This window comes from Sphaerisporangium dianthi, from assembly GCF_042654065.1.
GTDB classification, from domain to species: domain Bacteria; phylum Actinomycetota; class Actinomycetes; order Streptosporangiales; family Streptosporangiaceae; genus Sphaerisporangium; species Sphaerisporangium dianthi.
The window spans coordinates 1-41,164 of the sequence record NZ_JBHSFP010000047.1 but is presented as its reverse complement, the minus strand read 5'-3'; the positions used below and the strand labels follow the sequence as shown (position 1 = coordinate 41,164).

The 41,164-nt window shown below is 71.9% G+C and carries 36 protein-coding genes; 10 read left to right on the top strand and 26 right to left on the bottom strand.

What is annotated here, in order from left to right:
- Nucleotides 1-898 (top strand): hypothetical protein (locus tag ACFO60_RS37540; RefSeq protein ID WP_380851094.1); only part of this gene is annotated, 898 nt, incomplete at its 5' end.
- A 43-nt stretch (nt 899-941) separates the two neighbouring features.
- Nucleotides 942-2,450, top strand: a complete 1,509-nt coding sequence (locus ACFO60_RS37535; protein WP_380851091.1) for a protein kinase domain-containing protein — start codon at nt 942-944, stop codon at nt 2,448-2,450.
- Nucleotides 2,451-2,507: 57 nt separating this feature from the next.
- On the opposite strand, the gene ACFO60_RS37530 is transcribed toward ACFO60_RS37535, so the two are convergent.
- The 4 genes from ACFO60_RS37530 to ACFO60_RS37515 form a co-directional block, all read right to left on the bottom strand.
- Nucleotides 2,508-3,437, bottom strand: coding sequence for an RluA family pseudouridine synthase (locus ACFO60_RS37530; protein WP_380851088.1), 930 nt, complete (start codon nt 3,435-3,437; stop codon nt 2,508-2,510).
- The gene (lspA, locus tag ACFO60_RS37525) at nt 3,430-4,080 is read right to left on the bottom strand and encodes a signal peptidase II (protein ID WP_380851085.1); all 651 of its coding nucleotides are present in this window, start codon (nt 4,078-4,080) and stop codon (nt 3,430-3,432) included. The genes ACFO60_RS37530 and lspA overlap by 8 nt, the downstream gene beginning before the upstream one ends.
- Nucleotides 4,053-4,463, bottom strand: a complete 411-nt coding sequence (locus tag ACFO60_RS37520; protein ID WP_380851082.1) for a TraR/DksA family transcriptional regulator — start codon at nt 4,461-4,463, stop codon at nt 4,053-4,055. Before ACFO60_RS37520 ends, lspA begins: the two co-directional genes overlap by 28 nt.
- 85 nt (nt 4,464-4,548) lie before the next feature.
- Nucleotides 4,549-4,818 carry a DUF167 domain-containing protein gene (locus tag ACFO60_RS37515; protein ID WP_380851079.1) on the bottom strand — a complete coding sequence of 90 codons (270 nt, stop codon included), beginning with the start codon at nt 4,816-4,818 and terminating at the stop codon, nt 4,549-4,551.
- A 351-nt stretch (nt 4,819-5,169) separates the two neighbouring features.
- Between ACFO60_RS37515 and ileS the strand changes: the two genes are divergently transcribed.
- From ileS to ACFO60_RS37500, 3 genes are all read left to right on the top strand, one after another.
- A complete protein-coding gene (gene ileS, locus ACFO60_RS37510; RefSeq protein WP_380851076.1) occupies nt 5,170-8,328 on the top strand; it encodes an isoleucine--tRNA ligase in 3,159 nt (1,052 codons plus the stop codon).
- A gap of 387 nt (nt 8,329-8,715) precedes the next feature.
- Nucleotides 8,716-9,762 carry an ice-binding family protein gene (locus tag ACFO60_RS37505; protein WP_380851073.1) on the top strand — a complete coding sequence of 349 codons (1,047 nt, stop codon included), beginning with the start codon at nt 8,716-8,718 and terminating at the stop codon, nt 9,760-9,762.
- Nucleotides 9,763-10,882: 1,120 nt separating this feature from the next.
- Entirely contained in the window at nt 10,883-11,077 is a 195-nt protein-coding gene (locus ACFO60_RS37500) for a hypothetical protein (RefSeq protein ID WP_380851070.1), read from the top strand.
- Between the two features lie 42 nt (nt 11,078-11,119).
- On the opposite strand, the gene ACFO60_RS37495 is transcribed toward ACFO60_RS37500, so the two are convergent.
- Nucleotides 11,120-11,248, bottom strand: a complete 129-nt coding sequence (locus tag ACFO60_RS37495; RefSeq protein WP_380851067.1) for a hypothetical protein — start codon at nt 11,246-11,248, stop codon at nt 11,120-11,122.
- A gap of 1,101 nt (nt 11,249-12,349) precedes the next feature.
- Between ACFO60_RS37495 and ACFO60_RS37490 the strand changes: the two genes are divergently transcribed.
- A complete protein-coding gene (locus ACFO60_RS37490) occupies nt 12,350-12,499 on the top strand; it encodes a hypothetical protein (RefSeq protein ID WP_380851064.1) in 150 nt (49 codons plus the stop codon).
- A 503-nt stretch (nt 12,500-13,002) separates the two neighbouring features.
- Nucleotides 13,003-13,542 (top strand): hypothetical protein, encoded by a 540-nt coding sequence (locus ACFO60_RS37485; RefSeq protein ID WP_380851061.1) that lies wholly within the window; start codon nt 13,003-13,005, stop codon nt 13,540-13,542.
- Between the two features lie 109 nt (nt 13,543-13,651).
- Here ACFO60_RS37485 and ACFO60_RS37480 read toward each other — a convergent pair whose 3' ends face one another.
- Entirely contained in the window at nt 13,652-14,632 is a 981-nt protein-coding gene (locus ACFO60_RS37480) for a threonine ammonia-lyase (protein ID WP_380851058.1), read from the bottom strand.
- 479 nt (nt 14,633-15,111) lie between these two features.
- Between ACFO60_RS37480 and ACFO60_RS37475 the strand changes: the two genes are divergently transcribed.
- The gene (locus tag ACFO60_RS37475) at nt 15,112-16,200 is read left to right on the top strand and encodes an ice-binding family protein (RefSeq protein ID WP_380851056.1); all 1,089 of its coding nucleotides are present in this window, start codon (nt 15,112-15,114) and stop codon (nt 16,198-16,200) included.
- A gap of 57 nt (nt 16,201-16,257) precedes the next feature.
- Here the strand turns inward: ACFO60_RS37475 and ACFO60_RS37470 are convergent, their stop codons facing one another.
- From ACFO60_RS37470 to ACFO60_RS37460, 3 genes are all read right to left on the bottom strand, one after another.
- Nucleotides 16,258-16,425 (bottom strand): hypothetical protein, encoded by a 168-nt coding sequence (locus ACFO60_RS37470; protein WP_380851054.1) that lies wholly within the window; start codon nt 16,423-16,425, stop codon nt 16,258-16,260.
- A gap of 163 nt (nt 16,426-16,588) precedes the next feature.
- Nucleotides 16,589-17,065, bottom strand: a complete 477-nt coding sequence (locus tag ACFO60_RS37465) for an Imm26 family immunity protein (RefSeq protein WP_380851051.1) — start codon at nt 17,063-17,065, stop codon at nt 16,589-16,591.
- A gap of 48 nt (nt 17,066-17,113) precedes the next feature.
- Entirely contained in the window at nt 17,114-17,557 is a 444-nt protein-coding gene (locus tag ACFO60_RS37460) for a hypothetical protein (RefSeq protein WP_380851048.1), read from the bottom strand.
- On the opposite strand from ACFO60_RS37460, the gene ACFO60_RS37455 reads away from it, so the two are divergent.
- Nucleotides 17,526-18,491 (top strand): PhzF family phenazine biosynthesis protein, encoded by a 966-nt coding sequence (locus tag ACFO60_RS37455; protein ID WP_380851045.1) that lies wholly within the window; start codon nt 17,526-17,528, stop codon nt 18,489-18,491. The two genes, ACFO60_RS37460 and ACFO60_RS37455, sit on opposite strands and share 32 nt — an antisense overlap.
- 58 nt (nt 18,492-18,549) lie before the next feature.
- On the opposite strand, the gene ACFO60_RS37450 is transcribed toward ACFO60_RS37455, so the two are convergent.
- Nucleotides 18,550-20,070, bottom strand: a complete 1,521-nt coding sequence (locus ACFO60_RS37450; RefSeq protein ID WP_380851042.1) for an alpha/beta fold hydrolase — start codon at nt 20,068-20,070, stop codon at nt 18,550-18,552.
- Nucleotides 20,071-20,385: 315 nt separating this feature from the next.
- On the opposite strand from ACFO60_RS37450, the gene ACFO60_RS37445 reads away from it, so the two are divergent.
- On the top strand, nt 20,386-21,180 hold the full coding sequence (locus ACFO60_RS37445; RefSeq protein WP_380851039.1) for an SAM-dependent methyltransferase: 795 nt from the start codon (nt 20,386-20,388) through the stop codon (nt 21,178-21,180).
- 279 nt (nt 21,181-21,459) lie between these two features.
- Here ACFO60_RS37445 and ACFO60_RS37440 read toward each other — a convergent pair whose 3' ends face one another.
- The 16 genes from ACFO60_RS37440 to ftsL all read right to left on the bottom strand — a co-directional run.
- Nucleotides 21,460-23,631: a hypothetical protein gene (locus ACFO60_RS37440; RefSeq protein WP_380851036.1), complete on the bottom strand. Its 2,172-nt coding sequence runs from the start codon at nt 23,629-23,631 to the stop codon at nt 21,460-21,462.
- 44 nt (nt 23,632-23,675) lie between these two features.
- Nucleotides 23,676-24,545: a DivIVA domain-containing protein gene (locus tag ACFO60_RS37435; RefSeq protein ID WP_380851033.1), complete on the bottom strand. Its 870-nt coding sequence runs from the start codon at nt 24,543-24,545 to the stop codon at nt 23,676-23,678.
- Nucleotides 24,546-24,593: 48 nt separating this feature from the next.
- The gene (locus tag ACFO60_RS37430) at nt 24,594-24,884 is read right to left on the bottom strand and encodes a YggT family protein (protein ID WP_380851030.1); all 291 of its coding nucleotides are present in this window, start codon (nt 24,882-24,884) and stop codon (nt 24,594-24,596) included.
- Between the two features lie 85 nt (nt 24,885-24,969).
- On the bottom strand, nt 24,970-25,479 hold the full coding sequence (locus ACFO60_RS37425; protein ID WP_380851027.1) for a cell division protein SepF: 510 nt from the start codon (nt 25,477-25,479) through the stop codon (nt 24,970-24,972).
- A 103-nt stretch (nt 25,480-25,582) separates the two neighbouring features.
- Nucleotides 25,583-26,293 (bottom strand): YggS family pyridoxal phosphate-dependent enzyme, encoded by a 711-nt coding sequence (locus tag ACFO60_RS37420; protein WP_380851025.1) that lies wholly within the window; start codon nt 26,291-26,293, stop codon nt 25,583-25,585.
- 177 nt (nt 26,294-26,470) lie between these two features.
- Nucleotides 26,471-27,922 carry a cell division protein FtsZ gene (ftsZ, locus tag ACFO60_RS37415; protein WP_380851022.1) on the bottom strand — a complete coding sequence of 484 codons (1,452 nt, stop codon included), beginning with the start codon at nt 27,920-27,922 and terminating at the stop codon, nt 26,471-26,473.
- A 155-nt stretch (nt 27,923-28,077) separates the two neighbouring features.
- Nucleotides 28,078-28,827 carry a cell division protein FtsQ/DivIB gene (locus ACFO60_RS37410; protein WP_380851019.1) on the bottom strand — a complete coding sequence of 250 codons (750 nt, stop codon included), beginning with the start codon at nt 28,825-28,827 and terminating at the stop codon, nt 28,078-28,080.
- Nucleotides 28,824-30,233 carry a UDP-N-acetylmuramate--L-alanine ligase gene (murC, locus tag ACFO60_RS37405; protein WP_380851016.1) on the bottom strand — a complete coding sequence of 470 codons (1,410 nt, stop codon included), beginning with the start codon at nt 30,231-30,233 and terminating at the stop codon, nt 28,824-28,826. Before murC ends, ACFO60_RS37410 begins: the two co-directional genes overlap by 4 nt.
- A complete protein-coding gene (murG, locus tag ACFO60_RS37400; RefSeq protein ID WP_380851013.1) occupies nt 30,230-31,321 on the bottom strand; it encodes an undecaprenyldiphospho-muramoylpentapeptide beta-N-acetylglucosaminyltransferase in 1,092 nt (363 codons plus the stop codon). The genes murC and murG overlap by 4 nt, the downstream gene beginning before the upstream one ends.
- Nucleotides 31,318-32,688 (bottom strand): putative lipid II flippase FtsW, encoded by a 1,371-nt coding sequence (ftsW, locus tag ACFO60_RS37395; RefSeq protein ID WP_380851010.1) that lies wholly within the window; start codon nt 32,686-32,688, stop codon nt 31,318-31,320. Before ftsW ends, murG begins: the two co-directional genes overlap by 4 nt.
- Nucleotides 32,685-34,082: a UDP-N-acetylmuramoyl-L-alanine--D-glutamate ligase gene (murD, locus tag ACFO60_RS37390; RefSeq protein WP_380851007.1), complete on the bottom strand. Its 1,398-nt coding sequence runs from the start codon at nt 34,080-34,082 to the stop codon at nt 32,685-32,687. Before murD ends, ftsW begins: the two co-directional genes overlap by 4 nt.
- 85 nt (nt 34,083-34,167) lie before the next feature.
- The gene (gene mraY, locus ACFO60_RS37385) at nt 34,168-35,226 is read right to left on the bottom strand and encodes a phospho-N-acetylmuramoyl-pentapeptide-transferase (RefSeq protein WP_380851004.1); all 1,059 of its coding nucleotides are present in this window, start codon (nt 35,224-35,226) and stop codon (nt 34,168-34,170) included.
- Nucleotides 35,223-36,596 carry a UDP-N-acetylmuramoyl-tripeptide--D-alanyl-D-alanine ligase gene (locus tag ACFO60_RS37380; protein ID WP_380851001.1) on the bottom strand — a complete coding sequence of 458 codons (1,374 nt, stop codon included), beginning with the start codon at nt 36,594-36,596 and terminating at the stop codon, nt 35,223-35,225. Before ACFO60_RS37380 ends, mraY begins: the two co-directional genes overlap by 4 nt.
- A 108-nt stretch (nt 36,597-36,704) precedes the next feature.
- Nucleotides 36,705-38,222, bottom strand: a complete 1,518-nt coding sequence (locus tag ACFO60_RS37375; protein ID WP_380850998.1) for a UDP-N-acetylmuramoyl-L-alanyl-D-glutamate--2,6-diaminopimelate ligase — start codon at nt 38,220-38,222, stop codon at nt 36,705-36,707.
- Between the two features lie 41 nt (nt 38,223-38,263).
- The gene (locus tag ACFO60_RS37370; RefSeq protein WP_465269899.1) at nt 38,264-39,946 is read right to left on the bottom strand and encodes a peptidoglycan D,D-transpeptidase FtsI family protein; all 1,683 of its coding nucleotides are present in this window, start codon (nt 39,944-39,946) and stop codon (nt 38,264-38,266) included.
- A 764-nt stretch (nt 39,947-40,710) separates the two neighbouring features.
- The coding region (gene ftsL, locus ACFO60_RS37365) for a cell division protein FtsL (RefSeq protein WP_465269898.1) at nt 40,711-41,164 on the bottom strand (454 nt) is incomplete at its 5' end.

Below are 41,164 nucleotides of genomic sequence, written 5' to 3'. Positions count from 1 at the left end.
GCTGCGCAAGGACCCCTGGGCGCGCATGCCGGCCGCCGAGGCGGCCGAGGCGCTGCGCCGCGTCGCCGCCGGAGAGCCGGCGCGCGCCGGACGCGGCAAGGCAGTGCGGCGCGCCGAGGCCGCGCGCCGCGCCGCGCCGCAGGTCCGGCCGCCGTCCCCCGGGGTCACCGTGCCCGGCACCACGCGGACGCCCTGGTCGACGCTCGACCGGCAGCCGGCCATGGTGGGCGGCGGGTCCCGCCGGGGGCGGTCCAGGGCTGCCCTGCTCGCGGGCGTGCCGCTGCTGGCCGTCGTGGTCGGCCTCGGCGGCTGGTACGGCTACCGGCAGGTCGCCGGCTCGTCGGCCGCGTCGCCGGCGCCCACCGGCGCCTCCTCGGCGGCGGCGCCGACCGCCTCGCCGGTGGCGCCGTCGTCCTCGCCGGCACGCCCGAGCCCTTCGGGCACGTCATCCTCCGTGCCGGAGGGCTGGCGCACCCACGCCGACAAGCTGGGCTTCACCATCGCACTCCCCCGGCGCTGGGCGGCGTTCGGCCGCGGCGCCACCCGGGTGCACTTCCGCCTGCCCGGCGGCCGCGGCTTCCTGATGGTCGACACGACCCGGTGGACGGCCCGCGACCCGCTGACCGCGCTGCGGGAGGTGGAGGCGCAGGCCGTGGCCGAGCGGAGGCTGCCCGATTACCGGCTGCTCTCGCTGCGCGCGCTGACCTACCGCGGCCGGCCCGCCGCCGACTGGGAGTTCACCTGGCGGACCGGTTCCGGCCGGGCGCACGTGATCGACCGGGCCTTCGCCACGGCGGACGGGCGGCAGTTCGCGATCTACTGGCACACCACGGACAAGTACTGGAAGACGGATTATCCCCTTTTCGAGGCATTCGCGAAGAATTTTCGGCCATCCTGACTGCGAACGCATGTGACCGTAAATTCAGGGTAGCCAGCCTGACATGCCGGATTCCTCCCAGGTCACAGAACGAGTCGTGGCAGGCCGATACCGTCTGCTGGAACCAATCGGCCGAGGTGGAATGGGCACCGTCTGGCGTGCTCATGATGGGATTCTCGGCCGCGAGGTCGCCGTCAAAGAGCTGATCGCGCCACCGGAGCTCACCGGTCCCGAACGCGAGATCTTCGCGACGCGGACGTTCCGGGAGGCGCGTGCCGCCGGACGCGTCAGCCATCCCGGCGTCGCCGCCGTCTACGACGTGTTCGAGGAGAACGGGCACCCCTGGATCGTGCTGCAGCTGGTGCGCTCCGACACGCTGGGCGCCGTCGTCCGCGACGAGGGCCCGCTGCACCCGGTGCGCGTGGCCGAGATCGGGGTGGAGGTGCTCGCCGCGCTGCGCGCCGCCCACCGGGCAGGAGTGCTGCACCGGGACGTCAAGCCGGACAACGTCCTGCTGGCCAAGGGCGGCGGCCGGGCGGTGCTCACCGACTTCGGCATCGCGACCCTGGAGGACGACTCCCCCGTCACCCGCACCGGAACGCTCATCGGCACCCCGGCGTTCATCGCCCCGGAACGGGCCGCGGGCGGGCAGGCCACCCGCGCCTCCGACCTGTGGTCCCTCGGCGTCACGCTGTATGTCGCGGTAGAGGGCCGATCACCGTTCCAGCGCGGCAACCCGCTGGCCACGCTCGGCGCGGTCATGCACGACCCGCCCGCCGCGATGCGGCTGGCCGGGCCGCTCGCGCCGGTGCTGGCGGGCCTGCTGCAGAAGGACCCCGCCGAGCGGCTCACCGCCGCCGAGGCCGAGCGCTACCTGCGCATGGTCGCCGCGGGCATGCAGCCCGATCCGACGATGCCGGCCGTGCCCATGGCGCCCCCGGTGCCGGCGCAGGCGGCCATGCCGTCCCAGGAGCGACTGGCGCCCCCGCCGGTCACCGCCCCGGGAGCGGTGCCCCCGCAGGCCCGGCCGGGCGGCGGGCGCGGCATCGCCCTGGCCGGGCTCACCTCGCTGATCCTCTCGGTCGGGCTGGTGGCCGGCGGTCTCGCCTGGGTGACCGCGAGGTCGGCGGGTTCCTCCACTCCGGCGACCTCCCCGACGGTGCGGGTCACGGTGTCGGTCACACCGACCGCCGAGCCCGTCACCCGGCGCTCAAGCCAGCAGGGATACGCGCCGGAACGCAGCACGCAGCCCACCGTCCACGCCCCCGCCCCCACCTCGGCGCCCCGGCCCACCGGGAGCCGGCCTACACCGGACGGGAGCAAGGCCGGCAAGCCGTCCTCCAAGCCCTCCAAGTCCGCCGACCCCTCCCCGACCAAGCCGCCCAAGCCGACCAAGACCAAATCCGACAAGGGCGAGGACGACCCCGTGCCGCCGGGCAGCAGCAAGGGCGACGGCGGCCCCAAGGACGGCGGTCCCAAGGACGGCGGCGGCCGGAACGACGACGTCACCAACGAACAGGGTGAGGCCGGCGGCCACACGCGCGTCGTCGGCGGCCCGCTGCCGGGCCCCTGACGCGGCGACGCAGGGCCGGATCATCCGGTCCGTACTCGGGCCGCAGGAGCAGGGCCGTCAGGACTCGGCGCGGACGGCGTCCAGGGAGCGGGCCAGCTCTTCGGGGTAGTCGCTGGTGAAGGTCACCCGCTCGCCGCCCGTCGGATGGTCGAACGACAGCGAGACGGCGTGCAACCACTGGCGGGTGACGCCCAGGCGGGCCGCCAGCTTGGGATCGGCGCCGTAGGCGAGATCGCCCACACAGGGGTGCCGCGTGGCCGACATGTGCACCCTGATCTGGTGGGTACGGCCGGTCTCCAGCTTGATGTCCAGCAGCGACGCCGCCCGGAACGCCTCGATCGTGTCGTAATGGGTGATCGACGGCTTGCCGCCCGCCACGACGGCGAACCGGCCGTCACCGGCCGGGTGCCGGTCGATGGGGGCGTCGATGGTGCCGCGCAGCGGGTCGGGGTGGCCCTGGACGAGCGCGTGGTAGTGCTTCTCGACCGTGCGCTCTTTGAAGGCGCGCTTGAGCCGGGAGTAGGCGACCTCGCTCTTGGCCACCACCATGACGCCGGTGGTGTTGGCGTCCAGGCGGTGCACGATGCCCTGACGTTCGGCGGCGCCGCTGGTGGCCACCCGATGCCCGGCGCCGAGCAGGCCGCCCAGCACCGTCTGGCCCGTCCAGCCCACCGTGGGGTGCGCCGCGACGCCGATCGGCTTGTTCACCACGACGATGTCGTCGTCCTCGTAGATGACGCCCATGCCGGGGACCGGCTCGGCGACCGGCACCGGCAGGCCCGGCGGCGGCGGGATCACGACGTCCAGCCACGCGCCGGCGTGGACGCGGTCGGACTTGGCCGCGGCCGCGCCGTCCACCTGGACGTCGCCGGCGGCGATCAACTCGGCCGCGCGCGTGCGTGAGAACCCGAACAGCCGGGCCAGCGCGGCGTCCAGGCGCTCGCCCTCGAGGCCGTCGGGGACGGGCAGACTGCGCTGCTCACCCATTGTCCCGGCCCTCCTCGCCCTGCGGCGCGCCGGCGTCCGGCCGGGCGTCCTGCTCTTCGCCGGCGCGCGACCCGTCGATCTGGTAGCCCCGCCAGGCCAGGAACACCGCGAGGATGCCGCCGCACACGATCGCCGAGTCGGCCACGTTGAACACCGGGAAGCGGGTGACCGGGAAGACCTCGATCCAGTCGACGACGTGTCCCTGGAACGGCGCCGGATAGCGGAAGACGCGGTCGGTGAGGTTGCCGAGCGCGCCGCCGAGCAGCAGGCCCAGCGTGATCGCCCACGGGACGCTGCGCAGCTGCCGCGCCGTGCGCAGGATGGCGACGACCACCCCGGCCGCGATGACCGTGAAGATGATCGTCATGCCGGTGCCGATGCTGAACGCGGCGCCGGAGTTGCGGATCACGCGTAACTGCAGCACCTCGCCGATCACGCGGACGGGCTCGCGGCCCTCCAGCACGTCGACCACGATGGTCTTGGTGGCGAGGTCGAGAGCGTAGACCAGCACCGCGAGGACCGCGAGGGCGCCGATGCGCCTCGGGCGCGGCGCCTCGCCGTGCCCCGTGGCGGGGCCCGGCGGTTCCGGCGAGGGGGGCACGTCCGGCGAGGTGTTCAGCGGCGCTCCTCCCGCTGCTTGCACGACACGCACAGCGTCGCTCTCGGGAACGCCTGCAGCCGCTCCTTGCCGATCGGCTTGTGGCACGATTCGCACTCTCCGTATGTTCCTGCGTCGATGCGGACGATCGCCCGCTCGTTCTGCGCGACCAGATCTCGCGCATTCAGGGTAAGGGCGATCTCGCGTTCACGCTCATAGGTCTTGGCCCCCGCGTCCGCCTGGTCGTCGCCGGCGCTGTCGCTGATGTCGCCGGAGGCGATCTGCGACTCGGCGCGCGCGACCTCGGCGTTCAGCTCGTCGATCTCCCCGATCAGGCGTCCGCGGACCTCGGAGAGTTCCTCCGAGGTCCAGCCGGCAGCGCCACTCGTCTCCGTGGCGGTCTTGTCCGCCCGCGTCATACCGGCCATAGCGGCCTCCTCGCCGTTCCACCTGTTGAGCAGTGCGGGAAGCATAGGTCGGCCATATCGGAAGAACAAACGACGCGCCGACCGTTTACGCCATCCGTAACGCCACGGCCCTTTCGGTCAATTCCTGATCGTTGCCGGTTATCTCCACGACCTTGTCCCTGCTTGTCGCGCCGCTTACGAGCCGTATGTCCGAGCGCCGCACACCGAAGGCGACGGCCACCGCGCGCAGGGCCGCCTCGGTGGCCCTGCCGTCCACCGCGGGGGCGTTCACCTTCACCACGATCGCCTCGTCGCCGTACACGCCGCCGACGGCCTCACGGGCGGCGCCCGGACGGACCCTGATCACCAGCCTCATAATCCTGTCGGATCCTCTCCCCGTCGTGGGATATCGTGTCAGTTTGCAAGGCGTTGATGGGGACGAGTACCTCCGACCCCCTCGCACGAGCGACCCGGGGACGGTGCGAGCCCGGGGCGAGGCCCGGAGAGAAGATCACCCCGGAGCCGCCGGAGGAACGGCAGCGCCCCGATCGACGGTCGCGTGGCCCAGTAGAACCGGCAGCGATGAACAAGAGTGGGCCTCTTTTTCAGGAGATCCTTCCTTTCCGGAGATCTTCGAAGTCGAGGTCAAGGAGGGTGGTACCGCGGGGCCGTGGGCCTCGTCCCTCCACGCCATGAATGAACGCTCGCGTGGAGGTCTGGCCCTACGATGTCCGCACCCTACTTCCGCTCGCTTCCCGCGCAGGTCGACCTGCCCGCCCTCGAGGCCGAGGTGCTCGACCGCTGGCGCGACGGCAAGGTCTTCGAGCGATCACTCGAACAGAGCTCCGGCGGCCCGTCCTGGGTGTTCTACGAAGGCCCGCCCACCGCCAACGGCATGCCCGGCGTCCACCACGTCGAGGCCCGCGTCTTCAAGGACGTCTTCCCCCGCTACAAGTCCATGCGCGGGTTCCACGTGCCGCGCAGGGCCGGCTGGGACTGCCACGGCCTGCCGGTGGAGGTCGCGGTCGAGAAGGAGCTCGGCCTGTCCGGCAAGCCGGAGATCGAGGCGTACGGCATCGCCGAGTTCAACGAGCGCTGCCGCGAGTCGGTGCGGCGCCACGTCGACGCCTTCGAAGAGATGACCGAGCGCATGGGCTACTGGGTCGACATGTCCCAGGCCTATCTCACGATGAACCCGGCCTACGTCGAGTCCGTCTGGTGGTCGCTGAAGGTCATCTGGGAGAAGGACCTGCTGTTCCGCGACTACCGCATCACCCCGTACTGCCCGCGCTGCGGCACCGGCCTGTCCGACCACGAACTCGGCCAGCCCGGCGGGTACGAGAACGTCTCCAGCCCGTCGGTGTACGTCCGCATGCCGGTCACCGCCGGGCGGTTCGTGGGCTCCGACCTGCTCATCTGGACCACCACGCCGTGGACGCTCGTGTCCAACACCGCCGTCGCCGTCCACCCCGAGGTGACCTACGTGGTCGCCTCCAAGGAGGGCGAGCGGCCGGTGATCGTGGCCGAACCGCTGCTCGAGAGCGCCCTCGGCGAGGACTGGACGGCCGGCGAGCGGTTCGCGGGCACCGAACTGGAGCACGTCCCCTACTCGCGCCCGTTCGACCTGGTCGACATCCCCGCCGCCCACTTCGTCGTGCTGGGCGACTACGTCACCGTCGAGGACGGCACCGGCCTGGTCCACCAGGCGCCGGCGTTCGGCGCCGACGACATGACGGTCTGCAAGCGGTACGGCCTGCCCGTCGTCAACCCGATCGGCCCGGACGGGCGGTTCCTGCCCGACGTGCCGCAGGTGGGCGGGAAGTTCTTCAAGGACGCCGACGAGGGCCTGACCGAGGACCTCCGGGCGCGCGGCCTGCTGTTCAGGGGCAGCCACTTCGAGCACGCCTACCCGCACTGCTGGCGCTGCCACACCCCGCTGCTCTACTACGCGCTCCCCTCCTGGTACATCCGCACGACCCGCATCAAGGACCGCCTGCTCGCCGAGAACGACCGCACCAACTGGTACCCCCCGACGATCAAGGAGGGCCGCTACGGCGAGTGGCTGCGCAACAACGTCGACTGGGCGCTGTCCCGGTCGCGTTACTGGGGCACGCCGCTGCCCCTGTGGGTGTGCACGGCCGACGACTCCCATGTGACCTGCGTCGGCTCGCTGAAGGAACTCGGCGACCTCGCCGGACGCGACCTGTCGGCGCTGGACCCGCACCGGCCGTTCGTCGACGACATCGCCTTCCCGTGCCCGGTCTGCGGCGACGAGGCCCGGCGCGTCCCCGACGTCATCGACGCCTGGTACGACTCCGGCTCCATGCCGTTCGCCCAGTGGGGGGCCCCGTACGTCAACAAGGAGGCCTTCGAGGCGTCCTACCCCGGCCAGTTCATCTGCGAGGCGCTGGACCAGACGCGCGGCTGGTTCTACTCGATGATGGCCGTCGGCACCCTGGTGTTCGACAAGTCCTCCTACGAGAACGTGCTGTGCCTGGGCCTGATCCTCGCCGAGGACGGCCGCAAGATGAGCAAGCACCTCGGCAACGTGCTGCAGCCGATCCCGCTGATGGAGCAGCACGGCGCCGACGCCCTGCGCTGGTTCATGGCGACCTCCGGCTCCCCGTGGGCGCCGCGCCGGGTGGGCCACGCCGCGCTGGAGGAGATCGTCCGCAAGGTCCTGCTGACCTACTGGAACACGACCTCCTTCTTCACGCTGTACGCGGGCGCCGAGGGCTGGTCGCCGTCCCGGCTCGGCGAGGCCCCCGCGCACGCCGAGCGGCCGCTGATCGACCGCTGGGCGCTGGCCGAGCTCAACCGCACGGTGGCCGAGGTCACCGAGGCGATGGAGTCGTTCGACACCACCCGCGCGGGGCGGCGGCTCACCGAGTTCCTCGACGACCTGTCCAACTGGTACGTCCGCAGGTCGCGCCGCCGCTTCTGGTCGGGCGAGGCGTCGGCGTTCGCGACGCTGTACGAGTGCCTGGAGACCGTCACCCGGCTGATGGCGCCGCTCGTCCCATTCCTCACCGACTACGTGTGGGACGTGCTGCGCGCCCCGGACGCGCCGGCGTCGGTGCACCTGACCACCTGGCCCGAGGTGCGCGAAGATCTGCTGGACGCCGGGCTGTCGGAGCAGATGGCTCTGGTGCGCCGGCTGGTCGAGCTCGGCAGGTCGGCGCGCGCGGGAAGCGGCGTCAAGACCCGCCAGCCGCTCGGGCGCGCGCTCGTCGGCAGCCCGCGGTGGTCGTCGCTGCCCGGCTCGCTGCGCGAGCTGATCGCCGACGAGCTGAACGTGCAGGCGCTGGAGGACCTGTCGGCGTTCTCGGCCGACCTGGTGTCCTTCACCGTCAAGCCGAACTTCCGCTCGCTCGGCAAGCGGTTCGGCAGCGGCACCAAGGACGTCGCCGCCGCCGTCACCGCCGCCGACCCCGCCGAACTGGCCGCCCGCGTCCGCGCGGGGCAGACCGCGACGGTCGTGGTCGACGGCGCCGAGGTGTCGCTGACCGCCGATGACCTGGTCATCACCGAGCAGCCGCGGGCCGGCTGGGCGGTGGAGACCGGCGCCGCCGGCACGGGCACCGGCGAGACCGTGGCCCTGGATCTCACGGTCACGCCCGAGCTGATGCGCGCCGGCCTGGTCCGCGAGGTGATCCGCCTGGTGCAGGACGCCCGCAAGTCCAGCGGCCTGTCCATCACCGACCGCATCGACCTGTGGTGGACCGCCTCCGGCGACCTCGCCGAGGCCCTGCGCGCCGGCGGCGCCAAGGTCGCCGAGGAAGTGCTCGCGACGTCCATGTCCGAAGGCTCGCCCGCGGCCGGCCTCCCGGCCCACCACGAAGCCGATCTCGGCCTGACCTTCCACCTCACCCGCGCCGCCGGCTGACCTTTCAGCCCCTGCGCGGGGTGGCCGGACGTGGTGCGTGAAGGCTCTGGGACACCCCAGGGCCTTCACGCGTTCCAGGCGCGCCCTTCGGGCGTCCGGCCGGATCTGCCATATTCGACATATCAGCACGAAAAGCGAATATCAGCTTGGCGCTCGATGGCGGCGGGCCGGAAAGCCCCACCTGGAAGCTCTCCCAGGTGGGCCTTTCAGACACCTCTTTATTCGGAAATAGCATGGCGCCCCTATTTCCCGCATGTCGGATGACGGGGACCTGCGGCACCGGTTGTTAAGGTGCGAAGACATGGCGCGTCACGATAACGCCCCATGGACCGCATCACGCCTGAGGAAGAGAGCATCTTCATGACATATCCTGGGCGCCCTCGGCTCATGTCACGGAATTACGTTCGCTCTCTGCTGACAGGAGCCCTCACGATCCTGCTCGCGACGTCCGGCGTCGCCGCGACGTCTCATGGCGCGAACGCGGCCGCGACGCCGATCAACCTGGGCACGGCGGCGAACTTCGCGGTACTGGGCGGGAGCACGGTCACCAACGTCGGACTCACCACCGTCACCGGAGATCTGGGGGTCAGCCCGGGTACCACGGTGACGGGCTTTCCACCCGGCACCGTGGCCGGGACGATCCACGCGGGCGACCCGACGGCGGCGCAGGCCCAGATCGACCTGACCGCCGCCTACAACGACGCCGTCAGCCGGACTCCGGCCACTACCGTGCCCACCGAACTCGGCGGCACAACGCTCACGCCAGGGGTCTACAACTCCGCGGCCGGCACCTTCTCCATCACCGGAGCCCTGACCCTGGACGGCCAAGGCGACCCCAACGCCGTCTTCATCTTCCAGGCGGCGACCACCCTCATCACCGCGGCCGCCAGCACCGTCACACTGACCGGCGGCGCCCAGGCGTGCAACGTCTTCTGGCAGGTCGGCAGCTCGGCGACCCTGGGAGCCGCTTCCACGCTCGCAGGCGACATCCTCGCGCTCACGTCGATCACCGTGGGAGCCGGCGCGAACGTGAACGGCCGCCTTCTGGCCCGCAACGGCGCCGTCACCCTGGACTCCGACACCATCACCGCCGCCACCTGCGAACCCCCCGACCGGTCCACCACCACGACGGTGAACTCGTCGTGCGCCATCGACCAGCTGAGCCCGATCACCTTCACCGCGACCGTGAAATCTCCGTCTGGCATCGTTCCCACCGGCCCGGTCGAGTTCTTCAGCGACGGAGTCAGCCTGGGAACGGCCCAGCTCAATGCCACCGGCCACGCCGAGCTGACCGTCGCGAACCTCCCTGAAGGCGTGCATCAGATCACCGCGGTCTTCACCGGCACGATCGATTTGGACGGCAGCACCTCTCCGCCGTACACCCAGCGCGTCGACGCCCAAGGGTTCTGTCAGATAGCGGAATGCTGGACTTAGGTGCTCCGGGAATCGCGGCGTACGCACGCGGATGAGCGCCTGAGGGTATTACGCCGTGACGTCACCGCCGCCCACCATGTCCCCCTCTGACTTTCACTGATCGATCGAACGATGAAGCCTCGTGACCATTCCCGTGCGTCACTGAGGGCGCCGTTCAAGACCGCGACGACATGGGTTGACATGAATTCAAGTGATAACCGCTACTTCGTAGCCCCGCAGGCCGGCCGAATCGTCAGGACGTGGAGCGTCGCCGTGCTGATCGCCGGCGCTTTTCTGGCGACGTCGTTCCCGCCTCCGGCGAACGCGTTCAAGGACCGGCCGGGCGGCCATCACCCGAGTTCACCGGCGAAAGAGGGCAAGCATGCTCCCGGGTGCCATCACCATCCCAGCTCCCGAAGAGCGCACGGCCATGTGAAGGTCCGGTGCTGGCGGCCGTGTAAGTGCCGGAAGGAGCACTGCGGATGCCCGCACCGGCGGAAGGCCAAGAAGGGGCAGAAACGCACGACTCGGGTGACCGTCCGGTATGGCCCGACAGGCCCGAGAGGCCCGGTCGGACCACGAGGTCCTCTGGGCCTGGAGGGCCCAGAGGGCATGCCAGGCCTCGAAGGACCCGAAGGACCCGAAGGACTCGAAGGACCGACGGGCCTGCCCGGCTTGCCAGGCGCGGCAGGACCGGAAGGCCCGCAAGGCACGACAGGACCAGAGGGCCCGACGGGACCTGCGGGTCCCGAAGGTCCGCAAGGCACGCCAGGCGCGACGGGTCCGGCAGGCCCGCAAGGCACGACAGGGGCGACGGGCGCCGCAGGTCCCGCAGGCGTCGCAGGACCTGCAGGGCCGCAAGGCGCGACGGGTCCACAAGGCACAACAGGCGCGACAGGCGCGACAGGTCCAGCAGGCCCGCAAGGCGCCACGGGATCAGCAGGTGCGACAGGGGCGACGGGACCGGCAGGTCCCGCAGGCGCGGCAGGCCAGCGAGGCGAGACGGGACCGGCAGGCCCACAAGGCGTAGCAGGACCGGCAGGCCAGCAAGGCGTGGCAGGACCAGCAGGCCCACAAGGCATAGCAGGACCAGCCGGCCTCACAGGACCAGCAGGACCGCAGGGCACGGCGGGACTAGAGGGTGCGACGGGACCAGCAGGACCGCAGGGCGTGGCAGGACCGGCAGGCGCGCGGGGGGCGACGGGGGCGTCAGGACCGGCAGGCCCCGCAGGTGCTACAGGAGCACAAGGTCCAGCAGGTCAGCAAGGCGCGACAGGGCCGGCAGGCCCGACAGGTCCACAAGGCGTGGCAGGACCGGCAGGCCCACAAGGCGTGACGGGCCCAGCAGGACCACAAGGCATAGCAGGACCAGCGGGCCTCACAGGACCAGCAGGCCCGCGAGGCGCCACGGGACTAGAAGGTGCGACAGGCCCAGCAGGACCACAAGGCGTAGCAGGACCAGCCGGCGCGACAGGGGCGACAGGCCCCGTAGGTGCGACAGGAGCACAAGGTCTAACCGGTCCCGCAGGACCACAAGGCGCCACAGGGCCGGCGGGACCCCAAGGCGCCACGGGACTGGAGGGCGCAACAGGACCAGCAGGACCACAAGGCGCGGCAGGACCAGCGGGCATCACAGGACCGGCAGGCCCACAAGGCGTGACGGGCCCAGCAGGACCACAAGGCGTAGCAGGACCGACAGGCCCGATCGGTCCACAAGGCGCGAGGGGACTGGAGGGTGCAACCGGACCAGCAGGACCACAGGGTGCGACGGGCCCAGCGGGCCTCACAGGACCAGCAGGCGCGACGGGGGCGACCGGGCCGGCGGGCCCCGCAGGTGCTACAGGACCACAAGGTCTAACCGGTCCCACAGGACCACAAGGCGCCACAGGACCGGCGGGACCGATCGGTCCACAAGGCGCGACGGGACTGGAGGGTGCAACCGGACCAGCAGGACCACAGGGTGCGACGGGCCCAGCGGGACCGATAGGTCTGCAAGGCGTGGCGGGACCGGCAGGCCCCGCAGGTGCAACAGGAGCACAAGGTCTAACCGGTCCCACAGGACCACAAGGCGCGGCAGGACCAGCAGGACCACGGGGCGTGGCGGGACCGGCAGGTCCGCAAGGTGCGACCGGACTGGAGGGTGCGACGGGACCGGCAGGCCCCGCAGGTGCTACAGGAGCACAAGGTCTAATCGGTCCCGCAGGTCCGCAAGGTGCGACCGGACTGGAGGGTGCGACGGGACCGGCGGGACCGCAAGGCGTGGCAGGTCCGCAAGGCGTGGCAGGACCAGCGGGCCCACAAGGCACCACAGGACCGGCGGGACCACAAGGCACCACAGGACCGGCGGGACCACAAGGCGCCACAGGACCGGCAGGAGCGCAAGGCGCCACCGGAGCAGCAGGGGCGACCGGACCGGCAGGCCCCGCAGGTGCTACAGGAGCACAAGGCCTAACCGGTCCCGCAGGTCCAGCAGGTCCGCAAGGTGAGACGGGACCGGCGGGACCGCAAGGCGCTACAGGCCCAGCCGGGCCGATAGGTCTGCAAGGTGTGGCAGGACCACAAGGCGCAATAGGTCCGGCCGGACCCCAAGGCACCACGGGACTGGAGGGTGCAACGGGACCAGCAGGACCGCAAGGCGTGGCAGGACCGGCGGGACCACAAGGCGCCACAGGACCGGCAGGAGCGCAAGGCGCCACCGGAGCAGCAGGGGCGACCGGACCGGCAGGCCCCGCAGGTGCTACAGGAGCACAAGGCCTAACCGGCCCCGCAGGTCCAGCAGGTCCGCAAGGTGAGACGGGACCAGCGGGACCGCAAGGCGCTACAGGCCCAGCCGGGCCGATAGGTCTGCAAGGTGTGGCAGGACCACAAGGCGCAATAGGTCCGGCCGGACCCCAAGGCACCACGGGACTGGAGGGTGCAACGGGACCAGCAGGACCGCAGGGCGCCACAGGACCGGCAGGAGCGCAAGGCGCCACAGGCCCAGCGGGACCGATAGGCCCGCAAGGCGTGGAGGGACCGGCAGGCCCGCAAGGCGCCACGGGAGCCACCGGGCCGGAAGGGCCGGTCGGACCTCAAGGCGCCACGGGAGCTACGGGAGCTACGGGAGCCACAGGGGCCACGGGAGCTACCGGGCCGGCGGGGTCGGTTACCTGTTTTGGTGATTATTGGGGAGTTATCGGCCGCAACTCGGACGGAGGCCCGAGCGCTGTCTACCGGGTCGGCCCCTGGGGCCGGAGCCCCGCCACCAACTCCTCGGCCGACGTGCCGCCACCCTACGGCGTCGGCAGCTTGGGGCTCATCGTCGGCGACAGCCCCGACAAGATCGCCTTCGGCAACGAGACGACGTTCGCCGAGTTGCCGGTCAGCGATCTCATCACCCTGAAGTACTGGGCCTTCGCGGGCACCAACTCTCCGGCGGAGGTCAGGGTGCCGAGCCTGAGCATCGAGGTCGATCCCAACGTGGGCGCAACGGACCTGACGACCCTGATCTATCTGCCGGACACCTCCACCAGCCCGTCGGCTCCAGCCACCCGGCTTCCCAACACCTGGCAGCAGTACGACGCCGGCGCTGCCGGCAGCCAGTGGTACGCCACCGGGGCGACAGGCACCCTGATCAACTGCACGCTCATCGCCCCATGCTCGTTCGACGACCTGAAGGCCAGGCTGCCGAACGCGGTGATCACCCTGAGTCTCGGCTTCATTGAGGACACCGCCTTCATCGGCGCGATCGACGGGCTGCAGGTGAACAACACGGTCTATGACTTCGAGCCCCTCGGGGTGCGGAAGCTGGCCGTGCCGTAGCCCGCCTGCCTGTCGACCTCGTCCACCCTGACGGCGGGAGCAGCCGGTCCCGTCCACCCTGATGACGGGGAGCAGCCGATCCCGTCCACCCTGATGGCGGGAGCAATTGTCAAGAATCGTGGATGGGAGGCGCGCCGACCCAGCGGTGGTAGGCATCCATGTCGACGTTGCCGCCGCACACGATGGTGACCACGTGCCGGCCGGCGAAGCGGTCACGGTCTTCGAGGATCGCCGCGATGCCGAGCGCGGCCGACGGTTCGACGACGAGGCCGGCATGGTGGAGGAGCATCCGCATACCGGCGACGATCGACGCCTCCTGGACAAGGACGGCGTCGTCAGCGACCAGGAGGAGGTCGGCCAGGACGGCCGGGATCGGTCGCCGGCCGGCGACGCCGTCGGCGATGGTGCTGGTCGGGCCGGTGGTGACGACACGCCGTTCGCGCCAGGACAGCGTCATCGCCGGTGCGCCCAGCGGCTGGACGCAGATCACCTCGGCACCGGGCGCGCGGGCCTTGATCACATGACCGACACCGGTGGCGAGCGCCCCGCCACCGAGGGCGATCAGGACGACGTCGAACGACGGCACGGTGTCCACCAGTTCCAGGCCGATGGTCGCCGCGCCCTCGCAGGTCTCGATGTCCAGGCTGTCTTCGACCAGCCGGACGCCGTGGTGCCGCGCGACGGCCGACGCCCGCTCGCGGGCCATGTCGAAGTCGCCGTCGACCAGTTCCACACTGGCGCCCAAGGCACGGATGCGATCAAGCTTGGCCGCCGGCGCGAAGCGGGATGCCACGACGGTGACGTCGAGCCCACGGCCGCGACCGGACCAGGCGAGGGCTTGGCCAAGGTTGCCCGCGCTGGCGCACACCACGGCTCGCGAGCCGCTGCCGGCGAGGAGGCTCGCGATGAGCTCGGTGCCGCGGGCCTTGAAGCTGCGGACCGGGTTCGCCGTTTCGAGCTTGATGCTCACCGTGCACCCAAGGCCGGGCTCCAGCGCCTCGCAGCGGTACAGCGGTGTGTCGAGAAAAATCGGATCGATGACCTCGCGAGCCGCCTGGATCCGAGCAATATCGAGGCGCGTTCTCTGCACGAAAGAGCAGTCTAACCTCGACGATTCCGGGCCGCCGTCGCCGTGAAAGCGTCGAACTTGTCATGGCGAGCGCTATGTCCGCTCTGATGACATCGCCGCCACCTGGAGCGGGACGGACGGTGTCTCGTGGCGCTCGTATGACGGCGCCCTGGTCTTGTCGAGTACTATAACGGATCAATAACGGCTGCGACCAGGGTCACCGGCGATCTCCTCCCGCCTTGAGTCTTGCTACGGATGTGGGGCGCATGAGGAATCTCGTGTCGGCGGCGCTGCGGCGTGCCGGATTTTCGACGCCGGCCAACGACCCGGTGCTGAAGATGAGGCGAACCCCATCCCGGACCCTCCGGCCGAGAATCCTCCCTGAGGCCCACCGACCGAGAATCCTCTCGACGACCCTCAGGACGAGAATCCTCTCGACGACCCGCCCGCCGGGAATCCTCCCGGGAGCTCACCGGCCGAGGGTTTTCCAGTTGGCGGGGTTGGCGTTTCTGCCCGCCGCGGCTGTGCTCATCGCCGTGCCGTCCAGCACGAACGCCGCGCAAACGCCGGTGCAGCTCCAAACCGCTCGCGCTTTCGCGGTCATGGCCGGGAGCACCGTCACCAACACCGGCGCCACCACCGTGACCGGTGACCTCGGGCTCAGCCCGGGCACCGCGGTGACCGGCTTTCCCCCCGGCACCGTGACCGGCACCATCCATGCCGCCGACGCCACCGCCGCCCAGGCCCAGGCAGACCTGACCACCGCCTACACCGACGCCGCCGGCCGGACCCCGACCGCCACCGTGGCGACACAACTCGGCGGAACCACCCTGACGCCCGGCGTCTACAACTCCGCGGCCGGCACCTTCGCCATCACCGGGAACCTGACCCTGGACGCCCAAGGCGACCCCACCGCCGTCTTCATCTTCCAAGCCGCCTCCACCCTCATCACCGCCTCCGCCGGCACCGTGACCCTCACCGGCGGCGCCCAAGCCCACAACGTGTTCTGGCAGGTCGGCAGCTCGGCCACGCTGGGCACCGACTCCAGCTTCGCCGGGAACATCCTCGCCCTGACCTCCATCACCCTCACCACCGGCACAAGCCTCACCGGCCGCGCCCTGGCCCGCAACGGCGCCGTCACCCTGGACACCAACGCCATCGTCAAACCCACCGGCGCCCTGTTCATCAGCGTCCCCTCCAACGCCGACCTCGGATCCGCGACGGCCGGAGCCGCCACCGTGTCCGCCCACCTCGGCGACGTCACCGTGACCGACACCCGCGACACCCCCGTCGCCACCTGGACCACCACCGTCAGCTCCACCGACTTCACCACCGGCGGCGCCACCCCACCGGAAACCATCTCCAAGGGATCGATCGGCTACTCTCCAGGCCCGGCCACCAGCACCACCGGCGACGCCACCTTCACCCCCGCGGCCACCGGAAGCCTCAGCTCACCGCGTACCGCGTTCTCCGCCTCCGACGGCACAGGCGACAACTCCGCCACCTGGAACCCGACGATCACCGTGACCCTGCCCACCGACGTCGTCGCCGGGACCTACACCGCCACCATCACCCACTCGGTCACCTGAGGCTCGGGCCGATCACCGAAGTCCAGGCGAGCGTAGCGACGCAGGCCGGAGCCGAGTTCACGGCCGCACGCGGCGGCGGCCGCCGCCGCGTGCGAGGCCCGCATGCCGTCCCACCCCACGGCAGGTCAGCGGGGTGGGCCTGCCGGCGCCGCGTGGATCGACGAACAGCAGGTCGTGGTCCTGCAGCAGGGCGCGGTACCGCCCGGCGTAGTCGCGATGGTCCATGGGCGCGACGCCTGGTCCACCAGGTCCGAGAAAGACACATCGGTCTCACCCGGTACTGGCTTGATCGGGCCACCCACCCATTGTCCGCACCAGTTCGACCACCACCTCTGGACCATGGCCATGAGGACGTGACCGGTTCAGCAGGCGAACGCGTCGACGATGGTCAATCAGAACTCGTGATGCCCAGCGCTCTGCTCACCTCAAAGTCGATCCCGCCGTAAGCCTGTATACCCCATACACCACATGGCTCGTATCGCTCCTTGAGCTGATTTCCCCATTCATCATAATAGCTATCCCAGGTGATGGAATAGAAGCAGTGGCGCGGCAGTGAATCCGTCTCGGTTGGTTCAACGTGCCCGATCGTCTCAAAGTAGCCCAGCCGCCATGGCATGCTATTGATGAAGAAGGGAGGTATCAGCAGCTCATCCCTCCGCAGGTCGCCTGCGTCCACGGACTTGTCAACCGAACACAAGGAGTAGATGTAACAGAGAAGCGCCGCGGAGGTGTGCGGATGCTCCTCAGGCAGACCAGCCAGCATCACTCGTCCGAACACATACCCGACGCCCTTGACGTCGAGCGCGAAGATGTCGGCCGCCCGCGGACGCACACGCGACGCACGCATCTTCCGAAAATCACCCACAATGACACCTTACCGTCAAAGGTTCGGCTTGTTCTTACAAATCACCACTCACCCTATTGCAGCATTCCGATACGGTACCGGCCTGCGAGTGATTCTAATTTCGAAGCGCGAGAACGGGCGGGACGAGACAAAGATGACCATGCTACGTACGCTGCGGCGGGAGGAGGCCGGGTCGCCTTCGGCGCCACGACGGCCGGGAAAGGCGATGTCGTCGCCATTGATGCCGCTGGCCGGATCCACCACGAGTACGAGCATCTGATGCCGCTGCCCGGCATGACCGGCGAGGTCGCGGACATGGCTCTTAGCGCAGGACAGTCGAGCGGTTTCATCCACGACGTACCTTCGGCGGCACAGGCGGTCGGTGAGGTCGGTGAGGTCGGTGACATCGCGGCGCAGGCCGCCGCCGTGATCGAGCAGATGAGCTGCGCGACGCGGCACGTAACAGATCGGCGCAATGCCGATGAATGACGTCGATCGTGTGCCGGTCAGCATCGTCAACGCCTGTCTGCGTGACGGTCGCGGCGGCAGCCCGACAGCCGTCCTCGGCGAGTCCGCCGCCGGGCCGCCCCGGCGAGCATCACCGACCGGGGCTTCGCCACCTGCGGCTTCACTGACCGACGCCGAACGCAGCCGGGTGCCCGCCCGCTTCGGCACCTCGCATGCCGTCTTCGTGACGCGCCGCGATTCTCGAAGCGCTCTCGGCGCGCCAAAGCAGTGTCAGAGCCTGATCGGCGCCGACGAATCCACAGTCGACGTGCGCTTTTTCACTACCGAGGGAGAACTGCCCGCCTGCGGCCACGGCACTGTCGCCGCCATAGCCTTCCTTGCCGAGCAGTGCGGGGGCGCCGAACACCGGTTCCGGCTGCGTGCTTCGGGGCGCAGCTTCGCCGGTCATGCCGTGCGTGAGGGCGACGTCATTCATGCCGCCTTCGACCCCGGCCCCGTCACGTTACGCGATCCCACCCCGGTCGAGACCGACCGCGTGATCGCCGCCCTCGGCATCGCCTCCGACCTGCTCGCCCCTGGCCCATGCGTCGCCTCGCTGGGCCGGACTCGGATGCTGATTCCGATCACCACACCCGAGGCCGTCGCGGCCCTGGCCCCCGACCTCGACCGGCTTCGCGCCGCCTGCGACCAGCTCGGACTGCTCGGATGCTATGTCCATTCGGCGCCGACGAGCGCCGGCCGGGTCGTGGCCCGCATGTTCGCCCCCTCGATCGGCGTTCCCGAAGACATCGCCAACGCCAACAGCACCGCCTGCCTGGCCGCCCACCTCGCCGACCGCGGTGTCACCGACCTCACCGTTGAGATGGGTGACGCGCTCGGCAGCCCCGCCACCATCACCGCCTCCGCCCGCGAAAGCGCGGGCAGGCTGGAGTTGCTGGTAGGCGGTGCTGCGATCATCACTCGCACCGGCACCCTCTGAGCCATGTGGCGAACATCATGCGTAGCGCGCGGCGACGACCACCGCCCGGCAGACCGGGTCAGGTCAGGGAACGGTCCGGCGGGTGGACGGGCACCGGTGGGATCCGGCGCAGGCAGGCGGGGTCGGCGACGCGCCTGTGGCGGATGAACCACGTTTCCAGGGAGACCACGCACGCCGAGGCCCTCGGGTCGTTGTCGGCGACGTGCCCGGCGCTCGGCACCTCGATCACCTGCGCGCGGCGGTACTGTGCCGCCGCCGCCAGCGCCTCCTCGGTCGGGGTGCCGGTGTCCAGGTCCCCCGACAGCACCAGCACGGGCACGTCCGGCAACCGGCCGGGACGGTGCTGCGGCCGCTCCCTGTGGTCCGGCCAGCGGATGCACAGGTCCCCGAGGTCGACGATGCCGCCGATCCAGGCGCTCGGGGTGAACGGCCGGTAGTCGCGGGAGTCCAGGCGAGCGAGCAGCGCGCCGTACTGCCGGGTCCGCGTGGGGACGGAGGCGTGCCGGCTCCACAGCACCGGATAGTCGTTGCAGGCGATGGTGACGAACATCGGCATGCTGAAGGCGCCGCCACCCGAGAGCCCGCCGATCGGCCGCACCTGCTCCGCCAGCCCCGTCAGCGGGCCGAGGTCCCGGTGGACCGCCATGCGCAGCGCGGACGGCAGCCGGCCGAACAGGTCCACCCTGCTGGAGGTGAGCTTGTAGACCGTGCTCGCCAGCGTGGTCTCGTCCAGGACGGCGCCCCCGGCGTACCGCATAGGACGTGCGTCCAGCCGGGCGGCCATGACCGTCAGGTCGTCCATCACCTCTCCCCCGTCGCACGCGCCGTGCGAGCGGTGGCACAGCAGGCGCACGGCTCTGCGCATGGCCCGCGCGGACGGCCGTCCCAGCATGTCGAAGTCCAGCGGATAGGCGGCGGACAGCACGATCGAGCGGACGTGACCCGGATGCCGCCTGGCGTAGACGGTCATCAGATAGGTGCCGTAGGACTGGCCGAGCAGGTCGAGGCGGTCGATGCCGAGATGCGCGCGGACCGCGTCGATGTCGTCCGCGGCGGCGGCCGTGGTGTAGTGACGCAGGCCGGAGCCGAGTTCGCGGCCGCACGCGGCGGCGGCCGCGACCGCCGCCGCGTGCGAGGCCCGCATGTCGTCCCATCCCGCCGACCGGCAGGTCAGCGGGGTGGACCTGCCGACGCCGCGTGGATCGACGAGCAGCAGGTCGTGGTCCTGCAGCAGGTCGCGGTACCGCCCGGTGTAGTCGCGATGGTCGATGACCGCGATGCCTGGTCCGCCGGGGTTGGGGAGGAGCGTCCCCTTCGCCGCGCGCGAGGTGTCCCGCCGGTACACGAGCCTGTAGGCGACGGTCGTCGTCCCGGCCGACGGGTGACCCCGGTCCAGCGGGACGCGCAGGGTCCCGCAGAGCGTCCCTGGAGGACAGTCCGGGGTCTCGCCGGGTGCGGGGGCCGGGCCTGCGGCGACCCGTACGGTCGCGCTGGCGCGAGCGGGCACGGCCGCGTACGGCGACGGCAGGATCACGGCCCCGGCCACCAGTGCCGCGAGAACGGCTCTCACTTGGCGCATGTCCCGATCCTCCGTCGCCGGTGGCCGCTTCCCCGGCACCGACGCCACCGTCCGTACGTCAAGATCGCCAAATGAACGGCTCGGCCTTACGTCCCGGCCCGTCGTCAAGGCCGGAGACGGCCGGCGGAACGAGACGGCGCCTCCGGGCCAAGACGAGGGAGTGAAGGATGGCGAACGGCCCTCGTCAAGATCGTGCCGGCCCTAGGGTGTGAACCATCCCATTCGCGACGCGGATGCCCCTCGGCTCGGGCGCCGACGCCTGATCCTCGCCCGGCGGGCTCCGCATGACTACCGGCGGAGCCCACCTTGGCGGACTTGAATCCCTCCATCCCGGCGGACATCGACACGACGCGCCCCAGCGTCGCCCGGATGTACGACTACTACCTCGGCGGCAAGGACAACTACGAGGTGGACCGGGCCGCCGTGGACCGCGTGGAGCAGGCCATGCCCGAGATCCGGCTGCTCGCGCAGGAGAACCGCGCGTTCCTGCGCCGCGCCGTGCGCCACATGGCCCGCCAGGGCATCCGCCAGTTCATCGACATCGGCTCCGGCCTGCCCACCGCCGGCAACACCCACGAGATCGCCCAGTCGGTCATCCCCGACGCCCGCGTCGTCTACGTCGACCGCGACCCCATCGTGCTGGCCCACGGCCGCGCCCTGCTCGCCACCGACGGCAACACCCGGGTGGCCGGCGCCGACATGCGCAGCCCCGAAGACGTCCTCGGCCACCCCGACACCCGTGCACTCATCGACTTCGACGCCCCCATCGGCGTCCTGCTCATCGCCATGGTGCACTTCCTGACCATGGAGGAGCAGGCGGGCATCATGGGCACCCTGCACGACGCCCTGGCCCCCGGCAGCCACATAGCCGCCACGCACGTCACCCGCGACGGCCACGCCGCCGAGGCGGTCGAGAAGATCGAGTCCGTCTACGCCGCCACCCCGACGCCGATCTACTTCCGCGAGCACGCCGAGGTCGCCCGCTTCTTCGACCGGTTCACGCTGGTCGACCCGGGCCTGGTCACCATCGACGCCTGGCACCCCGACCCCGACGACCCCGCCCCGGCCGCCACCAAGTGGCTCTACGGCGCCGTCGCCCGCAAGGACTGACCTCCGTCCCTTCGCCCTTCCCCACGGCTACGGACTCCGTATCAGGAGTCCGTAGATCGCACCGTCCTCATGCGGGAAGGCAACGGCCGATCTCCTGCCGGCCGGCCGTTCATCCAGACGTCAGCGGCAGACGTACTGGTCGATCTCTCCTCCGGCGCCCGCCACGACCGGCCACTCGACCACTTCCGGGCTCAGAGATGTGCCCTTCTCCAGCACGTCATCAGCGTCGCGGAACTCCTGAACGATAGGGGAGGCGCTCCCTGGCCGGCGGGCGATGGGTCAGTAGTGGTCGCAGACGGAGCAGTGGGTGAGGCCGGTGGCTTCGGCGTCGGCCTGGGACATCGTCTCCAGCGTTCCGGGGTCCGAGCCCTTGATCAGCGGGCAGGCGGCGCTGTGGTAGCGCCGGGTGCCGGGGATGACCTTGACGATGCCGGGGCGGCGGCGATCACCGGATGAGCCGCCCTTGCCGGACGCGCCCGCGGATCCCTCGTCGCGCTCACCGCCGGACGGGCCCGAGGGCGCCTCGTCGCCCTTGCCGGACGTGGACGTGCCCCTCGGGCTCGCGGGCTTGGTCCCCGTTCCTGTCGGCGCGCCGCTCGCCGTGCCGGACCTGTCGCCGGTCCTGGACGACGCGTCACTCGCCCGGCCGGGCTTGCCTGCGGTCTGCGCCGGCGCCTTGTCCGCCTTGGCGGAGCCGATGGCGGGGAACGTCGTGGTGTCCGCCGACTCGTCGTCGGCGAGGTCGTCGCCCTTCGCGGGAGCGCTGCCGCCCGTCGCGGAACCGGTGGACGGCCTCGCCGTGGCGGCGGGCTTCGCGTCGCTCGCCGGCTTCGTCCCGGATGTCGCTCCGGCGGTCTTCGACTCGCCGGAGCGCTCGGGTTTGGCGTCCTTCGCCGGTGCGCCCGTTCTGCGCGAGGTTTCGTCCCCCGCACGGGACGGGCCGCCGACCACGATCACAGATGCGTCGTCGCCGCCGGAGTCGCCACCGGCCGGCCCGCTCGAAGCCTTGGACGACTCGGCCGCTGCTTTGGACGACCCGCCGGACGCCTTGGGCCGTTCGGCCGCAGGTGCGGACGACCCGCTCGACGGCTTGGCCGGCTCGGTCGCGGGTTTGGCCGGCTCGGGACGCTTGAACGCCTGGAAGGGAGAGGACGCCTCGGGGACCGCCGGAGGCGCGGGGAGGGGGACGGCGGAGCGGGAGGGCGACGTGGACCCGGAGGGGCGGGAGGAGGCGGAGGAGTCGGCGTCGGAGGAAGCGGGCCGGAGAGGGCTCCCGGCACGCCCGGGGGTCTTCTCCTGCTGCTCTTTCGCCGGCTCGCCACGCGGATGGGACACCGGCCGCGTCTCGTCCGGCCGGTAGCCCGGCCCGGGTCGCGAGGACTCCTCCGACCGGGACCTGCTCGCGGGCGAGGACTCGGACGTGCCCGAGGACGGGGACGTGCGGGCCGAGCCGGAGTCCGATGCGCCGGGGGACGTGGAGTCGCGTTCGGACCCGGCTCCCGACGGGCGGGCGGACTCTGACGCGCTCTTGCCCTTGGTCGCACCCTTGTCCGTTTCCGCGCGGTCGCGCTCGGCGCCCGCAGTGCGGGCGGACTCGGACCGCGAAGATGGGCGGTCGGCGGACTCGGACCGCGAAGACGAGGAGGAGGAGTCGGCGGCGCGAGAGGAGGAACCGTCGGGGCGGGAAGCCGAAGGAGCCTCGGACGGGGAGGCTGCGGGAGCGCCCGGGCGGGAGGACGACGGCGCGGCTGGACGGGAGGACGAGGTGGTGGCAGCGGCCTCCTCAGGCGGAGAGGCGGCCGTGGAAGGGCCGCCGGCGCCCGTGAGGCGGTCAGAGGTGGGGGGTGCGGGGGGCTTGTAGCCGTCGGGGAGGCAGGTGGTGCAGGCGGTGAAGCCCTCCTCCAGCGCCTCCTCGTGGGTGAGCTCCTCGGTGTCGCGCCCGGCGAGCTGGCGGCAGCCGGGCAGATGGAACCGCTTGCGTCCGGGCACCACCAGGACGATCGCGTCGGGGGACGGCCCCCCTCGCGCGCCCGCGGCGGCCGGGCCCCGGCCCGGCCCCGCCGCGGGGAATCCCCGCTGCGACCCCAGGGTGGTGGTCTGGTGCGCCAGGTGCGGCGTGGCCATGGGATGGCCGAAGGGAGAGGACGGCCCTCGGGGCGGCCCGGCGGTGGCGGCCATTCCGGATCGCTCCGGGCCCACCGTCATGGTTCGCCCCATCACGCCGCCGCCGACGCCCGCGCCCACTGGAGGCATGGACGAGACCGCTTCCGCCGGCGCGCCACCGGATGGGAACAGCTCGTGACGCCGCAACAGCGCCCCGATCATCAGGAAGAGCGCGGACAGCACGCTGACCACGATCGACCACATGACCAGAACCGCTGTCCCGGTCACCACGCCCGCGACCAGAAGGCCGAAGGCGAGGACGACCAGAATGGCGCTGACGTAGATCACAGGTGCTCCAAGACGCGGGTCGGTGACTGCCCTGACCCGTTACCTTAACGGCGGTCGTTGTGCGGGCCGTCAACTCCCTGGAAGGCGCCGGAGTGCTGCGAGGGCTCGGGGGCGAAGGGGTTGTTCGGGTTGCCCTGCAGCTGCTGCTGACCACCCTGCGGGACCGCGTGGGACATGGCCGGAGCCCCGCCCATCTGCGCGCCCACGACGGGGAAGCCGCCGCTGGCCTCGGCGGAGACGTTGAGCTCGGCGAGCTGGTTCTCGAGGTAGAGCTTGAGCCTGCTGCGGTATTCGCGCTCGAAGCTGCGCAGCTCTTCGACCTTGCGCTCGAGCTCGTCGCGGGTCTGCACCAGCGAGCCCATCGCCTGGCGGTGGCGCTCTTGGGCGTCGCGCTCGAGGGTCTCGGCACGGGCGCGCGCGTCACCGATGATCTGCTCGGCCTGGCGGCGGGCCTTGCCGAGGACCTCGTCCGCCTCGCGGCGGGCGCGGGTCACCGTCTCGTCGGCCTCGCGGCGGGCGTCGGCGATCGCCTGGTCGGCGGTCTGCTGCGCCAGTGCGAGCACGCGGGCGGCGGTGTCCATGTTGTCCTCGGCCGGGGGCATGCCCATGCCGACGGGAACCGGCTCGGGCCTGATCGGCTCCGGCGGCTTCATCGGCTCCGGCTGAGGCATCATCATCTCGGGCTTGGGCTCGGCGACCGGGGCCGGCGCCATGCTCATGCCCATGCCACCTGGCACCTTGCCACGCAGGCACTCGGTGAGTTTCGCCCGAAGCTCCTCGTTCTCCTGGATGAGGCGGTCGAGTTCGGCCTCCACCTCGTCCAGGAAGGCGTCGACCTCTTCCTCGTCGTACCCCGGCCTCAGCCGGGTCGTACTGAACTGCTTGTTCCGCACATCAGCGGGCGTCAGCGGCATTTCGGTCTCCTTGGCGCGCTCGGAGTCTGTCCGGAGGACGGTACCCGATCAAAAACGAAGCGCGGACACGATTTGGATCATGACCAAGACCACAATGAACAGCACTGTGAAGCTTAGGTCAAAGGCCACCGTACCCAACCGGAGGGGCGGAATGAAACGGCGGAGGAACTTGAGAGGTGGATCCGTCGCCGTGTATGTGGCTTCCGCCAGCACCAGGACTACCCCCCGGGGGTGCCAGGAGCGGGCGAACAACTGCACCGCATCGAAGATCATCCTGCCGATCAGCAGAACGAGGTAGATGTACAGGACGGTGACCAAGATGTTGCTAACGATCCCCACGGTCGCGCCCTGCCTCCTCCATCCCGATCTGCCGACCTCGGTCTGGGTGGGCCATGTCTGGCCGTTCACTGCTCATGGTGGAACTCTAGCTCTGGTTGAAGAACCCTCGTTCCGCGATTCGGGCCTTGTCCTCGGCGGTCACCTCGACATTGGCAGGGGACAACAGGAACACCTTGTTGGTAACACGTTCAATGCTTCCATGTAGGCCAAAGACCAGACCTGCCGCGAAATCAACAAGCCGCTTCGCGTCACTGTCGACCATTTCAGTCAAATTCATGATGACAGGTGTGCCCTCGCGGAAGTGCTCTCCGATGGTGCGCGCCTCGTTGTAGGTGCGCGGGTGCAGGGTCGTTATGCGCGCCAGATCGGTCGTACGGCGCTCGACGACGGCGGCCCCCGCCCGAGGGGCCGGAACGGCGCTCTCAACCTCTTCCTGGCCCTCTTGGGGCGTTCCAAGCACCCGCTCGTCACCGCGGCGGCGCTCGACGTAGTCGTCGGTGTAGTCGTCGTCATCGGCGTAGTTGCCGTAGTCCGGGTAGCGGTCGTCCTCAACGAGACCGAGGTAGACCGCCATCTTGCGCATCGCGCCGGCCATCGCTACTTCGTCCTCCTCATGGTCGCCGCACCCACCGCACCTCAAGGCACCGCTGTCGACCTCTGCTCGGATACGCGGACATCAAGGTCCACTCGGGGGGACATTACCTGACGAAGGGCTTCCGGCGACCGAGCAACGCCGTACCGACACGCACGAGTGTGGAACCGCGGGCTATCGCGTGATCGAGATCTCCGCTCATGCCCGCCGAGATCACCGTCGCTTCCGGATGATCCACCCGCAGATCCGATGAAAGTTGCGCGAGCCGGGCGAAAGCCCTGTCTGGATCGCCACCCAGCGGGGCGACGGCCATCACGCCGCCGAGGACCAGCCCCTCGGACGCCGCCACCGTCTCGGCCAGCGCCGCGAGGCCCGCGGGGACGACGCCGCCCCGCGCGGGATCGTCGTCCAGCGCCACCTGCACCAGGCAGGTGACCCGCCGCCCAGCCCTGACGGCCTCGCGGCTCAGCGCCTCGGCCAGCCGGGGGCGGTCGACCGAGTGGACCACGTCGGCGTACGACACCACCGACCTGGCCTTGTTGGTCTGGATCTGGCCGACGAAGTGCCAGGTCAGCGGCAGGTCGGCGCAGTCGAGGGCCTTGGGGCCGGCCTCCTGGTCGCGGTTCTCGCCGACGTCGGCGACCCCCAGCTCGGCAAGGATGCGCACGTCGGAGGCGGGATAGGTCTTGGTCACCGCGACAAGGGTGATCTCGTGGCGGGCGCGCCCGGCGGCGGCGCAGGCGGCGGAGACGCGGCGCTCGACCTCGGCGAGGCCGGCCGCGATCTCGTCGCGGCGCGCGGTGTTCGGGTTCTTCACAAGGGGGTTCGATCACTTCGAAGGGTCGGGACGCACGGCGGGCCGGACGCCCGCGGGAGCCCGGCGGCGCGCGGAGCGGGCGCCGCGCCCGCACGGGACACGGCCACCGCCGAGCTGAGGAAGCGAGAGACACGTGCCGCCGCTCCCCTCGAGAGGGGAAGGCGGCACGTGCCGGGCTCACTTCAGGAAGTCAGGGACGTCCAGTTCCTCTTCCTGCTCTTCGAAGACCACCGGCCGGCGCCGGGCGGGCTCGGAGACGCGGGAAGTGATCGGCGTCGGCGGCTCGGGAGCGGGCCGCGGGATCGACACCGGCCCCTGGGCCTGCTGCTCGCCGTGCGCGGACTGGCCCCCCTGCGCGGCGGAGGCGGCCTGCCCGCCGTGGGCAGACTCGGCCGAGGCCGGCTCGCGGGTGAACGGCGTGGCGGGCGGAGCGGCCGCCGCGGCCGATGCCGCCGATGAGGCCGTGTCGGCGGCCGGAGCCGGCTCGGGCACCGCGGCCGGCTGCGCCGAGGGCAGCGGGCGCACCGGGGCGGGACGCTGCTCGGCCCGCGGCGGCTCGCTCTTGGACGAGTGGAAGGCGGAGGCGGCCTGGCGGGACGGCTGGACGGGCGCCGCCGGGGCCGCCGCGGGCCGCGACGGCGGCTGGGTGCGGGCGGCGGGCTGGGCCGCGGGCTTCTCCGGCGCGGGCTCGTCGAACCCGGCGGCGATCACCGTGACGCGCACCTCGTCTCCGAGGGCGTCGTCGATGACCGTGCCGAAGATGATGTTGGCGTCGATGGCCGCGGCGTTGGACACCAGCTGGGCGGCCTCGTTGATCTCGAACAGGCCGAGGTCGGAGCCGCCGGCGATGGACAGCAGCACCCCGTGGGCGCCGTCGATGCTGGCCTCCAGCAGCGGGCTGGACACCGCCATCTCGGCGGCGGCGACCGACCGGTCGTCGCCGCGCGCGTGACCGATGCCCATGAGCGCCGAGCCCGCGCCGGACATGACCGACTTCACGTCGGCGAAGTCCAGGTTGATCAGGCCGGGCGTGGTGATGAGGTCGGTGATGCCCTGCACACCGGACAGCAGCACCTGGTCGGCCGCCTTGAAGGCGTCAAGGACGCTCACCTGGCGGTCGGAGATCGACAGCAGGCGGTCGTTGGGGATCACGATGAGGGTGTCCACCTCGTCGCGCAGCGTCTCGATGCCGGCCTCGGCCTGCATCGCCCTGCGCCGCCCCTCGAAGCTGAAGGGCCGGGTCACGACACCGATGGTCAGCGCCCCGAGCGAGCGGGCGATGTTGGCGACCACGGGCGCGCCGCCGGTGCCGGTGCCGCCGCCCTCCCCCGCCGTGACGAAGACCATGTCGGCCCCCTTGAGGACCTCCTCGATCTCCTCGCGGTGGTCTTCGGCGGCCTTGCGCCCGACCTCGGGATTGGCTCCCGCGCCGAGGCCGCGCGTGAGCTCGCGGCCCACGTCCAGCTTGACGTCGGCGTCACTCATCAGCAGCGCCTGGGCGTCGGTGTTGATGGCGATGAACTCGACGCCCTTGAGTCCCTCCTCGATCATCCGGTTCACGGCGTTGACTCCGCCGCCGCCGATGCCGACGACCTTGATGACCGCGAGGTAGTTCTGCGGTGCTGCCACGACGAGGGGCCTTTCCGCTCGTTTACTTGCATTACGTGAAGCCCGAAACGGTGCCGGACCTTCTTGTTTAACTCTCACCCTCAAGTTGAGATTTAGAGTTATGTCAACCTGAGGAATGATACGGACAGTAGGGTTGCCCCTCCCTATGGGTCAACTCACCGCGCCGCAAGCTCGTCCGGCGTGTCGCGCCCTGTCCCTTTCGCTCCTGCGGGAGCCCCCTGCGGCCGCGGAGCCCGTGACTCGACCGTCACCACTTCCGGTGAGCTGACGTCGTAGGCGTCGGCCCGGCGTCGCAGCAGCGTGAGCGCCACGCGGGCCTTGTCCTTGGTCCGGTCGGCCCCACCCCACATGATCGTACGGCCGTCGTCCAGACGCAACGACACGTCCTGTGTCGTCGTCGCGCGGATCGTGCGCACCATGCGGCGAAGCTCACCCGGAAGTCCGGCGGCGACCCCGAGCGCGGCCTTGGTGGCCGGGTCGCCGGGACCGAAGCGGTCGAGCTGCAGCGCCGGCAGCCCGGACGGCGCGGTGTCCCTGACCTCGATCACGACGCCGTGCCGGTCGACCACGTCGGCCCTGCCCGCCGCGGGGACCACGGCGACCGGCCGGCGCTGGACGACGCGGACCTTCAGCGTGCCCGGCCAGTTGCGCTCGACGCTCACCGACTCGATCTGCCGCAGCGCGGCGACGCGCCGGCGGACCTGCTCGAGGTCCACGGTCGCGAGCGGCTGGCGGTCGGGCACCGCGGCCGCCCGCCGGACCTGGTCGGCGGCGGGCCCGGCCGCGCCGGAGACCGCGACGCGCTGGACGCCGAGGACGGGCGAGAAGAACACCAGCCATGCGGCGGCCCCCACCACCCCGAAGGACAGCAGGACGACGAAGGCGGTGCGCCACGCCGGGCTCACCGCGAGGCGAGCTCGGCGACGATGTGCGGCCCCAGCTCGGTCACGTCGCCCGCGCCCATGGTGAGCACGATGTCGCCGGGACGTGCCCGCTCGGCCACCATGGCCGCGACCGCGGCGCGGTCGGGCGCGTAGGCGACCCGCTCGGCGGGCAGGGGCACCTTGCCCGCCACCAGCGCGCCGGAGACGCCCGGCTCGGGGTCCTCCCTCGCGCCGTAGACGTCGAGCACGATGGCCTCGTCGGCCAGGCCGAGCGCGGCGCCGAACTCGTCGGCGAAGAATCGGGTGCGGGAGTACAGGTGGGGCTGGAAGACCGCGATCACCCGGCCGGAGGGCCCGGAGAACGTCGCGACGACGTCGCGCGCGGCGCGCAGGTCGGCGGCCAGCTCGGTCGGGTGGTGGGCGTAGCTGTCGAAGACCGCGACCCCGGCGGCCTCGCCCTTGGCCTCGAACCGGCGCTTGGCCCCGGTGAACGCGGCCAGCCCGTCGCCGAACTCGTCGAACGGCACGCCGAGCTCCTCGGCGACGGCCAGGGCGGCGGTGGCGTTCAGCGCGTTGTGCCGCCCCGGCACGACCAGCCGCACGTCCCCCATGCCCTCCACGGAGAACACGACGCCGAAGCCGTCGGGGGCGATGCCGGTGACGCGGAAGTCGGCCCCCTCGGTCTCGCCGTAGGTGCGCACGCGCAGGCCCCTGGCCCTGGCGAGCGGGATGAGCGCCGCGGCGCCCGGGTCGTCGGCGCAGACCACAAGGACCGAGCCGATGCGCTCGACGAAGCGGGCGAAACTGTCGTACACCGCCTGCGGGTCGCCGTAGTTGTCCAGGTGGTCGGCCTCGACGTTGGTCACCACGGCGATCTGGGGGGCGAGCATGAGGAAGGAGCCGTCGCTCTCGTCGGCCTCGGCCACGAAGACCTCGCCCGCGCCCTCGTCGGCGCCCAGGCCGGTGGTGACGAGCTGGCCGCCCACGCAGTACGACGGGTCGCGCCCGCACTTCTGCAGGGCGACGGTGAGCATCGAGGTCGTGGTCGTCTTGCCGTGGGTGCCGGCGACGGCGATGCCCGCGCGCCCGACCATGACGGCGGCCAGCGCCGCCGCCCGGGGGATGACGCGCAGCCCCTGGCGCAGCGCCTCGCCCAGCTCGGGGTTGGAGTCGCGGATGGCGGTGGACACCACGACGGTGTCGACGTCCTTGATGTGGGAGGCGGCGTGGCCGACGTGCACGACGGCGCCGAGCTCGCGCAGCTCGGTGACGAGCTGGGAGCCGCGGGCGTCGCTGCCGGACACCGCCACCCCGCGCTTGAGCAGGATGCGCGCGATGCCGGACATGCCGGCGCCCCCGATGCCGATGAAGTGGACGCGTCCGAGATCTGTGGCGGCGACCGGTTCGATCAGCTTGACCAGGTTCATCGGCGGCCTCCGGCGGAGATGACGTTCATCACCTTGCGAGCCAGCACCGTGTCGGCGTCCTTTCGCCCTATGCGTGAGGCTGCGTCGGACATCTGCACCACCCGTTCGGGGTCGCGCAGGATCGGCAGCACATGCTGGATGATCCAGTCGGCGGTCAGGTCCGCGTTGTCCACCATCAGCCCTCCGCCGGCCTCCACGATGGGGGCGGCGTTGAGCTTCTGCTCACCGTTGCCGTGCGGCAGGGGGACGTAGGCCGCCGGCAGCCCGACGGCGGTCAGCTCGGCGCAGGTCATCGCCCCGCTGCGGCACAGCACGAAGTCGGCGGCGGCGTAGGCGAGGTCCATGCGGTCGACGTAGGGCAGCACCACGTACTGCGGGTCGCCCGGCGGCGGCTCCTCGACGACGGAGTTCTTCGGGCCGATGACGTGCAGCACCTGGACGCCGGCCTGGCGCAGCACGGGCGCGCTGGCCAGCGCCGCCTCGTTGATCGCCCGCGCGCCCTGCGAGCCGCCGAACACCAGCAGCGTCGGCCGGTCGTTCTCGAGCCCGAAGTAGGACCTGGCCTTGTCGCCCGTGGACAGCCGGTCGAGCATGACGATCTCGCGGCGCAGCGGGATGCCGACGTACTCGGCGTGCGGCAGCGAGGCGTCGGGGTGGCCGGTGAAGACGTGCTCGGTGAGCCGGGCCCCCAGCCGGTTGGCCAGCCCCGGGCGCGGATTGGCCTCGTGCACCACGATGGGCACCCCGCGCCTCCTGGCGCCGAGATAGGCCGGCGTGGCGACGTACCCGCCGAAGCCGACCAGCACGTCGGCCTGGACGCGGTCCATGATGCCCGCGGCCGCGTTGATCGCCCCCGCCAGCCTGCCGGGAACCGTCAGCAACTGCGGCGTGATCGCGCGCGGCAGCGGGACCGCGGGCACCAGCGCCAGCTCATAACCCCGCGCGGGCACCAGCCTGGTCTCCAGCCCGCGCTCGGTGCCGAGGCAGGTTATGCCGATGCCAGGGTCCAGCCTGCGCAGCGCGTCGGCCAGCGCCAGCGCGGGTTCGATGTGGCCGGCCGTGCCGCCGCCTGCGAGGACCACCCTCATGTCGGTCCTTTCAAATCCGCGTGCCTCGATGTCGGCCTGCGCCGCTCGGGACGGCGGACCTCCGCCGGCGGGCGACCCAGGCCAAGCCAGCTTAGAGCCCTCGCCGCGGGGCCGGGTCCACGAGCGGCCAGCGCGTCGGCCGCACCGGGCTCGCGTTTGGCGAACGACAGCAACATGCCGAGCGCCGCGAGCGTGGGCAGCAGCGCGGAACCACCGTACGACACCAGGGGCAGCGGGATGCCGGTGATAGGCAGCGCGCCGATCACCGCGCCGATGTTCACGATGGCCTGACCTGCGACCCAGGCCACGGCGGCGGAGGCCGCGAGCCGGATGAACGGGTCCTTGACCCGGGAGGCGACGCGCAGCCCGGCGTACCCCAGCAGGCCGAAGAGGGCGATGACCACGAGGGTGCCCATCAGGCCGAGCTCCTCGCCGAGGATGGAGAAGATGAAGTCGCTCTCGGCGTGCGGCACCCGGCCCCATTTCTGCCTGCTGCTGCCGAGGCCGAGGCCGAACCAGCCTCCCGAGCCCATGGCGATCTGCCCCATGGCCGCCTGGTAGCCGGTGCCGGAGGCGTTGCCCCAGACGTCCAGCCACCCCTCGATGCGGTCGGAGCGGTAGCCCTCGACGCTGATCATGATGACGGTGGCCATGGTGGCCAGGGCCAGGATGCCGCCGAACAGCCGCAGCGGCGCGCCCACCACCCACAGCAGCGCGAGGAAGATCAGCATGAGCACGACCGTGGTGCCGAGGTCGCGCCCGATCATGACGAGGATGGCGATGATCGCGGTGCCGGGCATCAGCGGGAGCAGCAGCTGGCGCCACTCGATCAGCCCGCCCTTGGCCCGGCGCGCCAGCAGGTCGGCGCCCCACAGCATGAGGCCGAGTTTGGCGGGCTCGGACGCCTGCAGGGAGAACCCGCCGATGTCGAGCCATCGCTGGGCGCCCAGCTCGGTGCGGCCGATGAAGATCGTCATGATCAGGGCGATGATCGAGATGGCCATCAGCGGATAACCGGCCAGCCGGAAGAACCGGGGCGGCAGCCGCGAGCACACCCACATCAGCGGCAGGCCGATGCCGACCGACATCGACTGCTTGAGGAACCAGTAGAACGGGTCGCCCTTGAGCTGCAGCGACTTGATGCTGGAGGCCGACAGGACCATCATCAGGCCGAGCGTGAGCAGCAGGGCGCTGCAGCCGAGCAGCAGGTAGTAGGAGGTCAGCGGCCGGTCGAGCAGCTTGCCGAGCGCGGTGAGCTTCTCGTGGCCCCACCCGCGGCCCCCGCCGCCGGCGGCGCCCGCCTCGCCCGTGACGCGGTCGCCCGCGACCCTGCCGTCGGCGCCCGGGGCGATCGTGGCGTCGCTCATCGCACGCCCGAGGCCGCCAGGCGCTGGACGGCTCTCGCGAACGCCTCCCCACGGGCACCGTAGTCGGCGAACATGTCCAGCGAGGCGCCCGCGGGGGCGAGCAGCACGGTGTCCCCGGGGGAGGCCAGCCGGGCGGCTTCGGTGACGACACGGTCCATGACCCCAGTGTCTTGCCCCTCGACCTCCACGACCGGAACATTCGCCGCGTGTCGCGCCAGAGCCTCGTGAATTCGAGCCCGGTCGGCGCCCAGGAGCACGGCGCCGCGCAGCCGGCCCGCCGCCCGGCGCACCAGCTCGCCGACGTCGGCGCCCTTCAGCAGACCCCCGGCGACCCACACGACGGACGGATAGGAGGCCAGGGAGGCCGCCGCGGCGTGCGGGTTGGTGGCCTTGGAGTCGTCCACGTAGTCGACCTCCGCCACCCTGGCGACGTGGGCGATGCGGTGCGGGTCGGGCACGTGGTCGAGCAGCCCCTGCCGCACGGCCTGCGCGGGCACCCCGTACGCGCGGGCGAGCGCGGCCGCGGCCAGCGCGTTGGCCACGTTGTGCGGCGCGAGCGGGCGGACGTCGGCCAGGGTGGCGAGCTCCTCGGCGGCGTTGTCGGGATCGCCGACGAAGGCGCGGTCGACGAGCAGGTCCTCCACCACGCCGAGCTGCCCTCGCGCGGGCACCTCCAGCGTGAACCCGGCCACGCGCGGCGCGGCGCCGCCCGCCGCCGCGACGGCGGCGTACGGGGCGGCCAGGCGGGCGGACCAGGGGTCGTCGGCGTTGTGCACGACCACTCCGGCGCGCTCGAAGACGCGGCCCTTGACGCGGGCGTACTCCTCCATGGACCCGTGCCAGTCGAGGTGGTCGTCGGCGACGTTCAAGATCGCGGCGGCGTGCGGCGCGAGGGTCGCGGACCAGTGGAGCTGGAAGCTGGACAGCTCCACCGCCAGCACGTCGTAGGGCTGCTCGACGGCCTCGACGATGGGCGTGCCGACGTTGCCGACGGCGGCGGCGGCGTGCCCGGCGGCCCTGAGCATGGCGGTCAGCATGCGCACGGCCGTCGTCTTGCCGTTGGTGCCGGTCAGCGCGAGCCAGGGGGCGGCGCCTGCGGGGCGCCGCCGCCAGGCCAGCTCGACCTCGCCGATCACCTCGACGCCCCGGGCCGCGGCCTCCACCAGAAGCGGCTGGTCGGGACGCCAGCCGGGCGAGGTGACCACGAGGGCGGTGTCGTCGGGCAGCGAGCCACCGAAGCGGACCTCGGCTCCGAGCTCGGCGAGCTCGGCCGCCGCCGCCCGCTGCCGCTCTCCGTCCCGCGTCTCGACCACCACGACCCGCTCGCCGGCCCGCAGCAGGCTGCGGGCCGCCGCCATCCCCGAGACCCCGAGCCCCGTCACGACAGTGCTCATCGCGCTCGCTCCGCTCGCGCGGCGCGAGGTCGCCCTTGGGCCGCCGCTCTTGCCTCGTCGCTCACAAGCGCGCGTTCTGGTGCGGTCATCCCTTGGGCATCCACTCGACGTAGAAGAGGCCGAGGCCGGCGGCGGCGCAGAGGCAGGCGATGAGCCAGAAGCGGACCACGATGGTGGTCTCGGCCCAGCCCTTGAGCTCGAAGTGGTGCTGGAGCGGCGCCATGCGGAAGACCCGTTTGCGGGTCATCTTGAAGAACCCGACCTGGATGATCACCGAGGCGGTGATCACGACGCACAGCCCGGCCAGGATGAACAGCAGGAACTGGGTGCGGGTGGTGATCGCCAGCCCGGCCAGCACCCCGCCGAGGGCCAGGGAGCCGGTGTCGCCCATGAAGATCTTGGCGGGCGGCGCGTTCCACCACAGGAAGCCCACGAGGGCGCCGAGGACCGCTGCCGCGACCACGGCGAGGTCGAGCGGGTCGCGCACCCAGTAGCAGTTCGGGCCGAGCTGGTTCAGGCAGCTGTTGCGCAGCTGCCAGTTGCCGATCAGCACGTACGCGGCCAGGACGGCGCCGGTGGCGCCGCTGGCGAGGCCGTCGAGGCCGTCGGTGAGGTTCACCGCGTTCGAGAAGCCCACGATCATGATGAGGACCCAGATCGTGAAGACCACGATGGGGATGGAGGGCCCGAAGTCGCGCAGGAACGACAGCCGCGTCTCGGCGGGCGTGATCGAGTAGGCGTTCTTGAACTGGACCACCAGCACCGCGAAGATCGCGCCGACGACGAGCTGCCCGAGCGCCTTGGCGCCGCTGCGCAGGCCGAGGCTGCGCTGCTTGTAGATCTTGATGAAGTCGTCGAGGAAGCCGACGGTGCCGAGCCCGGTCATCAGGAAGAGCACCAGCACGGCGGAGGCCGTCGGCGGGGTGAGCGTGGCCAGGTGGGAGCAGGCGAAGCCGATGAGCGCGGCGATCACGATGACCGTGCCGCCCATGGTGGGGGTGCCGCGCTTCTCGTGGTGCCCCGAGGGGCCCTCCTCGCGGATGTTCTGCCCGTACCCCCTGCGGCTGAAGAGCCTGATCGCCAGCGGGGTGCCGAGCATCGAGAGCAGCAGCGCCACCCCGGCGGCGACGAGGATGTCCCTCATCGGGCGTCACCGCCGAGCAGGGCCTCGGCGACCCGTTCCAGGCCTTCCGCGCGCGGCCCCTTGATCAGCACCACGTCGCCGGGGGCGAGGCGGGCCGCCAGCTCGGCGGCCGCCGTGGCCGCGTCGGGCGCGTGGACGGCGGGCGCCCCCTTGGCGCCCGCGAGGACCGGCCAGGGGGCCTCCCCCACCACCCACAGCCCCGCCAGGCCCGCCCGTGCGGCGACCCGGCCGACCTCCTCGTTCAGCTCGTCGCTCTCGTCGCCCAGCTCGCGCAGGGAGGCGATCACGGCGTACTTGCGGCGGCCCTTGGCGAGCACGCCGAGGGTCTCGAAGGCGGCCCGCATGGAGTCGGGGTTGGCGTTGTAGGCGTCGTTGATCACGGTGACGCCGTCGGGGCGGTCGGTGACCTCCATGCGCCAGCGGCTGCGCGGCTCGGCGGCCGACAGCTCCTCGGCGATGGTCGCGACCGGCATGCCGAGCTCGTAGGCCGCCGCGGCGGCGGCCAGGGCGTTCTCCACGGCGTGCGCCCCGTACAGGCGCAGGCGCACCTGGGCCGTGCCGGAGGGCGTGCGCAGCGTGAAGGCGGCGCGGCCGCGCTCGTCCAGCGTCTCGTCCTCGGCGCGCACGCCCGCCTCGGGCGAGCGCCCGAACCAGCTGACGCGGGCCTTGGTGCGGTCGGCCATGGCGCGCACGAACGGGTCGTCGGCGTTGAGCACGGCGACCCCGTCGGCGGGCAGAGCCTCGACCAGTTCGCCCTTGGCCTTGGCGATCTGCTCGCGCCCGCCGAACACGCCGAGGTGGGCGGTGCCGACGTTGAGCACCACGCCGACCTGGGGCGGGGCGATGCGGGCCAGGTGGGCGATGTGGCCCTCCTCGCGCGCGCTCAGTTCGAGCACCAGAAAGCGGGTGCCCTCGTCGGCCCGCAGCACCGTGAGGGGGTGGCCGATCTCGTTGTTGTAGTTGCCGGCCGGGGCGATGGTGGGGCCCATGCGGGCGGCGAGCCGGGCGAGCAGGTCTTTGGTGGTGGTCTTGCCCGCCGACCCTGTGACGCCGACGACGGTGGCCCGAGGCAGCTCGGCCACCGTCGCGGCGGCGAGGTCGGCGAGCGCCGTCACGACGTCGCCCACCACCACGCAGGGCGCGTCCACGGGCCTGCTCGCCAGCACGGCGACCGCGCCGGCCTGGCACGCCTGGGCCGCGAAGTCGTGCCCGTCGGACCGCGCTCCCCTGATCGCCACGAACAGCGAACCCGGCTCGGCGGCGCGCGAGTCGATCAGGACGGGCCCGCGGACCACGGCGCGGGGATCGGCCATGCCCGCGAGGGCGCCCGAGGTCACCTCGGCGATCCTCGCCAGCGGCAACGGGATCATTCGTCTTCCCTACTCTCGATACAAGCTGTCCGTGCGTGTCGGGAGGGCCGGCGCCTCGCACGGGGCGCCCGGCCCGGCTTGCGCGTCAGCCTCGCACAAGCACACCGGTCACATATGGTCCCGTTTGCCGATGGCATCCGCGACCACCTGCCTGTCGTCGAACGGCAGCACCTCACCGTCGACGTACTGACCCTGCTCGTGCCCCTTGCCGGCGACGACCACCACGTCCCCCGGGCCCGCGCGGCCGACGGCCAGGTCGATGGCGGCGGCGCGGTCGGGCTCGACGATCACGTGGGCGCGCTCGCGCGGCGGCACGCGCAAGACGCCCTCGAACATGGCCGCGAGGATGCGCAGCGGGTCCTCCGAGCGAGGGTTGTCGCTGGTCAGGACGGCCACGTCGGCCAGGCGCGCCGCCGCCTCGCCCATCATCGGGCGCTTGCCCCTGTCGCGGTCGCCGCCGCAGCCGAGGACGATGATCAGGCTGCCCGAGGTGACCTCGCGCAGCGCCCGCAGCACCGACTCGACGGCCCCCGGCTTGTGGGAGTAGTCGACGATGGCCTGGAAGCCCCGCGCGCCCGGCACCCGCTCCATGCGGCCGGGGACGCCGGTGACCGTCCCCACGCCGTGCACGGCCGTCTGCAGCGGCACCCCGGCCTCGACGAGGGTGACGAGCGCCCCGAGGGTGTTGGCGACGTTGAACGGGCCGGGCAGGGCCACCGACACGTCCGCCTCGACGCCGCCCGGCCCGATCACCCGGAAGGTGCTGCCGTCGGCGCCGAGGCGCACGTCCTGGGCCCGCCAGTCGGCCTCGGCGGCGCCGGCGGCCGAGAAGGTGGTGATGGGCACCTTGGCGATGCCCACGAGCTCCCTGCCGTGCTCGTCGTCGATGTTGACGACCCCGGCGCGGCACAGCTCGGGGGTGAACAGCCGCGCCTTGGTCAGGAAGTAGTCCTCAAGGTCGCTGTGGAAGTCCAGGTGGTCCTGGGACAGGTTGGTGAACAGCGCCACGTCGTAGGACACCCCGTCGACCCGGCCGAGGGCCAGGGCATGGCTGGAGACCTCCATGGCGGCGGCGGTGACGCCGTCCTCGCGCATGAGCGCCAGCAGCCCCTGCAGGTCGCTGGCCTCGGGGGTGGTGAGCGTGGGCGGGAAGACGGTGTCGCCGACGTGGATCTCGACGCCGCCGATGAGGCCGGTGCCGTGACCGGCCGCCCGCAGGCCGGCCTCCAGCAGGAAGGTCGTCGTCGACTTGCCGCTGGTGCCGGTCACCCCCAGGAGCAGCAGGCCCGCGGAGGGCTGCCCGTACACCCAGGCGGCGACCCGCCCCAGCACCGAGCGCGGGTCGGGCACCACCAGGACCGGCACCCCGGTCGCCACCGCGGCCTCCCGGCCGGGGGGGTCGGTCAGGATCGCCACGGCGCCGCCGGCGACGGCGGCGGCCGAGAAGGCGGCGCCGTGGGCGGTGGAGCCGGGCAGGGCGACGTACAGATCGCCGCGCTGGACCTGGCGCGAGTCGATGGTGACGCCGGTCACGGCGGCGAGCGGCGCGCGAGGGCCGCCCGAGGGCGCGCCGAGCATGGCCGCCAGGCCGGAGAGCGGGCGGACCGGGCAGGCCCTTGGACGCATAGACGACGGGGGACGCACGGGCGAGAGCGTACCTTCCCCCGTCACCCGCCGGTGCTCATGCGCACCGATGGAGCGGTCGTGCCGGTCGGCGGGATCTTACGGCTCTTCAACGCGAACGTCATGACATCCTTGAACACGGGCGCGGCGATCTCCCCGCCGAAGTGGCCGTTCTCAGGAGCCTGGAGCACGGCCAGCGCCACCAGCCGGGGCGCGTCGGCGGGAGTGAACCCCACAAACGTAGCGGTATATCCGCAATACCCTCGGCAGCTTTCGTCGTACCGCATCGCGGTGCCGGTTTTACCCGCCACCCGGTATCCCTTGATGGCGGCGAGCGAGCCCGTGCTGCCCTCGGCGCTCACCGCGGCCTCCAGCATGCGGGTGATGTCCTTGGCGGTGCGCGGGGTGATGACGCGGGTTCGCGCGGCCGGCTTGGCCGGGACGAACTTGTGGTGCTTGTCGATCGTGCCCGCGACGATCTGCGGCGTGATGCGCACGCCCCCGTTGGCGATGGTCTGGTAGACGCTGGCCATCTGCAGGGCCGTCACCGAGACGCCCTGGCCGAAGGCGATGGTGCACCGCTGGCTGCCCGACCAGGCCTCCCGCTTGGGCAGCAGGCCGGCCTCCTCGCCGTAGAGGCCCGAGCCGGTCTTGGCGCCGAAGCCGAAGGACTTCAGCATGTTGTACAGCGGCTGGTCGCCGACCCTGTCGGCCACCATGATGGTGCCGACGTTGCTGGACTCGGCGATGATGCCGGTGAAGGTCAGGCTCTCGGGCGCGTGCGGGTGGGCGTCGCTGAGCAGCCGGTCGGCGCAGCGATACTTGTCTGCGACCTCGAACACCGTCTCGGGCCTGACCGCCCCGGCCTCCAGCGCCGCCGCGGCCGTGATGACCTTGTTGGTGCTCCCCGGCTCGAAGACCTCCGACACCGCGCGGTTGCCCAGCGACGGGGTGCGCTGCCATTCGTTGAGGTCCACCTCGGGGGCGTTGGCCATGGCGACCACCTGGCCGGTGCGCACGTCCATGACGATGACGCCGCCGCTGCGGGCGCCGGTGGCCTTGACCTGCTTGGCGATGGCCTCCTGGGCGGCCCACTGGATGTCGCGGTCGATGGTCAGCCGCAGGCCGCGCCCGGCGACCGGCTCCTGCTTGGTGCTGCGCGTCATGGGGATGCGCTGCCCGGTCCCGCCGGTCTCGACGGTCTGCTTGCCGTCCTGCCCGGCGAGCAGCTTGTCGTAGACGTGCTCGAAGCCCACCAGGCCGTGGCCCTCGTCCCCGACGTAGCCGATGACCCCGCCGGCGAGGCTCCCGCCCGGGTACAGGCGCTCGTAGTGCGGCGTCGCGACCAGCCCGTCGATCTTCAGGTCGAGGACCTTGGCGGCGGTGGCCGTGGGGACGTTGCCGGCCAGCAGCGTGTAGCGCGTCTTGGGCTGCGCGAGCTTCGCGGCGATGGCGCCCTTGTCGGCGCCGAGCAGCGCGGCCAGGGCGCCGGCCACCTGGTCGCGCTTGTCCGCCGGCACCTTGGTCGGGTCGGCGGAGATCTCGCGGGCCTCGACGGTCATGGCCAGCTCGTGGCCGTTGACGTCGGTGATCGGCCCCCGGCGCGCGGTCAGCGTCTCTTCGTGCACCCGCAGCGACGCGGCCTTGGCCTCGAACACCTTGGAGTCGAGCCCCTGGAGCTGGACCAGCCGCCCGGCGAACAGCGACAGCACGACGGCCATGCCCATCAGGCCGATGTTGATGCGGCGGGAGGGGTTGCCCAGGCGCAGCGGGGCCGCCGGGCGGGGCGTCCAGGTGATGCGCAGCCCCGGACGGCGCGCGGCGTCGCCGAGGTCCGACGGGCGGCCGCGCGGCGGCACCCGCCGCTGACCCTGCCTGAGCGGGCGCCCGGAACCCTCGCCTCTGGCGCCGCCCGGCCGTGAAGGCCGCCCTGAACCCTCGCCCTTGGCGCCGCCGGGCCTGATCGGGCGCCCGGAGCCGTCCGGCCGTCCACCCGGGACGGGCCGTCCACCCGGGACGCCGGAACGGCCGCCCGCCGCCTCTGGGCGGCCGGAGCCGCCCGGACGGCCGGGACCCTCGGCGCGGCCCGGACCGCCGGCCCTCTCAGGACGGCCCGGAGCGCCCGCACGACCACCGGCCGCGTCGGGACGAGCGGAACCACCGGCCCTGTCGGGGCGACCCGAACCGCCGGCACCGTCGGAACGACCTGAACCGCCGGCCCTGTCTGGACGTTCTGAACCGCCGGCCCTGTCGGGACGGCCGGTGTCGTCGGGCCGCCCGGCCTCCCCGGAGCGGCCGCCCGGCGTGTCGGGGCGCCCGGCGCCGCCGCCCGGGCGGCCGCCCGGCGCGTCGAAACGCCCGGGGCCCTCGGGGCGGCCTTGGCGGCCGCCCGAGCCGGAGCCTCGCCTGGGCCCTCCGGGGCCGCCGCGTCCTGCCGAACCGCCGCCCGGGCCGTTGCGACCGGGCCCGGAGGGACGGCCGCCGCCTTCCCTCACCGGGTCGCGACCTCCGCCTGCGCCCGCGGGTCACCGCCCGCCGGAGCCTGGCCCCGGCCGGCCGGAGCCTGGCCCTGGTTCGCCGTGCGGCCGACCTCGCGCCCCTGCGCGTCGAACTCGACGAACTGCGGCTCGCGCTTGCCCGGCTTCTCGCCGAGTTGCTCGGCGCGTTCGGCGATTCGCTGCGGCTGCGAATCCAGCAGCAGCTTGGTGCGCCTGTCCTGGGCCTCCTGGCGCAGGCGCTGGGTGGTCTTCTGCAGGTCGGTCGCCCGGAAGGAGTCCTTGGCCAGGACGGTGTTGAGCAGAAGCAGGCTCACCAGGCCGCCGCAGAGCAGCCCCACGACGAGCAGCACGAACGGCGTGCGCGGCGCGGCGCGCCTGACGGGCGCCCGCCGCGGCGACTGCACGGCCGGGGCCGCGGGACGCGCGGGCATGGGCGCGGCCTCGCGC

Bases quoted from the DNA above. Each gene is read 5' to 3' on its own strand.
- ACFO60_RS37515 (WP_380851079.1), bottom strand. From the start codon at position 4,818: ATGAGGCTGGTGATCAGGGTCCGTCCGGGCGCCGCCCGTGAGGCCGTC.
- ACFO60_RS37455 (WP_380851045.1), top strand. From the start codon at position 17,526: ATGAATGACGTCGATCGTGTGCCGGTCAGCATCGTCAACGCCTGTCTG.
- ACFO60_RS37460 (WP_380851048.1), bottom strand. From the start codon at position 17,557: ATGCTGACCGGCACACGATCGACGTCATTCATCGGCATTGCGCCGATC.
- ACFO60_RS37450 (WP_380851042.1), bottom strand. From the start codon at position 20,070: ATGCGCCAAGTGAGAGCCGTTCTCGCGGCACTGGTGGCCGGGGCCGTG.
- ACFO60_RS37535 (WP_380851091.1), top strand. From the start codon at position 942: ATGCCGGATTCCTCCCAGGTCACAGAACGAGTCGTGGCAGGCCGATAC.
- ACFO60_RS37435 (WP_380851033.1), bottom strand. From the start codon at position 24,545: ATGCCGCTGACGCCCGCTGATGTGCGGAACAAGCAGTTCAGTACGACC.
- murC (WP_380851016.1), bottom strand. From the start codon at position 30,233: ATGAACCTGGTCAAGCTGATCGAACCGGTCGCCGCCACAGATCTCGGA.
- ACFO60_RS37520 (WP_380851082.1), bottom strand. From the start codon at position 4,463: ATGGCCGGTATGACGCGGGCGGACAAGACCGCCACGGAGACGAGTGGC.
- ACFO60_RS37370 (WP_465269899.1), bottom strand. From the start codon at position 39,946: ATGGGCATGGCCGTCGTGCTGTCGCTGTTCGCCGGGCGGCTGGTCCAG.
- ACFO60_RS37505 (WP_380851073.1), top strand. From the start codon at position 8,716: ATGTCACGGAATTACGTTCGCTCTCTGCTGACAGGAGCCCTCACGATC.
- ACFO60_RS37375 (WP_380850998.1), bottom strand. From the start codon at position 38,222: ATGCGTCCAAGGGCCTGCCCGGTCCGCCCGCTCTCCGGCCTGGCGGCC.
- mraY (WP_380851004.1), bottom strand. From the start codon at position 35,226: ATGAGGGACATCCTCGTCGCCGCCGGGGTGGCGCTGCTGCTCTCGATG.
- ACFO60_RS37530 (WP_380851088.1), bottom strand. From the start codon at position 3,437: ATGGGTGAGCAGCGCAGTCTGCCCGTCCCCGACGGCCTCGAGGGCGAG.
- ileS (WP_380851076.1), top strand. From the start codon at position 5,170: ATGTCCGCACCCTACTTCCGCTCGCTTCCCGCGCAGGTCGACCTGCCC.
- ACFO60_RS37470 (WP_380851054.1), bottom strand. From the start codon at position 16,425: ATGGACCATCGCGACTACGCCGGGCGGTACCGCGCCCTGCTGCAGGAC.
- ACFO60_RS37425 (WP_380851027.1), bottom strand. From the start codon at position 25,479: ATGGCCGGCGCGATGCGCAAGATGGCGGTCTACCTCGGTCTCGTTGAG.
- murD (WP_380851007.1), bottom strand. From the start codon at position 34,082: ATGAGCACTGTCGTGACGGGGCTCGGGGTCTCGGGGATGGCGGCGGCC.
- ACFO60_RS37380 (WP_380851001.1), bottom strand. From the start codon at position 36,596: ATGATCCCGTTGCCGCTGGCGAGGATCGCCGAGGTGACCTCGGGCGCC.
- ftsW (WP_380851010.1), bottom strand. From the start codon at position 32,688: ATGAGCGACGCCACGATCGCCCCGGGCGCCGACGGCAGGGTCGCGGGC.
- murG (WP_380851013.1), bottom strand. From the start codon at position 31,321: ATGAGGGTGGTCCTCGCAGGCGGCGGCACGGCCGGCCACATCGAACCC.